This window comes from Streptococcus huangxiaojuni (assembly GCF_040930515.1).
Classification (GTDB): domain Bacteria; phylum Bacillota; class Bacilli; order Lactobacillales; family Streptococcaceae; genus Streptococcus; species Streptococcus huangxiaojuni.
Map to the genome: position 1 here is coordinate 1 of NZ_JBFQEG010000017.1, position 49,896 is coordinate 49,896.

Consider the following 49,896-nt stretch of genomic DNA (forward strand, 5'->3'; position numbering starts at 1 on the left):
CATGACACAGACATCAAGTTTGGTAGAGCTAACGTCTAAACCGACAAAACATTTCATTTGGAAGGTCTCCTTTCAATTGGATTTGGAAGTTTTCTTGACTACTGTAAGGTTCCCCAGAAACACCTTGCACCAACAGCCTCGCATAAGAGAATTCTAGTCACTGGCTCAGCTGCCGCCTGTACCCTACTAGGTACAGAAGTGAGCTTAGTGGAAACAGCTAGTGTGTTGGAAGTAGGGACAAGGCTTGGGTAACAGACTTTAAAATGAAGTCTAAGCAACAAGGAGAGAAAGAAACAACCATGAGTCCATTCCATGACTCTATTGTTCTGGAAAACCTTGCAATAGTCAAGCTATAAAATTGTTAACACTTGGGATTGAAAATCCCCATAAACTTATTTTACGAGGAGAGAACTTATGTCTGCTAAATTCCCTATTCATACAATTGAAAGCGCCCCAGAAAATCTCAAAGAAAATCTGACGGCTGTCAAAAAAAAATAATGGTGGTTATATTCCAAATCTTATCGGTCTTTTAGCTAATTCACCGACTGCCTTGGAAACCTACCAGACAGTTGGGGCCATTAACCGCCGAACCAGCCTGACTGCAACTGAACGTGAAGCTGTTCAGATTACAGCAGCCGTAGCCAATGGCTGTGCCTTTTGTGTTGCCGGACATACTGCAGTTTCCATTAAGCAGGTCAAAATTCCCCAAGATGTTCTGGAGGCACTCCGTAAAGGAACACCAATTGACAGCGATCCTAAGCTCAATACGCTGGTTAAATTTACCTTGGCTATTATCCATAACAAAGGTAAGGTCGGCGACCAAGCCTTAGATGATTTCTTTGCAGCAGGCTACAGTCGAGAAAACGCTCTGGATGTCGTACTCGGCGTCAGCCTCGCAACTTTGTGCAATTATGCCAACAATCTGATCAATACCCCAATCAATCCTGAATTACAGCCTTATGCTTTATAAAGAAATAGGCAAAAAGAGAGAACGAGTATGACAGAATTTTCAAAAGAATTTACGACTTGGCTGGAAAATCATGCAGAAGAACTGGACCAAAACTCCGGAACATTGGCAGACAGCCTGCTGGAGCGCATTGCTAAAGAAGAGGTTTTTAAAATCGGTGTCCCAAAAGAACTGGGAGGTAGCGGAGGAAACCAATCAGCTGTCATTGAAGCCTTGACAGAATTAGGCAAACAGTCACTGACTGCCGCCTTTATTTCTTGGGGACACAGAACCTTTATCGAAAATATTTTAGCAAGCAGCAATCCCTATCCACGTACTGTCTGGCTATCTGAACTCATAACAGGACAACGCGCCGCCGGAACAGGACTGTCCAATGCGGTTAAATTTTTATCCGCCATCGAAGAACTCAATGTTACTGTTATCGAAAAAGGAGATAACTACTATTTGCAAGGTCGGCTGCCCTGGGTGACGAATCTGCGTTCTGATCGTTTTGTGGCTGTCTTTGCGGCTGGTTTTGAAAATAGCAGCCAAAAGCCAATCATTGTGGCAGTTCCTTCAGAGACTGATGGTTTAAAACGTTCAGAAGATTTGGAATTTGTAGCGCTTCAAGGATCTAATACAGCTGCATTGACTTTTGACAGGGTGCCGCTGGATAAACGCTGGATCCTATCTTATGACGCTCAAGACTTTTTGGCTCAGACACGGCCAGCTTTTCTGGGTTTTCAATTCGGTATGGGGTTGGGCTTAACAGAACGGGCATTGGCTGAAGTGGAACAAAGTCTAGATAAAGGCCGTTCAGTTTTAACTAAGGACTATACTGATGCGCTGGATCGGCTGAGGCGGCTGAAAAGCACCCTCTATTCCGGCTTAGACAAAGAACATTATTTTGTTGAGCACCCTAAAGAGCTTTTTCAGCTGCGGATTGATATCGTAGATTTAGCGTCTACAAGTCTTCTGTTAGAATTGCAGTCTGGCGGCGGCCAAAGCTACTTCCGCCATTCTTCTTCCAGCTTTATCCGGCGCTGGAATGAAGGAGCTTTCCTGCCTATTGTCTCCCCGAGCGCTGTGCAGCTGCGGCACATTTTAGCTCATTAATTTTTATAAGCCGGCAGGGACAGTGTTGCTTAAATGCTGCCCCTGTTTTTTATCTGAGTTAAAGGAGACTCTATGGTTCATTTCATCAAAAAAATCCCCTTAGCATTAGCAGGACTGATTTTAGGCATAATAGCTCTGGGCAACCTGTTTGCTGGGATTTGTCCGCCTGTCAGATTCTGGATTTTTGGATTTACCTTACCGCTGTTAGTCCTTCTCTTCTTACGCCTAGTGGTGACCAGAGAGAATCTGAGAAAAGAATTTTCCTCTCCGGTTACTGCTTCCGGCTTTGCAGCCCTCTTGATGGCTTTATCATTTCTGGTGAACGCCAGTCCCTTTAACATCGCAATCCGCTGGATTTTATGGCTGTTGGTTCTAATGCTTTATTTACTTTATATTGCTGCTTTTAGCTTTAAATTTGTTCTTTCCCGAAACTTAGCTTTGGTTTATCCCAGTTGGGTGATTGTTTATGTGGGGATTGCAGCAGCTAGTACCGTTCCGCCCCTTTTTCCGGCAATAACAGCAGGCTGGTGGATTTGGGTTGGAGCTGTCATCGGATATCTCCTGCTGATGCCGGTGATTTTTTACCGTCTCTTACGGTTTGGTATCGAAAAAGCGTATTATCCGACTTTGATTATTTTAGCAGCCCCCACTTCTCTCTTGCTGACATCTTACTTAAATCTAAGTCCACATCCTAATCGCTTCTTCGTTATCGGTCTCACCCTCTTAGCACAGTTTCTCTATGCTTTGGTTTTAGTTAGGCTCCCTAAAATTCTAGCTCAAAACTTTACCCCGCTGTATGCTTCAGTGACATTTCCCCTAGTCAACTCGGCTCTTGCTCTGCGGCTGAGTCTGGCCGAACTCGCTGTCAATCACCTTTTTTTCAGTATTTTAGCTGATGGCCAGGCAATTATCGCAGTTCTAAGTGTTGTATATGTAAGCTATGGCTACTTTAGATTTTTTCTGAAAATAACTGAGGCTAAAGACAGAAACTCGTGCTCACTATAGAATTCTCTCTTTCTAAAAACGATTTCTGTCTTGGTGGGGATTTCCACATTTCCAGTTCGAAACAGAGCCGCAAAATGCAGAAAGCCTGACTTCTATTAAAGAAGCAGGCTTTTTTATCTTAAGTTTTTTGAACTAATATTTCCAAACAGAAAAGTACCGGTTTTAATGGTGTGCTCCCTGTCCGGAAAAGACAAATCTTACATTTATTTGGCTTTCAAAGCTGACAGAACTTGAGTGCGAATATCCTCTACTCCGTCAGGTTTGCTAGGTAAAAAGAGTGTTTGATTACCGGCTGCCGCAAACTGATTTAGAGTATCAAGATATTGGTTAGTCAACAGAATAGACATAATCTGCTCTTCTGTCATCCCGACATTAGCCAGCTTTAGTTCCTGAATTGATTCTGCCAAACCATCGACAATTGCCTTACGCTGCTGAGCAATACCAACACCATGCAGGCGATCTTTTTCTGCCTCAGCTTCTGCAGCTGTAACAATCTTAATTTTATCGGCATTGGCCAGTTCCTGAGCAGCAACACGTTTCCGCTGAGCAGCATTAATCTCATTCATGGACTGTTTAACTTCTGCGTCAGGTTCAACCTTGGTAATCAGCGTCTTGACAATAAGATAGCCGTATGTTGACATTTCCTCTGCGACCTGATGCTGAACCTCTAAGGCTATTTCATCCTTTTTCTCAAACAGTTCATCCAATGTCAGCTTTGGCACTGAAGAACGCAGAGCATCTTCAATGTAGGACTTAATCTGAGCTTCCGGCCTCATCAGTTTGTAATAAGCATCTGTCACATTCTGCTCATTAACCCGATACTGTGTGGCAATGTTCAAAGTAACAAAAACATTATCCTTCGTTTTGGTCTCAACTACAATTTCAGACTGCAGCAAGCGCAGCTGAATTCGTGCGGCAATCTTATCAATACCAAAAGGCAGACGGACATGGATCCCGCTGCTAGCTACCCCCTGATACCTCCCAAAACGCTCAATAATAGCAACAGACTGCTGCCGAACAACATAAAGCGTACTGCCAATCACTATGAGAAAAATAAAAAACAAAAATAAAATAAAAAATAAAGCAAACACCCTAAAACCTCCTCCAACAAGATACAAAGCCCGTTTAAAAATCCGTATGAAAATAGGGGGTGGCAAGTGATGCTGGCATCACGCTGACAGCCATCTTTTTCACTAGGATTTTAGGGCGTGTTCAGTTCCAACAAGATACAAAGCCCGTTTAAAACGCAAAAGGAAAATGACGGTAAGTCCGAAATCTTTGATTTCGCAGACGCCCCTCTGCCAAGACGGCTAGAAGGGTGCGGTCGGCTGACAGGACGATAAAGCCTTCAGACGGCTACGGCTGGATAGTAATGAAATCAGCACTCAGCTTGACTAGTCTTTTCCTGCAGCGTTTAGGGCGTGTTCAGTTCATCAAGATACAAAGCCCGTTAAAAGAGCAAAGCAAAAATAGGAAAATTGACGAAGAGTCGCTAAGACTCTAGGAAATTTTATCTTTTTTGCACAGCGTTTAGGGCGTGTTCAGTTCATCAAGATACAAAGTCCGTGAAAAGAGCAAAGCAAACATGGCGGTAAGTCCGAAATCTTTGATTTCGCAGACGCACCCCTGCCAGGACAGCCAGGGAGTGGGACAGAACCCAGACTATAGAGTTTGATTTCCATCCCCTCAGAGCCCGGCAGACATTTTAAAACTTTGAAAAAGTGAATAAAATGGCGCTAGACTGCTGCTCGTCTATTGCTCAGGCCGTAACTTAAAGACCAGCTTTTTTTATCCCAGTATCAGACGGCTACCTATGTATTTGTTGTCCCATTCAGATAATACAATTATAGTTTTTTTCCTGTTTTTGTCAAGGAAAAACATGAAAATATAAGGAAAAGCTTTCGAAAATGTCTGCTTCCTGAAAGGAAAGCACAATGAATACCGAATTGGCTGCTGCTGCGAAAATGAATCTACACAAGCATATTATAGAGGCTTTCGTTGCCATGTAAATTAATATAAGATGGGTCAAAGGCTGACAGCCGTTCGATAAGTGCAGCGTAATCAGCCTTATCCCCCAAAGTAATTCCAATCAGCACCGGTCCCGTTCCTTTGTTTGCCCGTTTGATATATTCAAAACGTGTGATATCATCGTTTGGCCCCAGAATATTATTGACAAATTCCCGAAGAGCACCCGGCCTTTGCGGAAAATTGACCACAAAATAGTGCTTAACGCCGTCATAAATCAGGGCACGCTCTTCCATCTCCTGCATGCGGTTAATATCATTATTTCCTCCCGAAATAATGCAGGCAACGGTCTTCCCTTTGATATCATCTTTCATGACTTCAAGTGCTGCTATAGCAGCAGCTCCTGCTGGTTCCGCAATAATCCCCTGTTTAGAATACATGTCTATCAAGGTTTCTGAAATCAAGCCCTCATCCACCCCAATCAGTTGATCAACATATCGTCTGGCTGCTTCATAGGTAGTGCTGCCGACCTTTTGCACAGCAATACCATCCGCAAATTTATCAATGTGTTCCAATTTTACCGGGTGTCCTTTATCAAAAGCTGCCCTCATACTTCTGGCACCGCTTGCTTCCACACCGATAACGGTCATATCAGGAGCCACATCTTTAAAATAAGCCGCTACCCCTGAAATCAAACCGCCGCCTCCAACAGGAACAAAGACACTGTCAAAGCTGACACCATCGGCTTGAGCCTGCTCATAAATTTCATAAGCTACCGTCCCTTGCCCAGCCTGAACATTGGGGTCATCAAAAGGATCAATAAAAGTCATACCTTCAGCTTTAGTATAATCCAATGCAGCCTGAGCAGAAGCATCAAAAGTATCTCCCACTAGCTTTGTCGTCACATAAGGACCGCCAAAAAACTGAACCTGTCCAATTTTTTGCTGCGGTGTTGTGACCGGCATAAAAATCGTAGCCGGAATTTTCATTTCATGACAGGTAAAGGCAACACCCTGAGCATGGTTACCGGCACTGGCGCAGACTACTCCTCTGCTTTTTTCTTCTTCTGAAAGCTGAGAGATAGCATAGTAGGCCCCGCGAATTTTAAAAGATCGGACTTTCTGCATGTTTTCTCGTTTTAGGTAGACTGTTGCCCCATACTTTTCTGATAAATAACGGTCAAAATCTAATGGTGTTTTTTCGACAACATTTTTCAAAATATTATGGGCTTTTCGAACATCTCGGGCAGTTATCATCTTCTATCCCCTTTTTTCACAATTTTCAGTTAATTTATTATAGCAAAAAAGCACTAAAATGCATAGTGCTTTTAAAAAGGACAAATAGATTCTTACGGGTAAGGCCGCTTGGCCTTTTGTTATTTCTTTGCCGAAAAGAAGGCGGTCAGAGAATCTTTTTCTTTTTAGCCATTTTGCTGATTTTAATTTCCAAAATACCTTTATAAGACCGCAAATTATCCATAAGAATTTTATCGGTCGTCTGGGGTTTAAAATGAAGCAAATATTCTAATTCGACAGTATTTTTTTGAGGAAGGGATTTTAGGGAAAGACACTCTGTCTCGCGGCAAAATTTGTTTAAAAAACGTTCTAACTTTGTCTCATAATCCTCTTCATCTGCTACCAGCAGAGAAAGCTGGCGTCTTGTATGACTGACAGAGCCAAAGCCAAACGTTTCAAAAAGGAATAAAACAGCTGACAGAAAGCCTGTAAAAGCAACTGCTAAAAAGAGATAGCCCATACCAACAGCAATTCCGCTGGCTGTTGCCATAAAAATAGCCAGCAGTTCTTTAGCTCCTCCGGCAGCAGAGCGAAAACGAATCAGACTGAATGTTCCCGCTACTGCCACACTGGTCCCGAGATTGCCGTTGACCATCAATATAATCATAGCAATAAGACTTGGGAGAAGAGTCAAAGTAACAACAAATTCTTTGGTATAAAGAGTCTTATGTCTGTAAGCGGTAGCCAAGAGCAAACCTAAAAGCAAACTGGTTAATAAGGCCAGCAGTAAAACTGAAGGCGAAAAATGAGCCTGTGTCTGCGAAAAAACATTGTTAAATAAATCATTGAACAAGAGCACTCACCTCTTTTTGATCATCAATTTGTCTGCGGTAAGCGGTAGCATATTTTGAAAACGACTGCTCCTCAATTTGGTATTTTTCTAAAATAGCAGCCAGCCATTGCGGCATAGCATCTGATACTTTGATTTCCATAATCAGCTGACCTTCTTCAAGCAGAGGCTGACCGTAGTTTCCCGCTGTTAAGGACACATTTTCTGTACGATAGAGCAAATCTTGGTCAATAGTCAGACGTATTTTTCTGCTTTTAATTCCTCTAAGGGAATGGCGTTTGTAGGAAATATACATCATCGGTTGCAGCTGACCATAACGAAGTCGTAAAAGATGCAGTTTTTTGGTCATTTCAATGTCCGCTGTTGTGTTGTCAACCAGACCGTTTGTAACATAATTCATAATGGACAAAGGGTTTGAAATCAAACGAAATTTGTAACCGACATCCAGCTTCTTTTCCTTAATTTCTAAAAAGGCTTGGCTCTCTTCATTAGGCCGTTCTTCATAGGTACGCATCCTTACTTTTTCCCGATTATGTAAGTGCGAGATAGAATCTTGGATCATCTGAAAGTCCTTATTGTCAAAATAAACATTGCTGATGGTTGAAGCCGGATAATCATCGGCAATTAAATAGTCCTGCCATTCTTCCTGCAAAAGGGCTAAAACTTCTTTTGTCAGAATATACTTTGTTTCGATACGTTTAAACTGAGTCTGAGTTTTCTTAGTTTTCATATTGAACCTCCTTATTCTACTTTTGTAGAATGTTAACCAAAAATAAAAGATGCCATCATTAATTCTACATCTGTCGTTTATAACTATATTCTACAATTGTCTTACTTAAAAGTCAAGTAAAAAATACAAGTTCCTCTTCAGCCGATAAAATAAGGAAAGCCAGCCATTTGAGATTTCGCTCCCTATCAAAATATCAGGCAGGAAGAGACAAAAAGCAGATGGCAAGCTAGAAATCAAATATTTCAGGCTTGCCGTCTGCTTAGATTATATATCAGCAATCCAGCTTCTGACTAAAGAAAATTATCAGTCATCGTCATAATCATCATCGTAATCTTCCAAATCATCATCATCGTCATCGCTGTCTCTGTCACTTGCTTCTGCCTGGACAGTCTCAGCAGACGGCTGAAGAGATGCTTCTTGATCTGGTGACTCCGGAAGGGCAGATGCTGTGTCCTGACTGCTTCCCGAAGAGGAAACAAAAGGATCCGTTTCTGCCTCAGAATTGCTGTCTGACTGCTTTTCTTCTGTTTTTGAAGATGCTGCTGTATCATCAGAAAAGACCGTTTTTAATGTTTGGCTGCCTGTACCTGATAGTTGCTGGCTGGTCAGCGCAAAAACTGAGCCGGAGCCAAGCAGTGCCAGAAACAGAAAAAATGTCAGGACGGGCGATAACATTTTCAAGGAACGGCCGCTTTCCATAATCGTCAAAATACGCCGGCGTAAGTTAAATTTATTAGAGTAAAAGCAGGTCGTCAAAGGACCTAATTCCCTTTTGCTGCGATCAACCATCGTCAAAATTGTCTCACTGTAAAAGAAGCGAAAATCATTCTGATGACGGTGCAGAACGGCATCGTCACAATAAGCTTCTGCAGCTTCCTGCATTTCTTTACATGCAAAACGCACAATAGGATTGAACCAGTGAAGCGTCAAAATCACTGCTGTTAAAAGATTAGTATATAAATCATGATGCTTAAAGTGGGTAAGTTCGTGCTCAAAGATTAAATCCAATTCTTCATCTGTATAGGCTGTTTCAGGCAAGATGATAGTCGGCCGACGAAAACCAGTTAACATAGGGCTCTTAAGAGTCGGGCAGACAAGCAGCTCAATGGAAGCCCTAATGCCTAATGATCTCCGGCTGCTTTCCAGACGTTTTTTTATAAGGTCGTCGGTAACTGGCTGCCCCCAATGTTTCAGCATTTGTCTAAAACGATAATAAGCCAGAATCTGCCGGCTGACTGTCCAAAGGCAGCCAATAAGCCAAATAAACAATAAGAGAAAAAGCCAGAAAGAAGGCGACAGACGGCCCCAAAAATCCGACCTAGAGACTGAATCCGAAGCAGTTGTGTAGGCCACTGAACGGCTCCCCGGCAGAGACTGGAAAGGAACTTCCAGAAGCCCTTGCCCAAAATGAGGGCGAAAAGGGAAAATCAGACCCAGCAGAATAAACAGCCAGAGAAAATATTTTGTCACTGCTGACACCCTTGTTTTTAAAGCGAACAATGCCACGCTTAAAAGCACAATAAGAAAAGACGTCAGAAGATTTACCATTATTAGTGAGAATATTCGTTCATGCATCCTAATCACCTGCTTTTCTTTCCTGTATCAAATGATTGATATCATCCAGGTCCGCATCAGATAACTGATGGGTTGAAAAGAAAGACTTCATTAAATTCCCGAACGACTGTCCTTCATAGCGCTCGAAGAAATGGCTGGCCTCTACCTCCATATACTCATTTTCTGAAACAAGGGCAGTATAGAGACGTTCCCGGCCCTGCCGTTCACTGCTTAGAAACCCTTTCTCTATCAGCCGAGCTAAAATAGTCAGAAGTGTCTGACGCTTCCAGTGATTATCATCTCCCAAAGCAGTAATAATCTGTGAAGAGGTCACCGGATTGGGTAAATGCCAGATAGCTTTCAAAACCGTAAATTCCGCATCCGGCAAACGCTTCATTGATTTCATAAATACCCTCCCACACCAAGATACAAAGCCCGTTTAAAAATCCGTATGAAAATAGGGGGTGGCAAGTGATGCTTGCATCACGCTGGCAGCCATCTTTTTCACTAGGATTTTAGGGCGTGTTCAATTCACCAAGATACAAAGCCCGTTTAAAGCTCACAGCAAAAATAGGAAAACTGACGAAGAAACTTCGGTTTCTAGGAAGTTTTATCTTTTTTGCAAAGAGCTTAGGGCGTGTTCAATTACCAAGATACAAAGCCCGTTTAAAAATCCGTATGAAAATGACGGTAAGTCCGAAATCTGTGATTTCCAGCCCCCTCACTCTCCCTTTTCTAGGTTCGGGCTGAAATCATCCACTGGATGATTTCACTGCACAGCTCTTAGGCCGTGTTCAAATTCACCAAGATACAAAGGCCGTGTTTTACTTTCATCTTTATTCTACAATTGTCATACAAAAAAGTCAAACTATAAAAGCAGATAGCAGATAAAGTCTTTTTTATAAAAACAGCCGCAAAATCTGCATGATTTGCGGCTGTTTTTGGCAAAAGATTGGTTAATAGCTGTTTAAACCCTGTTCTTTTTAGACCGTTTATTCAGAAAAATCAGTTATAGATGGCAAATGCATCGTCATCGTCCTGCCCGACAAAAGGCATGGCTTGACGCAGTTCTGCACCGACTTTTTCAATCTCTAAATCAGCTGCTGCTTTGCGGTAGGCTTCCAGACGAGGACGGCCGGCCTTATAGTCCTCAACAAATTCTTGAGCAAATTTGCCGGACTGAATATCAGCAAGAACAGCCTTCATGTTTTCCTTAACTTGCTCGGTAATGACACGCGGTCCTGACACATAATCACCGAACTCAGCTGTATTGGAAATAGACTGACGCATTTTTTTAAATCCGCCTTCATAAATTAAATCAACAATCAGCTTCATTTCATGCAGAACTTCAAAATAAGCCAATTCCGGAGCATAGCCTGCTTCTGTAAGAACTTCAAAGCCTGTTTCAATAAGAGCAGTTAAACCGCCGCAGAGAACAGCCTGTTCGCCAAACAAGTCTTCTTCAGTCTCTTCTTTGAAGGTCGTCTCAAGCAGGCCGACACGCGCCGCTCCGACACCTTTAGCCCAATCCATTGCGATATCTTTAGCATTGCCGGTAGCATCCTGATATACCGCATAGAGGGCAGGAACCCCGAATCCTTCTGTATAAGTCCGGCGAACCAAATGTCCGGGACCCTTAGGTGCACACATGAACACATCTACATCGGCAGGAGCTTTGATATATTCAAACAAAATATTAAATCCATGGGCAAAGCCAAGTGCATTGCCAGCCTGCAGGTTTGGAGCAATTTCGGAAGCATAAAGGTCAGCTTGAATTTCATCCGGTGCCAAAATCATAATCACATCAGCCAACTCGGTTGCCTGGGCCACCTCATAAACAGCAAAACCATCTTCTTTGGCTTTATCAAATGACTTACCGGACCGAACACCGATAATAACATCATGACCGGAATCGCGTAAATTCTGCGCATGAGCATGACCTTGCGAACCATAACCGATGACTGCAATTTTCTTTCCTGTAAGAGCTGCTGTTTTAACATCTTTTTCATATTCCATTGTTACTGCCATAATATATCTTATCTTCTCTTTCTAAAATTATTTTTTATCTAAAAACTGACTCAAGAAAAATCTCTTGAAAAGCCGGTCGCTCCTGTGCGGGCAAGATTCCGAATACCATAAGGCTTGACAACACGGAGAAGGGCTTCAATCTTTTCAGCATCTCCAGTCATCTGAATCGTAATCGACTTGGGGGCAACATCAACAACACTGGCGCGGAAGGGCTGAATAATAGCTAAAATTTCTGCCCGCTTGGCGGCTGGAGCGGAAATTTTAATCAGGATCACTTCTCTCTCCAGATGCGGAATATCTGTAATATCACGAACACGTACAACATCAATCAAGCGATTCAGCTGCTTAATAATCTGCTCGACTTCTTCCAAAGTCTCCACATCAATAATAATGGTAATCCTGGAAATATCAGGCTCATCTGTATGGCCTACCGAAATAGACTCAATATTGACCTGACGGCGTGAAAGAACACCTGTAAAGCGATTCAGGACACCTGTTGAATTTTTCAACCTGGCTGTTAACATTCTACGCATTGAACCTCACCCCCAGCATTTCATTATTGGCCTTACCGCTCGGAACCATCGGATAAACATGCTCGCGGTTCGAAATAGTGACCTCAATCAGCATCGGCTTGTTTTCCAGAATGACCTGCAAATCCTCTTCCAAGTTTTGAGGGTCAGAAAACTTATAGTGAGCAAGCCCATAAGCCTCTGCCAGAAGCTGAAAATTCGGTTCATCATCGAAAGTAGACTCACTGCGGTGCTCATTATAAAAAGATTCCTGCCATTGCCGAACCATACCAAGAGAATGGTTATTAACCAGAACCACTTTAATAGGAACACCGTAACCGTTGAGAATCGCTAATTCCTGATTGGTCATCTGAAAACCGCCGTCTCCGACAAAAAGAATAACCTCCTTATCCGGATTGGCTAATTTTGCACCGATGGCTGCCGGAATCCCAAATCCCATTGTTCCCAGACCGCCGGAAGTGATAATCTGGCGCTCCTTCTTAAAAGGATAATACTGAGCAACCCACATTTGATGCTGACCAACATCAGTTACGACAATAGCATCCCCCTTTGTCAGCCTGCCGATTGTCTCAATAGCATGCTGCGGCTTAATCACTTTGTCATCAAAATCATAGCCGAAAGGTGCTTTCTTCTTATTGGCCAAAACCTGCTCGGTCCAGTCCTCATGTCTGGTACTGACTGTCTCGAAACTCAAAAGCAGCTCTAATGCTTTTTTGGCATCTCCAACAACCGGGATTTGCGTTTTAACAACTTTGCCAATCTCAGCCGGATCGATGTCAATATGGGCAACAACTGCATTTTTAGCAAAAGTAGCTGGATTCCCTGTCAAACGGTCAGCAAAACGTGAACCGAAATTAATCATGAAATCGCACTGTGTCAAGGCCATATTTGACGCATATGAACCGTGCATCCCGCCCATACCGAGCGACAGAGGGTGATTGGCAGGCATAACTCCTAAACTCAGAAGTGTTGAAACAACCGGAATATTATAGCGTTCAGCAAAAGCCTGCAGCTCTTTGGCAGCCCCGGCATAATTGGCACCGCCGCCGGCAATAATTAAGGGCTTTTTCGCTTTTCTCAGCTGCTGCAGAATTTTTTTCACCTGCAGGCCATTAGGTTCAACAGTCGGCTGGTAGCTGGGCAGATTGAGGCTGGGATCGTAGTAAAAATCTGTTTGCTTTGCTGCAATATCTCTGGGCAAATCAATCACAACCGGTCCCGGACGTCCGGTCGTTGCGATATGAACAGCTTCGGTCACAATACGCGGAATATCTGCTACATCGCGTATTTGGTAGTTATACTTAGTGATAGGCATGGTCACACCGATAATGTCAGCTTCTTGGAAAGCGTCCTTACCTATACCGGGAGTTGCGACCTGACCAGTAAAAACAAGCATAGGGACACTGTCTCCCATACCGTCAGCAATCCCTGTAATAGCATTTGTTGCTCCCGGACCGCTCGTCACCAAGGCTACACCTAACTTCCCTGTCGATTTGGCAAAGCCTTCAGCTTCATGGAGCGCACCCTGTTCATGACGGGCTAAAATATGGCGAATGCCTTTAAAACTGTAAATGGCATCATAAAGCGGCAAAACAGCTCCACCGGGATAACCGAAAATTGTTTCGATTCCTAAACTGGCTAGGGTTTCCAAAACTAATTCAGAGCCATTTTTTTTCTTTTCTAATTTAATTTCTTTCACACGCTCCTCCTTTGCAGGTACTCCCTGAAATTATCGAAAAATTCAAACACCTTGTGTCTATCATACCACTTTTAGAAAATAAAACAAGCTGGGACTGAAAAATAGCCAGTCTTTACTGTGTTTTGCCCATCTCCTCTTATTTCTACGGTGTTGCTGCCTGAACAAGCAGACTGTCTTTTCAACAAAATCTTATACCCATGTTACCATATTGAAAAATATTGTCAATAGAATTTTCTGAAAATTTTGATTTTGTACTTTCGCTGCACCATGCTGCGCTTACAGGCAGTTAAAAAGCCTTGATTAGGCAGCAGGCTGCTTTTTTACAGCAAAAAAGAGCATCGCAAACAATGCCCACTTAATCTTTTCTTAAAAACTTATACTGCTGACAGTAAAAGCTGTCAGAATTTCTTCCGACAGCTTATTCTATGATAAAGTCAACATTATTCTGCACTCATCAGATATGGGTAAACAGGCTGGCCTCCTTGATGAATTTCAACTTCAAGATCTGTATAACGGTCTTCAAGATAGGCCGCTATTTCTTCCGCTGTCGCCTCTTTGCCATCTTCACCGACATAAATAGAAACGATTTCGCTGTCCTCATCAATCATATGGGCAAAAGTTTTTTGCAGAAGGGCAGTCATATCTGCCTCAGCCGCCACAATACGGCCATCCACCATTCCTAAATTGTCGTTTTTATGGATCTCAATACCGTCAATGCTGGTATCCCGGACTGCAACAGTCACGCTGCCGCTGACAACATCGTTTAAGGCAGCCGACATAGCCTGTGTATTCTCATCAAGCGTTTTTTCCGGATTAAAGGCTAAAAGACTGGTGAACCCTTGAGGGATAGTCTTGCTGGCGATAACAGAAGCAGGAATGCCAACAAGCTCAGCCGCCGACTGAGCAGCCAAAACAATATTTTTATTGTTTGGCAAAATCAATACCTGCTTAGCGTTCACCGCTTCAATCGCCTTGACAATATCTTCTGTTGACGGGTTCATTGTCTGACCACCGGAGATAATGTAATCAACCCCTTGAGACTTAAAGATTTCTGCAATTCCTTCACCGGCAGCAACAGCTAACAGGCCGTATTCCTTAGGCCCTTCTGATACTGAATCAGATGACCGCATTTCTTCTTTCTCGACCTGAGCCTCGTGCTGACTGCGCATATTATCGACTTTTACTTTGACTAAGGCGCCGTATTTCAGTCCCTCCTGCATAACAAGACCGGGATCTTCGGTATGGACATGCACCTTAACGATATCATCATCATTAACAACCAGCAGAGAATCGCCTAAACCGCTCAGATAACCTTGGAACTCATCGTAATTAAACTCTTTAACATAAGTCGGACCCTGTTTTAGAGCCACCATAATTTCTGTACAGTAGCCAAAAGTAATATCATCTGTGGCCACATGGCCGGCAACAGATTGGTGATGAGCAGCATTAATCATCTCTGACATATTGGCAGGGGTAGCCTGAAAGTCCTCTGAAGCAATATACTCACCAGTAAGCGCAGCCAGAAAGCCTTCATATATAAAGACTAAGCCTTGACCTCCCGAATCAACAACACCGACCTCTTTTAAGACCGGCAGCATTTCCGGCGTTTTTGCCAGAGCCCGCTTAGCACCGTCAAGAGTCGCCTGCATCACTGCGATAGCATCATCAGTCTCCTCGGCTTTTTTCAACGCTCCGGCTGCTGCCCCTCGGGAAACCGTCAAAATAGTCCCTTCGACAGGCTTCATTACAGCTTTATAAGCCACTTCTACTCCTGCCTGAAAGGCCAAGGCCAAATCTTTTCCTGTCAGTTCTTCCTTATCACGAATGGACTGACTGAATCCGCGAAAGAGCTGTGATGTAATAACTCCGGAATTGCCGCGCGCTCCCATCAAAAGGCCTTTGGCCAAAATCTGACCCACTTCACCAACTGTTCCGGCAGGCTTATCAGCAACCTCTTTTGCACCGTTATCCATAGTCATCCCCATATTCGTCCCGGTGTCACCGTCCGGAACAGGGAAAACATTGAGAGAATTAACGTACTCCGCTTGTTTTCCCAGACGAGTGCTTGCAGCCTGAATCATCTCTTGAAATAAACTTGTTGTAATATTTGACACTAATCTTCTCCTACAACTTTGATATTTTGGATATAAACATTTACTGTATCAGCCGAGAGCCCTAGCTGCTTCTCAAGGTTAAATTTCACACGTTCCTGAATATTTTTGGAAACTTCACTGATTTTTACACCATAGCTCATCACAGTATAAACATCAACTGTGATACCTGTTTCCGTAGATTTAACAACGACACCTTTTGCATAATTTTCTTTACGCAGGAGTGCCTGAAAGTTATCCTTTATCGCACTCTTGCTAGCCATTCCGACAACACCGAAAATTTCTGTTGCTGAACCTCCGACAACAGTTGCAATAACGTCATCAGATAGTTCAATTTGACCATCTTTTGTATTAATTTTTACAGTCATCCGTGACTACCTCTCAAGTTTTTATCAGTTTATTTTATCATATTATAGTCCGCTTGTAAAAAAATATCCTGCCTCAGCCGGTAAAATACTCCTGTCCCAAAAAACAATCAAGCTGCTGCTGGGCTTCAGTGCTGCTTTTTTCAAAAAAATGAAGCCATAACAAAAAGCCGAGTCACCCCGGCTTTCAATGGTCCAATTTCTAAACCCGTTCTACTTTCCCAGACTTAAGAGCCCGTGCTGACGCCCAAACTTTTTTGGGTTTTCCGTCAATAAGAACAGTCACTTTTTGTAAATTTGGTTTAACCGTACGTTTAGTTTGATTCATAGCGTGTGAACGGTTGTTGCCTGATACCGTTTTGCGCCCTGTAAAATAACATACTTTTGCCATTTTTATCTCTTTCCTCCTCTTTAGATTCAGGTGTCTGACACCACATACTAAAACATTATATCAGAATCTGTTTTCTTTGGCAACTCCCTTTTATCATTCAGCTGTCTTATATTATTAGAAAGTGATGCCGTGAGAAAATCAGCATCAGATAACAGAGCTCTTTTGAGATACAGTTGAAATAGAAAAAAGCAGCCGCTTAGGTAATTGCAATGAGATAAAAGGTTTATTATAATAAATCTGACATATCTATATTTATGAGGAGAATCATAATGAAGACAGAACGATTGATTGGCATCCTTGCAGTCCTGCTTCAAAGAGATAGGGTCACCGCTCCGGAACTTGCGGAACTCTTTGAAGTCTCTCGAAGAACTATTAACCGGGATATTGAAGCTCTTTGCACCGCCGGAATTCCAATTATGACCACACGGGGAGTAAACGGCGGGATTCAAATTATGGATGGTTACAGAGTAGACCGTACAATCCTTTCAAATTCAGATATGCAGGCAATTCTAAGCGGATTGAGGAGCCTTGACAGTGTGAGCGGGACGAATCGCTACTTGCAGCTTATGGAAAAACTATCGGCTGGTGCAGCATCTTTTCTTTCAGGTGATAATCATATTTTGATAAACTTAGCTGCATGGGACAAAGCTGCAGTGTCTGAACGTATTGAACTGATTCATAGGGCGATTGAAAGCTGCAATTACCTGTGCTTTCATTATTCGTCACCTTCCGGCGAAAGCAAGCGGAAAATTGAGCCTTACTATCTGATTTTCCAGTGGTCAAACTGGTATGTATGGGGCTGGTGCCTGAAACGTCAGGATTTCAGATTATTCAAGCTGAACAGAATGACAGCTCTTTCTGCCGGCGAACTTTTTACAAAACGCGCCCTTCTGTATCCCGACTTATCAAATGACAGTCTATTTCCGCACAACCACATGGTAAAAGCGATTATCCAGCCTGAATACCGCTTTCGCATACTGGACGACTATGGAGCAGAATCTATTGTAGAACAAGCAGACGGTACCTTACTGTTTTCATTTGGCTTCACTGATTTTGAAAGTATAAAGTCTTGGATACTGTCTTTCGGTAAGGGAATTGAATTGCTTGAACCCCATGAACTAAGAGAACATTTAAAGCATTTTGGAGCAGATTTAGTAAAAAAATATTCTTAAACATGACATACAGCTGTCCTGTTCACTTTGTTATGATGAATTTATAAAGAATAGGGAGGATAATGAAATGCGGTTAGATGGATTTGGTATCTTTGTAAACGATATGGGAACTATGGTCCGTTTTTATCGAGACGTTCTGGGCTTTGAAATACAGGAAGAAGATGAGACCAGCAATGTTTATTTAGAAAAAGACGGAACATTGTTTCTCTTGTTTCGGCGCAATGATTTTGAAAAAATGACAAGACAGCGCTTTGCATATGCTGATGGTATCAATGGCCATTATGAGATTGCTTTGTCTGTCGACAATTTCGATTCGGTTGATAAAACCTACAATGCTGTGCTTGCTAAAGGAGCAGTGTCAGTTATGCCGCCGACAACTGAGGAGTGGGGGCAGCGAACATGTTACATCGCTGATCCGGAAGGAAACCTGATTGAGATTGGTTCTTTCGTAAAGGAGGCATGAGATGGTATTTGACTACAAAAAAGAATATAAAGAATTTTATATGCCAAAGAACAGGCCCGGTATTGTCAGTGTGCCGAACATGAATTATATAGCCGTTCGCGGACAAGGCGATCCAAATGCCAAGGACGGCCCCTACAAACAGGCCATCAACCTGCTCTACGGGGTCGCTTTTACTATCAAGATGAGCAAAAAGAGCAGTCATCACATTGAGGGATACTTCGATTATGTTGTTCCACCGCTTGAGGGCTTTTGGTGGCAGGAAGGCACAGACAACATTGATTACGCCCATAAGGATAATTTCAATTGGATATCTGTAATCCGCCTTCCAGATTTTGTGACACAGACTGATTTTAAATGGGCGGTTGAAGAGGCAGGAAAGAAAAAGAAAACGGACTTCTCTAAGGTTGAGTTTTTAACTTATGAAGAGGGACTGGCGGTCCAGTGTCTGCATATTGGCCCATATGATGAGGAACCCGCTACCATTTCACTGATGCATGAGTTTATGCAAAAGCAGGGATACACGCTTGATATCACAGACAAGCGGCTGCATCACGAGATTTATCTGAGCGATGCCAGAAAAGTGGCTCCTGAAAAACTGAAAACCGTTATCAGACATCCGATACGCAAATGCTAGACTGAAAGATTAAAACCTAAACACCTTACTGTTTCTGGCGCAGTAGCTTTTAGGAAGCTGACTGAACAAACCTAGGCTGTTTTGGAGATAGTAAGGATACTTAGTCAGACATGACCCAGGCATTCATCCGACAGCGACATTCTGGATTTTAGATGCAACAGCATAAAGAAGCAGCTGCCGGGCAAGGATAGGGAGACGACAATGGGCAAACGCAAAACCTCAGGTAAAATAAGAAATGAAAGTTTGGCAGGCGTCGTTTCTAACTGTTTCTCTTTGCCAAAGCAACTAAAAAGCAATCGTATCCAACCTGCTCATTAACGAGTAAGAACAAATCGGACCATAAACGATTCCTTTGGATATTTTCGCTTTTTAACACGGCTTCATCTTGGAATTGAACACGGACTTTGTGTCTTGGTGAAACTGAACACGCCCTAAACGCTGCGGGAAAAGACTAGTCAAGCTGAGTGCTGATTTCATTACTATCCAGCCGTAAACGTCTGAAGGCTTTGCAGTCTTTACAGCCTGCCGCACCCTTCTAGTCGTTCTGGCAGGGGTGCGTCTGCGAAATCAAAGATTTCGGACTTACCGCCTATTTTCCTTTTGCGTTTTTAACGGCTTTTGTATCTTGGTGAATTGAACACGGCCTAAACGCTGCGGGAAAAAGATGGCTGTCATCGTGATGCAAGCATCACTTGCCATCCCCTATTTTCCTTTTGCGTTTTTAACGGCCTTTGTATCTTAATAAAAAAACCGCCTCTAAAACAAAGTTTAGAAGCGGTAACTGATGCCGACTGCAGAAATCTTTTCCGTTTTTCTTTGCAAAGATAAACTAAAAACAGCTTATTATCAAGGTTTTAAAATTTTATCCAACTTAAAAAGCGTATCTCAATTTTATTTCCCAACAATTAGTTATGCTGGATATTATTCAAGAACATACATGCCCTTTACTGTTACCCTTTTTCAAACAATACTTTTACACGAGCTAATAAGTTGTTCAATAATTCGTCTGAAACGTTTTCTATATACCGATAGTCTCTGGCATTGAAATCTATCGTCACCAATTGGTCAAGCAAGACTTTACCTGTTGTCTCGGTATCTTTCAGAGGGACATAAAAGGGGTAATCTCTTTTGGTATTACTGATAGGTGCAAAAATAGCAATGTTAGAATACTTCATGACAACACTGTGGCTTAAACAAATATAAGGGCGGTAACCTTTTTGTTCATGACCTTGTTTTGGGTCAAGGTTAATTTTGATAATAGATCCTTGCTTAATACTTACCACTGTTCATTACCAGCACTTTCAAAAATAAACGGCCTTACTGATACTGGTTCTCCTTGATAATCTTTAAAAAGATCATCGACTGTCAATTCTGGAACTGTCCTTGCTTTTTTAAGAATAATCTTGTCCCCAGACACTTCATAATCAAGAATATCGTTGGTATGTAATTGCAGCTGCTGTACTAATTGTTTTGGGAGACGTATAGCTGAACTGTTCCCCCATTTATTCACTGTTACTTGCATAATACACCTCCTCTTTTTAAGTATTATAACATAAAAGTATCATTTTGTATATACTTCTGATGCTTATAAAAAAGTGCTCTTGCACCTAATCAAAAACTTACGACTAACATTGAATAGTTTCTCCATACGTATATGTAAGTGAAAAATATAAAACAAGCAGAGAAGAAAGAACGATTTACTGGCTTTCTTCTCTGTTTGTTTTCCTTATCTTCCTAATATTGCGACTGTCAATAAAGCTTTAAAACTTTATTTGAAAGAATGGAAACGGAACATCTGATAACGACTAAAAATACTTGGGGGGTATCTCTGGTATAATAAGACTGATTTAGGGGGCTAGCCAAAATTTTAGGACAGAAAGATATTTCCACCTCGGTAGCTGTTCACAGGCATATCTTGGAAGAAAAAATTGGACAAGAACTTAAAGCCATTAGAGCTTTACTGTAAGTTCTCAACAAAATGCTTTTGACCAGCAAAAAAGCCTTATTTCAAGGGCTTTTTATCTTGTATTTCAATGCCGACTGCAGGGGTCGAACCTGCGACCTACGCGTTACGAGTGCGTTGCTCTGCCAGCTGAGCTAAGTCGGCCCGAGCTGTTCAACAGATACTATTTTATCATTTTTTTGAAGATTGTCAAATTTTTTCAGCTGCTGACTTTATTTTTCTGAAAGTATCTTTTCAAAAATTGCAAATATCAAATGCAGATGCCAGCTTAGAAAGGCTTTATTTTGGCGGCCAGACAACTGAAGCCCAAACTAAACTCAGGCTGCAGGATACTGATTTTTTATTTTTAGAACTCATTTTTATGCTGGTTAATAAATTGACGAATGGCATCCAGGGCCAGCTGAATATTGTCAATCTGACAGTGAAGGCTGCCTCCGGTTTCTTCAGTAAAAAGATGCGCCTGAACATTTTTTGCCTGAACGAGTTTATTTTTTAGATCTTCTAAACGGTAAGAAGGCACATACATATCCTGACTTCCTGCTAATAAGAGACAGGTTTGTTCAATCTGCCCCAATTGATTTTCAATAGTGTGAGCACTGATATTGCGGATAAAGTCATAAGCTGTCTTTTCCCCCGTTATTCCTTGACCGTGCATCAGCATCCAAGACAGACTGGTGTTGGTTTTTGCTTTATGGCTAATGATGGCATTGATTAAAGATTTCTGCCTTAAAAATAAACCGGCTTTCAAGAGAGCATATTCGGCAGCTCTTGTCTGTAAGCGAAAAGCATCCATAGCTGAATAGAAAATATCAAAACAGATACACAGCTTTATACGTTTTTCAAAAGCTGCTGCTCTTAAGACAAAACTGCCGCCCCATGACAAGCCGACCGCTGCAACTGTTTCTAACTTAAAATAGTCTAAAACCGCAGCAACAACCCTCTCATAATCTGCTTGAAAATAAAGCTTTTGCGCCGGCACAGATCCTTGACCGGGACCATCAAAAATTAAAAGATTGCACTGCAGCTCCTCCTGCAGAGGTAAAAACCAAGAAACCAGCTCTTCCATATAGGAGTCAAAGCCTCCAATAACCAATAAAGTTTTGCTGAACTCGGCTTTTTTCAGCCAGACCGCCGGCAGCACCCCCTGCTCATAGGGGACACTGGCATACTGCAAATCAGCATTCTCGTAAAACCGTTCAAAACAACGCCTGAAGCACTGATAAGCATCAGCTTTTCTCTTATCTGAAAAGGAGAGGAAGAATAAAGAAGACCGATAATAGGTCATCGCAACTTCCAGCAGGCCTTGTTTTTCATAGCTTCTTGCCTTTTGATTCCACCATTGGTACCATGACTCAAAGTCATGGACAGTCTGCCCAATTTCTAATAAATCCGCTTCTACTTCCTGATACTTGTTTTTGAGCTGGCCTGTCAGCCTCAAAATTTGGAAATCAAACAGCAAAATTCCTGTATATTGTTTTAGCATATTGTCTTCTCCAGTTAAAAAGTGCTATAATGTGTATCACATTATTATCATAGCATGATGAAAAACAAATACAAGGTCTTCACAAGAAGTGCTACAAATTACCGAAATAATGGCAGGAGGACGCCCGGATGAACGGCAAAGAAAGGCAAAGCCTTTATTCGAAAACACAGATTATTGAAGCAACTTTCACACTGCTAAAAGATAATCATTTTGATGAGATAACTGTCAATGAAATTCTTGATCTCGCACAAATATCAAGACGCACCTTTTACCGCTATTTTGCTAACAAAGATGATATTCTACAGGTTTATTTGGATGGCTTGCTGCAGAGTTATTATCTTTTAAAAGATGATATTTTAGCTCAGTCTTCTTTCACAGATATGCTGATGGTGACCTTAAACTTCTTTTGGGACAATCGGGAAAAGCTGAGGCTGCTTATCAGCAGTCAAAAAATCCACCTGCTGATTGAAAAATACAATCAGCAAGCAGTTGTCCTTTACCGCTTTATTAACGCCCCCTGGCATATTCAGCCAGCAAATACCCAAGCAGATCTGCAGGATATTCTTCATTTTATCACAGGCGGTTATTTCAATATCATCAGCCATTGGCTTTTGGAAGAAAAGGCTAGGCCAGCTGCAGAAATTGCCCACAATCTTTCCCTTCTTTTCAGTAAAATTCAGCAGTCCTTTGACTTGCAGCCATAGCCTGCTGACTTTAGCCGTATCAGAATAAAGAATAATAAGTTCTTATCCAAAAAAATCCTGAAATCGTTGATTTCAGGATTTTTTGCATTTTACAGTACTTGCCAAAGCCGATTATGCTTTGTTTTCTGAGCCAAAGACATCAATACGTTCTTCAACAGCACCTTGAACAGCTTTGATACCTGGCGCCAAGAATTTACGCGGATCAAAGAGTTTCTTCTTGTCGTATTCAGCTTCATTTGCATCATAATTACGTGCAAATTCGCGTGTTGCGTTTGAGAAGGCAATTTGACTTTCAGTGTTAACGTTAACTTTAGCTACACCAAGTTTGATAGCAGCTTGAATTTGATCATCAGGGATTCCTGAACCGCCGTGCAGTACGATTGGGAAACCTGGAACTGCGGCTGCCAATTTTTCAAGGTGGTCCAGTGCAAGACCTTCCCAGTTATCAGGATATGGACCGTGGATATTTCCGATACCGGCTGCTAAGAAGTCGATACCTGTTTCAACCATCGCTTTAGCATCTTCAATTGGTGCTAATTCGCCTTTACCGATGATACCATCTTCTTCACCGCCGATTGTTCCGACTTCAGCTTCCACTGAAACGCCTTTCGCATGCGCCAGTTCAACTACCTCTTTTGTTTTTGCAAGGTTTTCCTCTACTGGCAGGTGCGAACCGTCAAACATGATTGACGTATAGCCAACTTCAATACATTCAAGCGCATCTTCATAATGACCGTGATCAAGATGAATAGCAACTGGCACAGTAATTCCCATAGATTCAACAAGGTTTTCAATAAGCTGTTTACAAAGTTTGTAACCGCCCATATATTTGGCTGCACCCATGGAAGTTTGGATAAGAACCGGTGCTTGTTTGCTTTCTGCTGCACGCAAGATAGCCTGTGTCCATTCCAAGTTGTTTGTGTTAAATCCACCAACTGCATAACCGTTGTCACGCGCTGCTTGGACAAATTTCTCTGCTGAAACGATTGCCATTGTAAGGCCTCCTATTTATTTTTTGGGTTAAACCCATTACGTGTTCATTTTATCACTTTTTTAGTAAAATAGCCAGCTAAATTTAAAAGACCCTATATTTTTCAATCGCAGGCAGCCAGTCCATACGGATTCTCATTCCCCAGCCTAGGTTACCACAGACAGTTAAACACAGCTTTCTCCGGCGGCAAAAGCCAGACGACCGAACTTTTCCAAGGTCTTTTGCCAAATGCCATACAGCTAATTTCGGTAAAGAAAGCGAACCAATTTTGCATTATCAGCTGTAGCGGGAAATTCAGTGCTTTAGATCCTCTGACTGTCTTTCTTGAAGTTTTCGGTTAATATGGCGGACCCTGTTATAAAAAACAAAATAAACCACAATCCAAATGATTAAGTAGATCGCAGCGTATTTTCCCAAAAAACTCAAATCAAAAACATCCGAGGTGAGATTATTCAGGTAATTAAGAAGACCTACCAGACCGCACACGCCTAAGAAGTGCAGAAACAGCTGCCAAGCAAAGTTAGGACGTTCCAGCTCAAAAATCATACTTATCAAGCCGATTAAACCGCTGATCCAGACGACATTGACAATCTGTGCAACCGTTTGATTCTCTGCGCCATTAAGTACTAAAGCAGCGGAATAGCTCAGACCGCCAAAACCAACTCCGATTAAAAAATACAGGACAGCCGTTTTCCAAGTGTTTTTCATATCTCTCCCTCACAATCCTAAAGCATTTTCCAAATGACGCAGATAGCGCCGGCTGACATCGGCCTTACGCTTACCTGTTAAAATCGCCAGCATATTGCCGGAAAAGTTGGCCTCCAAGGCCTGCAGGTGATTGATGTTTATCAGACCATGTTTAGACACTTGAATAAAATCAGGATTATTAAGCCGTTCCTTAAATTTATAAAGTCTTTCCGTAATAATATAACGGCCCTTTAAAGTCTCCAAAATCAAGCTGTCAGCATCGACATCAACAAACACCAGCTCATCAACTTTCAGCATTTCCAGACGGTCATTCGTTTTCAAGGGCAGAATAGCCGGCGGTTTTGAGTCGTATCGGCTCAAATAAGCTAATACCCCTTGGGCTTCTGCTGTCAGCTCTTGGCTGCGGACCAGAACCTCAACTGCACCCGGGCGCAAACTGTCATCTTTTTCAAAACGATAATCCACAAAGCTCTCCTTTTTAATATGACACCGCTACTAAGAAAATCAAAAACAGTCTGACCAGCCTTGCCCGCGATTCAGTCTTGTCCATTCATTTTCAGATTTCAGACAAGGAAAACTGTCCGGCCATCAGAACAGAACCCTTGCAAATCAGATAAGTTCCTGTACATATCAGGATTTCATTGAACTGTCCGCTTGAAAAACAAGAGGCTGCCCTCTCTCCTTAGGTCTTTAGAATCCGTTATTGCATTCCCTTTTCTAAGCTGAAAGGAAGGAAAAAGTCAGATTGTCATTTTTCTTTTCAGAGGGTTGATTTCTTTTTATCAGTTTATCGTAAAACCGGTTTTTTCACAAGCTGAAACAGGCTAAACAGAAGAAGGCTTAAAAAGGCGACACCGATAACAACTAAAGTGTTTTGAGGGAGGCTTGTCAGATCAGACCATTTCAGACCAATTCCCAAGTACTCCTTGACTGCAAGAGCTGACTGGCTTTTTCCGGCCAGTGTATCTGATGTTAAAATCTGGCGGTAAGCCGCTGCCGCATAAGTTCCCGGCGTTAGCTTTACCAGATACTGTGCAAAATTTGGCAGATTGCCGATTGGCAGATAAACCCCGACTAAGAAACCTGAGGCTGTCCCGATAATAACGGAAAAGCGCTCTGCTGCTTCAACGGTTTTAAAGAACTGGCCTATAAGAATCCCTGTTCCCGCTCCTAAAAAGGAACTGGCCAGCATAATCCCTAGCAGCTGCAGAACCTGCGTCAAGCTGAGGGTCAGACCATCCTGCCAGTAAAAGAAACCGGTCATAATCAGCAGCATAATGATCTGCATGACTGTTCCGATTGCACTGGCACTGATGAAATAACCGAGATGCAGTTTGAAGCTGGAGGTATCAGTCAGCAGAAAATCAGCGAATTTTTGGCTTTCTTTGTCCTGAATCATACGGACAATCCCTGTCCAAGTCGTCGTGATGCTGGTGACAGCTAATATCCCTCCTATAACCCACTTATCTAGAAGAATAGCCCCATTAGTCAGATTCCCCCAATTGTCCAGCATATTTTTTTGCAGAAAAACAATATACAAAGCAAAGGCAATCCAGGCCCCCATCAGTGAAAAAAATACACTGGCCTTATTGCTGAAGTAAAGTGCTAAACTGCGTTTTACTGTTGCTCCCATCAGTCAATCTCCTTTCCTGTGATAGCGATAAAAGCATCATTAATGGTGCCCGGCTTAAATTCAAACGTAGCTAAAGTGTCTCGGTAACGACTGAGAACAGCAATCGCTTCCTGAGCGGTCAAACCTTCCACTAAAAAACCAAGTTCTGTCTCGATTAAGGGATAAGAAAAATTCTCTAACAGCTGATTTGCTCTAGGTACTAAATACAGCTTATTCTTGGCATATTTCTTTTTCAAATCCATGGCTGTACCCTGAGCAAGAACCTGCCCTTGCTCAATGATGTAGGTTAATTCTGCATTTTCAGCTTCTTCCAAATAATGGGTGGTTAAGAAAATCGTCAGCCCCTGTTCTTTTTTCAAACGATAAAGCAAGTCCCAAATCATCTGCCGCGTCTGAATATCCAGCCCTGTTGTCGGCTCGTCAAGAAAGAGTAGATCCGGTTTATTGAGCAGTGCACGGGCAATGTCAGCCCGTCTGCGCTGCCCTCCGGAAAGCGTCCCATACTTTTGGCCGAGAAAACCATTCAGTCCTGTCAAGTCCAGCAAATCGGTCAGCCATCTCTTATCCATTTGTTTATAAAGCCCTGCCCGATTATAAAGATTGGCTTTGACAGTCAGCTCGTCATCCAGAACACTGTCTTGAAAAACCATCCCCATTTTGATTCCGGGTGCTAGCCGCACTCTTCCATAGCTTGGTTTTAATAGACCTGTCAGCATCTTAATCGTAGTGGATTTTCCGGCACCGTTAGTTCCCAGATAGGCAACCAAACTTCCTTTAGGAACAGTTAAATTTAATTGCTTAACAACCGTTTTGTCCCCGTATGTTTTCGTTAAATTTTTCGTCTCAATAAGCATATCTTTGTCCTCCACAGCTTTATCCTAACAAAAAAACAGCCCTGATGGCTGCTTTTTTCGCTAAGCGGTTAAAAAACACCGGTAAGCGGCAGAAAGATAAAGACTCTGCACCTTAGCAGCACAGCTTAAATGTTTTCATAAATTCTGTTTAACTGCGGAAATACAAAAAAGCCAGACTATAGCCTGGCTGCTTTTGCGGAAAGAGGGACTTGAACCCTCACGACCTAAAGCGGTCACAGGATCCTTAGTCCTGCGCGTCTGCCAATTCCGCCATTCCCGCGTGACAACAAAGATAATTATATCAATTACTATCAGGGTTGTCAACATCTTTTTTCAAAATATCATTCTATCGTGTGAAAGTGATAGTCTCAGTGAGATTGACGGGGAAAGCACAGCTCCTCAGCCAGCCGTTCTTATCACTCTCTACCGGGCTTGTTTATTCTCTACAGCCGCAGTCACAAAGGCGGTGTAAAGTTCCTCAGCGCGGTTAGGCCGGCTTTGCAGCTCAGGATGGTACTGAGCTGCCACAAAGAATTTCTTCTCCGGCAGTTCAACAACTTCCATTAAACGGTTGTCCGGCGATACCCCTGAAAAGACAAAGCCTGCTGCTTCAAACTGTTCACGGAATTTAGTGTTAAATTCATAACGGTGGCGGTGACGCCGCTGTACAACTTCTTGACTATGATATGCAGCTGCTGCTTTGCTGCCGGGCTTGAGCTTACATGGATAAAGACCCAGACGCAGCGTTCCCCCCATATCTTCAATATCAATCTGGTCACGCATGATATCAATAACAGGGTATTTAGTAGCAGGGTCAAGCTCAGTTGAATTGGCTCCTTCAAGATTAAGAACATGCCGGGCATATTCGACACAAGTCAGCTGCATTCCCAAACAAATCCCCAGCATAGGGAGGTCGTTTTCACGGGCATACTGGATGGCAGCAATCTTTCCTTCTGTTCCGCGATGGCCAAAGCCGCCGGGAACAATGACACCGTCAGCATCGCCAAGGGCAGCAGCCACATTTTCGGACGTCAGATCATTGGCATTAATCCATTTCAAATCAATTGCCGAATCGTTAACATAGCCCGAATGTTTCAAGGCTTCAACAACGGAAAGGTAAGCATCCGGAAGCTCAACATATTTACCGACCAGAGCGATCTTAGTTGTCTCTTTAAGTGTCAAAACCTTATCAACCATTGCCGACCAGGCAGTCATATCTGCAGGCGGAACATTCAGTTTTAAATGGTCACAGACAATCTGATCCATATTCTGCGCCTGCATATTGAGCGGTATCTGATAGATATGTTCTACGTCAAGTGATTCGATAACAGCTTCAGGCGCTACATCGCAAAACTGTGCCAGCTTATTTTTAATGGACTGTTCAGCCGGTTTTTCTGTCCGAATCACCAGCATGTTCGGCTGGATGCCTAAACCGCGCAGCTCTTTGACTGAGTGCTGAGTCGGTTTGGTTTTCATTTCCCCGGCCGCTTTCAAATAGGGCAGCAAGGTGGTGTGAATATACATGACATTATCTGAGCCGACATCAGCTTTCATTTGGCGCAGGGCTTCCAGAAAAGGCAGGCTTTCAATGTCCCCTACCGTGCCGCCAACCTCAGTAATAATCACATCGGAGTCAGTAGTCGCAGCAGCACGTTTTATCTTCTCTTTTAAGGCATTGGTAATATGGGGAATGACCTGAACAGTCGCTCCAAGATATTCTCCGCGCCGTTCTTTTCGTAAAACCTCATCGTAAATTTTCCCTGTTGTGACATTGGAGTACTTATTTAAATTAATATCGATAAAACGCTCATAATGCCCTAAGTCAAGATCAGTTTCAGCACCGTCATCTGTCACATAAACTTCCCCGTGCTGGTAAGGGCTCATTGTCCCAGGATCTATATTAATATAAGGGTCAAATTTTTGAATTGTGACTTTCAGACCGCGATTCTTCAGTAAGCGTCCCAGACTGGCCGCAACAATGCCTTTACCGATTGAAGAAACCACACCGCCGGTTACAAAAATATACTTTGTCATCCAAAACTCCTTTAAAAGTGTACAGTAAAATTCAAATAGCAACAAATCATAATATTAGGGAATAGACAGATGCCTGTTAAGCTTAAAAAACAAAATAGCTCCCTATTGCTAGGGAGCATTTTCCGACCTCATCAAGAGGTGCCCAATAATAAATATAAACTATCTTACAGCATTTGTCAAATCCCTTTTATATCATTTGATTAAACAAGCACTGAGCCGGGAAAAGAGAACAATTAGTACAGTAAAATAAAGCACCTAAAACTCCAAATAAAAAAAGGAGAAGACTTGCGGCTCTTCTCCAGATTTTAAACTTAATTAAATCACTATAATAAACAAGCTTTTATTAACTGTTCTCAGTTTCCTCCCGCTCAAACTCCTCATCTTCTTCGTCATCGTCCTCTTCATTGAGCTCAACGTCCTCATCTAAATCATCATCAGGAATAATTTCATTGATTTCCGAATCATAAGAGTCCACTTCATCCTTCTCATCATCCGGATTTTCTTCTTCATATTCCACTTCCTGATCAGCCGGCGTAAAATCTTCATCTTCCGGGTCATCATCCCTGTAGTCAATAGCATCTTCATCACCATCCATGAAGGCATTGACCCGTTTTTTCTTACGCTTAGTCGCACCTTCTTCGTGATCCTCAAGTGTAATGATTTCTTCATCAATCTCGTCAACAGCATACCATGAGCGCAGACCCCACTTATTTTCACCAAGCGGGATGAAACTGCCGTCAGTATTCAAATCAGCATAGAAAAAAGGGAGTGATTCACGAATATCCTGATCTGTTTTTCCCAGATAACCTTGGATGTCATTAACAAGGTCGCTAAAATGCATTTCATTATCACGGCCGCGCTCCTCCAAAATGGCCCGAGCAACCTCAATCATTGAAAGCTCATCTTTTTCCTGTCCAGCTAATACTTCTAATTCCAAAATCCTTCTCCTTTTAACAAGATACAAAGGCCGTATAAAGCTCACAGCAAAAATAGGAAAACTGACGAAGAAACTTCAGTTTCTAGGAAGTTTTATCTTTTTTGCAAAGAGCTTAGGCCGTGTTCAATTACACAAGATACAAAGGCCGATAAAAGAGCAAAGCAAAAATAGGAAAATTGATGAAGAGTCGCTAAGACTCTAGGAAATTTTATCTTTTTTGCACAGCTCTTAGGCCGTGTTCAATTACACAAGATACAAAGGCCGTTAAAAACGCAAAAGGAAAATAGGGGACTGACTGACGAATCGCCAGATTCTAAGTCAGGACATCTTTTTCCCGCAGCGTTTAGGCCGCGTTCAATTCCAACAAGATACAAAGCCCGTATAAAGCTCACAGCAAAAATAGGAAAACTGACGAAGAAACTTCAGTTTCTAGGAAGTTTTATCTTTTTGCAAAGAGTTTAGGCCGCGTTCAATTACACAAGATACAAAGGCCGTTAAGAAACCCGTATGAAAATGACGGTAAGTCCGAAATCTCTGATTTCGCAGACGCACCTCTGCCAGGACGACTAGAAGGGTGCGGGCGGCTGCTAAGACGACAAAGCCTTCAGACGGCTACGGCTGACGGTAAGTCCGAAATCTCTGATTTCGCAGACGCACCTCTGCCAGGACGACTAAACAGGTTCGGAAAAATTTAGCCCTCCAAATCATTTCCAACGCCTCCCGCAGACATACAGCCAGGCACTTTTTAATCTATACAGCCTTAGCTCTGTACTCAGTGTTACAGTGCCTCTGTTTTCATATATTTTGCATTCTCTATTTTACGCTAAAAATCACTTTTCGTCAAAACATTTACCATTTTTACTCCTAAGAATTCCTCTGCTTAATCAGCTCTAGAACTTCTTTCATATCTCTGGCCTTTGTATCGGCCTGAGACTGATCAACAGCCATTCTTTTTTCTTCATAAGCAATCGTATAAATCCCAGCGCTTTTAGCCGCCTTAATTCCGGAAGGCGAATCCTCCACTGCCAGCGCTTGGGAAGGAGATAAATCAAAATAGTTTAAGACAAATTGATAAATAGCTGGATCGGGCTTGCTTTTGGGAAAATCTTCACCGCTGACAACTAAATCAAAGTCCTCTTTAATCCCGCAGTTTTTCAAAATATCGAAAAGATATGTTTTCTGCGTTGATGAAGCAACCGCAAGCGATATATGCTGTTCTTTGGCGTACTGTAAAATAGCTGTGATGCCTGTTCTAAACAAAGGCAGGTAGGCAGCGGGCTGATATTTTTTCTGCTCAATCCTTCTGAGGCCCTCTTCAATATCATCAAAAGTCAGATGCGTCTTGGTAAGTACCTTGATTCGAGCCAGCAAATCCTGCCCAGAACGTCCGACTAAATGTGAAAAATCGTCATGAGTCAATTGCTCAGGAAATGAGGCAAGAGATTTAATATAGGCGCTTTGAAGCTGAAAATCCAAATATTCCGTATCAACAATAACCCCATCCATATCAAAAATAATAGCTTTTATCATAGCAACTCCTGGTTTTAGCAATAAATTCATCCGTCCTGGCTGCAGCAGCTGCAGAGCCAATCAGGCAGAAGCACTTTTATACCTCCAGTATAGCAAAATAATCGGAGAAGAACCATTTATAATTAAGACTTTAACAGTCACTCTAAAAAGACAGACATAAAAAAACCAGATGCAGCCATCTGGTTTTTTAGCTTTATTTTACTTTTGCTGTGCTTGTCACTGCTTCGACTGCTTTTTTCATTGTAATATCATGTTTAAGCATATCTGCTGAAAGAAGATTGCGAACTTGTTCGTTAGGCATATTGTATTCAGCTGCAAGTTCTGTAACTTCTTTTTCAATTTCTTCTTCTGTTGCTTCAAAATCTTCAGCCTCAGCAATCGCTTCAATGACGAGATTAGTCTTGGTCCGTTTTTCAGCATCGACTTCATATTGTTTATGAAGGTCTTCCTCAGTCGTTCCTGTCAGCTGATAATACATTTCCGGTGAAATACCTTGGCGCTGCATATTATTCATAAATTCATTCATTGCACGATGAACTTCTGCGTCAACCATTTCTTCAGGGAGTTCAACGATTTCAGCATTTTCAACAGCCAATTCAAGCGCAGCACCTTCAACAGCATCATCATAAGCTTTTTTCTTATCAGCTGCTAATTCGTCCCGATATTTAGCTTTCAGCTCTTCAAGGGTTTCAACCTCTTCATCGATATCTTTTGCCAGTTCATCGTCAAGCTCCGGTACTTCTTTTGCCTTTACTTCATGAACAGTTGTGACAAATTTTGCCGCCTTGCCGGCCAAATTTTCAGACTGGTAATCTTCTGGGAATGTCACATTGACATCGAGGGTTTCCCCTGCCTTGCTGCCGACCAGCTGTTCTTCAAAACCAGGTATGAACTGTCCTGAGCCAAGTTCAAGAGAGAAATTATCCCCTTTGCCGCCGTCAAATTCAACACCATCAACCGAACCGACAAAGTCAATAACAACAGTATCCCCTTCTTCGGCAGCATCATCTTTAAGAACGAGTTCAGCTAAATTATTGCGCTCAGCTTCAACCTTTTGATCAATTTCAGCATCAGTCACTTCCTGATCGACATCAACTGATACCTCAAGATTTTTATAATCACCAAGCTTAACTTCCGGCTTAGTCACCACTTCGGCTGTCAGAGTCCAGTCTGCCCCTTTTTCCATTGACTTAACATCAATCTTCGGCTGTGCCACAACATCAAGTCCTAATTCAGCAACTGCTGCATCATAGGCTGCAGGCAAAATAGCATTGAGAGTATCCTCATACAGGGCTTCTTCCCCAAACCTCTGATTAAAAATTGCACGCGGTATACGCCCTTTACGGAATCCTGGAACGTTCAAGTCTTTTTTTACTTTATTGAATGTCTTATCCAGCGCTGGCTGAATCTTATCCTGACCGATTGTGAATGTAATGAGACCACGATTTGTAGCTGTATTTTCAAATGATGTTGACATTGCAGTCGTTTCTCCTTAAAATTATTTAGATACAGTTTAGTTTACCATATTTCATGAGCTTTTAAAAGTTTTTTTATACAATTTTCTTTCATCTGAAAAAAATTTGAGAGCAGATTAGTCAAAATGCCAATGACTTTCTGCTGCTTTTTTGACAGACCGTTATAGCCTGAACGCCGCTCAAAAAACTGTCTTTTCTTTTCGTTTTGCTGTTTTTTTGATAAACTAAGCTTATGACTATTATAACAAGATATATCGAGCAGCTTCATCTGGACGATTTGGCTGTTGATGCCCTTTCCAAGCTGGTCTCCTTGCTGCTCTTGCTGCTTTTATTTTTAATTAGCAAACGAATCCTGTCCCATATCCTAAACCAGACGATTGGCAAATCGCTGTCTTTTATACGTCAGAACAAAGCCCGACAGCAGACCATTGTTAAGCTGTCAAACAATATCATGAATTATGGGCTTTATTTTCTTCTCCTTTACTGGATATTAACAATTTTAGGAGTCCCGGTTTCCAGCCTCTTGGCCGGAGCAGGGCTCGCCGGCCTGGCAATCGGTCTTGGAGCTCAGGGCTTTCTCTCAGATGTGGTCAACGGTTTTTTTATTCTTCTGGAAAACCAGTATGATGTCGGCGATTCTGTCGAAATTGGCTCAATTACAGGCAATGTTGCTGATCTTGGTATCCGTACAACTCAGGTTCGCGGGTTTGACGGGACGCTCCACTTTATACCTAATCGAGAAATTTTGCTTGTCAGCAACAAATCGCGCGGCAATATGCGGGCACAGATTGATATTCCGATTTATGCTCATACTAATCTGGAAAAAATCACTGATATCATAGAAACGGTCAACAAAAAACAGCTGCAAAACTACCCGGAAATCGTCGACAGTCCAGTAATTCTGGGGCTGCAAACCAATCAAGCCGAACAATTGGTTTTTCGCATTCACATCTTTGTTCAAAATGGCCAACAAAATCGAATCTACTCCGTTTTTTACGGTTTTTATCAAGAAGCTTTGATTGCAGACGGCATTCAGCTGCCAACAATTAACACTTTTAAAGACCAGCCTCTTCCAACCTCTAAAGGCTGACAGGCTTATCAAAAATAGGACAGGCCCTATGATTATAAGGTCTGTCCTTTTTATCTCAAAATTTCCGAATCGGATCTTGACTGTACTGAGCCCGCGCTCCGCCTATCAATTTAGGACGGCTGGCAAGCGCTGTCACATGGGCTCCCCCCAACTCACGTTCCAGAGGGATAAGTGGGACTTGTACACGCTTAACATGCATCCCGATTGATGTATCACCGATATCAAGCCCAGCATAAGCAGTCACTTCCTCCACTTCAACAGGATCAGTCATAAATTTAAAAGCTGCAAGCTGTCCGCTTCCGCCAGCATGAACTGTCGGCAGAACATTGACAATCTCCAGGCCCTTGCTTTCTGCTGCTGCACGCTCAACAACCAGAGCGCGGTTAATATGCTCACACCCCTGCACCGCCAAATACACACCGGATTTGGCAACCTCTTCCAGAATGGTTTTAACGATGATTTCACCAATCTCAAGATTGGAATTCTTTCCAATCAAACCGCCGGCAACCTCACTAGAAGACAAGCCTAAAACAAAAATCTGGTCTTTTTTAATCGCACTGCGCTCAATAATGTCAGCTGCAATGCGTCTGGTTTCCTTTTCCAGTATATTCAAATCCATAGATAAAACTTCCTCTCTTAATAACTGGCAGCAGCCATACCTATCGCTTCCCAGAGCGTCTATAGGCCAGATAGGTAAAGCCGCCGGCCGACAGCCCCAGAATATTCTGAGCAATATTGCCCCAGATTCCTGCCCAGGCAGCACCCCAGCCATAGCCAAGCAGCAAAGCTGCTGCAAAATAAGAGCCTACCATAGCAACACCGGCCAACAAGATTCCCAGCAACCGTTTCTTCCCTTTCCAGCCAGCAAAGAAGCCCTGAAGGCCGTGGGCTATTAAACTATAGATCATATAGTGAGGATAACCAAGCAAAAGGTCAATTAAAAAACCTGACAGCCCGCCCACAACTGCTCCTGACTGCGATCCAAGATAGAAGGCTGTGAAGTATATCCCCGTATCCAATAAAGTCAAATAGCCTGTCGGTGTCGGCAGGTGAATATAGGCTAAAACGACACTTAAAGCTGTTAACACAGCCAAAACCGCTAATTCTTTTGTCTTATTTTTCCCCATAATACGGCACCACCCCATATTCATTTGCGTGTGTAATAGCATGATAAACAAAAGCTTTGGCCTTTTTTACAGCCTCAGGAAGATTGCTTCCAAAAGCCAGCTGAGCCGCAATACTGGCCGCGAAAGTACAGCCGGCACCGTTATTATTATGATTAAGCAAAGGTGTGCTGAACTCCTGCATATTTTCACCATCATAAACTATATCTGTAGCTAAGGGAGAGGCTAGCCTTGTTCCTCCCTTTATTACCACATTTTCAATCCCCAGCTGGTACAAGAAGTAAGCGGCATTCTGCATATCAGCTAAATTCCTGATAGACTGACCAGATAAGATTTCAGCTTCATGAAGATTAGGAGTTACTGCAGTAACATAAGGAAAAAAATCACGCAAGATATCCCGCATATCAGCCACTTCTTTATCACTGTTTTCTTTAAACACAAGGACTGGATCCAAAACTATTTTGGCAGGAGCTTGCTGTTTAATAAAATCCAAAACAGCAGCCGCAATCTCTTCAGTTGGGAGCAGGCCGATCTTAATAACCGAAAAAGGGATATCTGCAAGGCTTTTCAGCTGCTTCTTAAAAACTGTCAAATCTGTCGGAATAACCTCTAGCTGCCCCTCCTCCACACTAGTCATACAGGTCTGAGCGACAAAGGCAAAAAGGCAATATTGCGAAAAAGTGGCTAAATCAGCCTGCAGGCCTCCGCCACTGAGGATATCACTGCCTGCTATTGTTAAAATATAATTATTCTTCATAAATAATCTCCTTCAGATAAAGACCATTCCCCGCCGCAGTCGGTCCGGCCAAGGTGCGATCCTTTGTTTCCAAAACAGTCTTAATCTGACTGACAGGCATCCTGCCCGTTCCGATTTTAAGTAAGGTCCCCACCATATTGCGTACTTGTTTATAAAGAAAACCGTCACCGGAAAAGGTAAAAACCAAAAGATTTTTATCTTTGTCAAAGCGAAGCTCAGCCACTTTTATAGTACGAACCTTATTGACCACACTGCTGCCAGCAGCGGTAAAGCCAGTAAAGTCATGCGTTCCAAGCAAATCTGGGATGGCCTCTTCCATAAGCGCAAGAGTCAGCGGATAGGGAAAGTGGGTAGCATAGTGACGCAGCAAAGGGTTTTTAGGCCGGCCTATATCTACAAGAAATTCATAAGTTTTATAATGCTTATTATAGCGAGCATGAAAAGCCTCTGAAACCTCTTGAACACTAATCACATCAATATCATCCGGTGTTTGTGTATCCAGTCCGAAACGCAGTTTTTCAAGATCACGCGCCTGCGGTAAATCAAAATGAACGACCTGACCGTAAGCATGAACACCAGCATCCGTACGCCCAGCGCCATGAACAACAACAGCCTGTCCGCTGTTTAAGCGCTGCAGTGTCTTCTCAAGTTCCTCCTGGACTGTCCGCTGCTGCGGCTGGCGCTGAAAACCAGAAAAATCTGTCCCGTCATATGAAATAATCGCCTTATATCGTATCATGCCATTATTTTATCATTTCTCGGCACAGGACTCTAGGATAGATTACAGAAACTGTCCCCAGACAGATCGATCAGCAGCCAGTAAAACCGGAAGTTCTCCCAGCAATTTCACTAAAATAAAGATGCCCCGGATGATTAGCCTACAGCCTAAGACCTAATCGTAAAACCTAAGATAAAATATCGCTCTTATACAGCCTTGTTTAAAATAGCACTATCTGATCACCAATCAAAAAAGAAGAGGTGACCTCGGCTTTAATCCGAGAGTGTTCAGTCCTCTTCTTTTTAAATTGTTATCATTCAAATCTCTTCAAAAGCATCTTTCATTTTATCAAAGAAGCCTTTTTTCTTGGGGTGGACCTTATCCCCCCCAGCTGCTGCAAAAGCTCTCAAAGCTTCTTTTTGAGCATCATTTAGTTTATTTGGGGTTACAATATTGACCGTCACATGCTGGTCACCTTGTCCGTTCCCTCTGAGTTTAGGAGCACCTTTGCCTTTCAGACGGAAGGTTTTTCCGGTCTGTGTACCTGCCGGAATAGTCATCTCAACATTCCCATGAACGGTAGGCACTTCAACTGTATCGCCAAGAGCTGCCTGAACAAAACTAATGTCCATCTGATAATAAATCGTTGAACCATTTCGCTCGAATTGACTGCTTGGCAGGACATTAATAATGACAAACAAATCTCCGTAAGGACCGCCGTTAAATCCAGCTTCTCCTTGACCCTGCAGACGAATTTGCTGTCCGGTTTCGACACCGGCAGGAATTTTCACAGACACTTTATGCGTCTGTGTCTGATGGCCTGTTCCATGACATGTTGCACAAGGCTCTTTAATTTCTTTACCGGTTCCATGGCAGACATCACAAGTCACCTGCCGGCGCATCATTCCAAGAGGAGTTTGCGTATCAACATTGATAACACCTGAACCGTGACACTTCGAACAAGTCACCGGACTTGTTCCCGGCTTAGCACCTGTCCCTGCACATGTTGCACAGGAAGACTCTCTATTGTAGCTGACTTCCTTCTCAATTCCAAAGACAGCTTCCTCAAACTGAAGATTAAGACGGTACTGCAAATCATCTCCCTGACGGGGAGCAGAAGGATTGCGGCTGGTTCCGCCGCCAAAGAAACTTGAAAAGATATCTTCAAAACCGCCAAAGCCGCTGCTGTCAAAGCCACCAAAGCCGCCGGCATCTCCGCCAAAACCGCCTTGGGCACCAGCAGAGCCGTATTGGTCGTAATTAGCACGTTTTTGCGGATCTCCCAGAGTTTCATATGCCTCTTGAATATCTTTGTATTTTTGCTCAGCACCAGCTTCTTTATTTATATCCGGATGATATTTCTTGGACATCTTGCGATAAGCTTTTTTTATCTCATCCTGAGAAGCATCCTTTGATACCCCTAAGCGTTCATAAAATTCAGTATTATTCATATTTATATCCTTTATTCAAAAACAGAGGTTGCTGCTTTTTCTCAACCTCTGATTTATATGATTGATTTTATGGCGTAAAAAGCAATTCACTGATTCTGTAGTTTAACATTTTTCAGACTTCTCTCAGTCAAAGCAGGCTGTCTTTTCGACAGCAATGCCAATCCAAGGACAGCCCGCATTTTATTAAATCCTCAAACAGGCCGTGAGATCTTTTCACAGCCTGACAAGGAAAACCACTGAGTAAAAACGTTAAACTAGCTGAGTAAAACCTTATTTTTCAGTGAACTCGCCATCAACAACATCATCGTCGCCGCTCTTATTATCTGAAGCTCCTTCTGTTTGGTTGCCGTCTGCTTCTGCTTGAGCTTGCTGAGCCGCTGCTGCTTGTTCATAAAGTTTCACTGCTAAAGCTTGTGATTTTTCATTAAGCGCTTCTAGCTTAGTTTTCATGTCATCCAGATTTCCGGATTCTTGAGCCGCTTTTAATTCATCAAGGGCAGACTGAGCAGCGTCGCGTTCAGTGTCAAAACCTTTGCCTTCAGTTTCCTTAATCGTTTTTTCAGTCGCAAAGATAGCCTGATCCACTTCATTTTTAAGATCGACTTCTTCTTTGCGCTTAGCATCTGCTTCAGCGTTCGCTTCAGCATCCTTCATCATGCGGTCAATCTCTTCTTCACTTAAGCCATCATTAGACTTAATGACAATGTGTTGTTCTTTTTGTGTTCCAAGATCTTTAGCTTTTACCGAAACAATCCCGTTTTTATCAATATCAAAAGTCACTTCAATTTGTGGTACACCGCGAGGAGCAGCCGGAATATCAGTCAGCTGGAAGCGGCCAAGTGTTTTATTATCTGCGGCCATAGGGCGTTCCCCTTGAAGCACGTGAATATCCACTGCAGGCTGATTGTCTGCTGCTGTAGAGAAGACTTGTGATTTAGACGTTGGAATAGTTGTGTTGCGGTCAATCAGTTTTGTGAACACACCGCCCATTGTTTCAATACCCAGTGACAGCGGAGTAACATCAAGCAGGACGACATCTTTTACATCACCTGTAATCACACCGCCTTGAATAGCAGCCCCCATAGCAACAACTTCATCAGGGTTAACAGACTTATTAGGCTCTTTGCCTGTTTCTGCTTTAACAGCTTCAACAACTGCAGGGATACGTGTTGATCCGCCGACAAGGATAACTTCGTCAATTTCAGACAATGACAGCCCAGCATCGGAAAGTGCTTGACGAACCGGTGTTTTAGTCCGTTCAACCAAGTCACTTGTTAAATCGTCAAATTTAGCACGCGAAAGATTTGTTTCCAAATGCAGAGGGCCAGCTTCACCAGCGGTGATAAACGGCAGGCTGATTTGCGTTTGTGTTACTCCTGATAAATCCTTTTTAGCTTTTTCAGCAGCATCTTTCAGACGTTGAAGAGCCATCTTGTCTGCTGCTAAATCAATACCGTTTTCTTTCTTGAATTCTTCAACCAAGAAATCAATAATTTTTTGGTCGAAGTCATCTCCGCCCAGTTTATTATCTCCGGCAGTGGCCAACACATCAAAAACACCGTCTCCTAACTCAAGAATTGAGACGTCGAAGGTTCCTCCGCCTAGGTCAAAGACTAAAACTTTTTCATCTTTATCTGTCTTATCAAGGCCGTAGGCAAGGGCAGCTGCAGTAGGTTCATTGATAATACGTTCTACCTCAAGTCCTGCAATTTTACCGGCATCTTTTGTGGCTTGACGCTGTGCATCGTTAAAGTAAGCAGGAACCGTAATAACAGCTTTGTCTACCTTTTCTCCAAGATAATCTTCGGCATAACCTTTAAGATACTGTAAAATCATAGCTGAAATTTCTTGCGGTGTGTATTCTTTCCCATTAGCCGCAACTTTTTCCGAGGTTCCCATTTTAGATTTAATGGAAAGAACAGTTTCCGGATTTGTAACCGCCTGCCGTTTAGCAGCATCTCCTACAATGATTTCACCGTTTTTAAAAGATACTACTGAAGGGGTCGTACGATTGCCTTCCGGATTTGCAATAATTTTACTTTCAGTTCCTTCAAGAACTGCTACCGCTGAGTTAGTTGTTCCTAAGTCAATACCAATAATTTTAGACATAAATACATTACCAAGAACCAGCCAAATACAGATTTTCGCAATCCGGCTTATCAAGAAAACGGCAAAGACCGACTCTCTAGGTTCTCTTTCCTTTCAATTTTTCTATTTCTTTTTACTTATAGTTTTATGACATTGCGGTCGAATAGCCAAAGCCTCAAATCAAAAACAATAGCTCAGCACAGCAAACTGCTGCCCCTTGCTTTTTTTTATAGAAGACTTCTTAGTTATAAACAATGACCATAGCTGGCCTGAGCAAACGTTCATGCAGTTTGTAACCCTTTTGCAGAACCTCTGCAACAGTATCGGCCGGATGCTCATCATCTGCCGGCAAAGTTTGAACGGCCATATGGAAATTGTGGTCAAATTGGCCAACCTCAACTTCTTCCACGCCTTCTTCTTTCAAAGCCTGCAGCAGGCTTTCCTGAACCATTTCAAGTCCCTTTTTAACATCATCTGTCAGCCCTTCTACGGCCAAAGCACGCTCAAGATTATCCAAGCTTGGTAAGATAGCCTTTGCTAAATCTTGAGAGCGGTAGCGCTGCAAATTTTGCCGTTCCTCATTTGCCCGACGCTGAACATTTTGCATTTCTGCGTGAGCACGCAGGTATTTATTCTCAAAATCCTCTGCCCGCTCATTGGCCAGTTGCAGTTCCGACTTTTCAGGAGTTTCCTCCGCAGTTTCCTGTACTGAATCATCGGTCACTGTATCTGCTGCTTCAGCCTCTTTTTCAACTTCTTCATTTTTTACATCTTCTGCCAAGATTTCAACCTCTCTCTTTCTACTTAATTAACCTCGTAATGATTGCTGTTGAGGTAGCGGTAATAATCGCCCAGTTTCATAACTAAGACACGGCCAATCACATTAACCAAACTGACACTTCTTCGATAATCCATGTCAATCGGGCCGATTAAAGCCAACAGACCGAAACCTCTATAAGGAATCAGATATTTGTGTGTTAAAACCGTAACATCAGCCAAAGCAGCTTCTTTACTGTCACCAACCTGAACACTGCCCATCTCATCTTCCTGTATACTGCTGCGCAAAGCAAGTGCAACACGCTGCGGATCATCCAGAAACTGATACGTTTTTAGCTCTGCATATTCCAGTGAGTTAACTTTACCGCTCACAAAAACAGACTCTTTGAATAACTCAGCAAAAATATAATCAAACAGATCTAAAACATTATCAGTCACAGTAAAGTACTTTTGCACAATCTGCGGAATCTCTGTTCTTAATTTGTAGTGGATATCCATAACTGACCGGTCAAGCAGGCGCTCGTCCACAATTTCCTTTAAGATTAGCAAATCGCGTTTCAGAAAATTTTTGGGAATAGCAAACTGTACTGTGGCAGGCTTTGATTCATCGAGCGTTAAAATTGCCAGAGCATCATGGTTGCTTAGCTGGACAATCTCAAAGCCCGTCAGCTTCTGTCTGGCCGGTTCCACATCAAGCACGACAGCAGTATACCCTGTCATTTCTGACAAAACATGACTGGCCCGCTGTAAGAGATCTTCCAGTTTGAAAGCCTCAAAATCAAATGCTTTAACAACCCGGTAAACATCTTGCTCATTAACACTGTCAAAACTGAGTGAGTGTTCGACAAAATACTTAAAACCAGCTGGGCTGGGCATACGACCGCTTGAAGTATGAGCTTTTTCAAGCAAACCTAATTTTTCAAGCTTGGCCATATCATTTCTAATTGTCGCGCTGCTTGAATCAATAAGTGTCTGCAGTTTTTTGGAGCCAATAGGTTCATGAGTTTGAGTAAACATTTCAATAATAAGATTTAAAATATCATTTTGCCGCGGAGTAATCACAAACCAATCCCCCTTCCAAATCATTTGGAAATTAGCACTCTTCAAGTAAGACTGCTAACTTATGTCTTTATTATACTCTTTTTAGCAGACCTGTCAAGAAAAAAATGCAAAAATTTAGCACTCTTTTAAAAAGAGTGCTAAATTTTTCAATCGTATTGTGTTAAATCATTTTTTTCAATAACCTGAGTGAGTTTTGAAGCATAATCAGGATCTGTACTAAAGCCGGACCCTTGCAAAGACTGAGCCGGGCCCTTATACCCCTTTAAGGTAGCCATTTGCGTGTAGAGCTTATCTCCCCAAAGATCACCGGATTTCAGTAAATCCAAGTAATCATAAATAGCTTCATCCCAGGAATGATAAATTTTAAACCGCACATTTTGTTCTTGCCAAACATTATCTATATATAATTCATCTTTTAACAGCACTGAATTATCACCGGCCTGCGCTCTGATACCAAATAAATTATGATATTTGACTGCCAGCAAATCCCTACCATAATCCGAAGCTAAAACAGCCTGACCAAGAACAAGCGAAGGACGTAAACCATAAGATGCAGCCGCCGTCTGAACAGTAGGAGCTATTTCTTTAATAAATTCTTCTTTTGTATAAGCAACAGCCTGTTTTTGTCTGCTGTCAGGAATATTGTCCCGCAGTGACAAAGGCAGTGGAACAGTCAAGATAAAAAGTAAAACAAAAGCAAGAAAGTATCTGAGAGAAAGCCGTCTTCTCAATTAATCACGCTCCTTTAACAAAGCAATATATTCTTCTAAACAAAGATTATTTTTTGTCATATACCGAGCGGATTCGGTCCCGACATACCGAAAGTGCCAGTCCTCATAGCCCACTCCTGTAAAGCTTGTTTTTTCTTCAGGAAAACGCAAAACAAAACCGTAATCAGGCGCAAGCTCAGCTATTTGGGCTACTACATCAGGGTCACTGGCATTTAAATAATCTACCGTACTCATATCAATGGCCAGACCTGTTTGATGCTCACTGGCCCCAGCAGGCTGAGAGTAGGTTTTGACTAGTTCTTCAGCCTGACTTTGGGTTAAACTGGGGTCGTCAGCCCGCTCTTGGCTGACATAGTTATCAAACAGTTCTTCCTGATAGGCTACACTGCGATAACCCGATATAAGATGTTCACTGCTGTCAACCGCCTGAGCGGCCGCCAAAAATTCCCGAACATTGTCTGCAATACGGGAGTCAACCGCTACACCATCAACTTCAGTCAAACTCGGATTCATTTCAGCAGTAATGTTGTCACGATTAACAAGAACCAATTCCCAGTCATCTGCCGACACATCAGGTAAAGCAGCAACTGTCTGTTCTTTGCTGGCAGCAACTGATGATGAAGAACTTGAAGTCAGTGGGCCGTCTTTACTCTCCTCCTGATAATTGAAGAGATAAACAGTCATAGCCGCAACCGCTAACACTATCAGAAATAATGTAAAAGTCAGTAAATTTCTTTGTTTCATGCGTTTTCTACGTCTTCTAAGATCTTTCTTCCTATTTGCCGGTAAGACATATCACCAACGGTCTCAAGTATAAACCGGCCGTCCTCATAATTAGCAACAGTAACCGAACCATTATCCAGAGAAAGCCGTGGCTGATTAGGTTCCACCAGCCAGGCAAAGGTATTGATGGTCATACCATGACTGACAACAATAGCATTGCCGCCGCCTTGCTCCTCCATTTTTACAGCAATCGCTTCAAATCCATCATAAATCCTTTTTCGCAGAACAGGCCAAGGCTCTGCCCAGTTAGCAGTATCTACTTCAACAAGACTTTCAGCCAGCTCAGGATAAGGAACATCCTTCATATCACGGCCATTTTCAAAGGCCTTAGTCCTAGGCAGTACGCCATAGAAAAGCTCTCCGTCATAACCGCCGTCTAAACTGCCGAAACACCACTCCCGAATGCGCTTATCACGGGTGTAGGGAATCTTCTCCTGCTGGCATTCTTTTAAAATAATTTCCATGGTTTGCATGGTCCGCCCCGAATCACTTGAAAAGGCCGCATCAAATACTATTCCAGCTTCCTTCAAACCGATACCAAGCTCCCGAATACCGTGCTCCCCTTGTGCAGTCAGGGGTGTATCACTCCAACCTTGGGCTCGCCCGATAGTGTTAAACATCGTTTTCCCATGACGGGCAATATAGAGTTTTACTTTTTTCATATCCCTTCCTCCGATAACTCTGCTTTTCATTATAACATGAAATGAAAACACTTGCAAAATCTGCAAGTGTATCTTTTAATTTTTAAAACTATGAATCGGAGCCGGAATCTGACCGCCGCGGGCAATAAAGTCAGAAGCAGAAGCCTTATTGACTCCCATAACCGGAGCTGCCCCCAAGAGACCGCCGAATTCCAGTATGTCTCCCTCTTTTCCTTTAGGAATAACGCGTACAGCTGTCGTTTTTTGGTTAACGACTCCGATTGCAGCTTCATCTGCAATCATTGCAGCGATAGTCTCATGAGGTGTATCTGCCGGAACCGCAATCATATCTAAACCGACCGAACAAATAGCTGTCATTGCCTCCAGCTTCTCCAAGTTTAGAGAACCGTTTTCTACTGCTGCAATCATCCCTTCATCTTCAGAAACCGGGATAAATGCTCCTGACAGACCGCCAACCTGATTGCAGGCCATAACGCCGCCCTTTTTCACCTGATCATTAAGCAATGCAAGCGCCGCTGTTGTGCCATGAGCACCAACAGTTTCAAGCCCCATCTCCTCCAGTACACGTGCAACCGAATCGCCAATCGCAGGAGTAGGAGCCAGCGATAAATCAACAATACCAAACTTCACACCTAAGCGCTCTGAAGCCATTTGACCGACAAGCTGTCCAATACGTGTAATTTTAAAAGCTGTTTTTTTCACTGTCTCAGCTAATAGGTCAAAACTTTCTCCCCGCACTTTTTCTAAGGCACGCTTGACCACACCAGGGCCTGATACTCCGACATTAATAACAACATCCGCTTCACCGACACCATGAAAAGCACCAGCCATAAAGGGATTATCTTCAACGGCATTAGCAAAAACAACCAATCTGGCAGCCCCTGAATCAGATAAGCGAGCTGTTTCTTTAATTACACGGCCCATATCGCCGACAGCCGTCATATTGATGCCGGATTTACTCGAAGCAATATTGACAGAAGCACAGACTTTGCTGGTCTCAGCCAAAGCAGGAGCAATGGACTGAATTAAAATCTCATCGCCTTTTTGGTAACCTTTCTGTACCAGAGCAGAAAATCCGCCGATAAAATCAACACCAATCTCATGAGCTGCTTTGTCAAGTGCTTTGGCAATAGGGACATAATCTTTGGCAGATGTTGCTGCCCCAATCAAAGCAATAGGGGTCACAGATACACGCTTGTTAACGATAGGAATGCCTAGTTCAGCAGCAATTTCATCACCGACCGTTACAAGTCTCGCTGCCTTTGTAACAATCTTTTGATAAATCTTTTCAGCCGCACGCTCTATATCTGAATCAATGCAGTCCAGCAGGGAAATCCCCATGGTGATGGTTCGAATATCAAAATTCTGTTCTTCAATCATTTCAATAGTTTCAGTAACCTGCTTAATATTCATTCTTACTTACCTACTCCTAACTCACAAATTATGCATAGCGTCAAAAATCGCTGAACTCTGAATATTGATTTTGACATTTAAATCATCGCCGAGTGCTTCCAGTTCCGAACGCAGCACAGTAAAATCTTTTTTCTCTTCTGATGAGACGAGCATCATCATTGTAAAAAATTCATCCAAGACTGTTTGTGTAATATCATCAATATTCAAGTCTAATTCTGCAATTTTGGTTGAAACTCCGGCGACAATTCCAGTTTTATCTTTCCCAACGACCGTAATGATTGCTTTCATGTCTGAACCTCCGTTTATAATGTTTTCATTTTAACATATTTTCATGACTTATTCTATGTTTTCTGTCTTTTCAGAAAAAGGGCTTGGTTTTAGTTTAGCCTTACTGCTATCTTGATATAAAAGACCTCCTTCTTAAGGCTGACAGTTTTATCATCATTAAGCAAAAACCCATCTGCCAGACAGCTATTCGCTTCAGCAGATGGGGATAAGACAAAAACATATTATTTATCGCCAGTAAACAGAGAGACAACGGCGATAACAATAACAGCTCCTAAAATAGAAGGAATAAGGTGCATACCTGCCAGAGCCGGACCCCAAGCACCAAATAAACTTCGTCCAACAAACGAACCTAACAGTCCAGCAGCTATATTAGCCAAGCAACCCATTGAACTGCCTTTATTTGTAATCCCTCCGGCAACCATTCCGATAAAAGCTCCGATAAGTAAAGACCAAATCATACCATCCTCCTTTTCTATTTATTATAGCATAAGACCATGTTATAATAAAAAAATTTAAGAATTCTTTGTATTTTTTCAAAAAAAATGGTAAACTAATATTAGTCTATAAACTAACGAAGGAGGGCTTGCTATGTTCTCAGCCAAAAAATTAAAAGAAAGACGGCAGCAGTTCCAGCTGACTCAAGCCTACTTGGCAAAAGAGCTAAGCATCTCCAGACCGTCTTATTGCAATTGGGAGAAGGGTAAAACTAAGCCTAATCAAAAAAATCTTAAAAAATTATCGGAGCTTCTAGACGTTGCACCCAGCTATTTTTTATCTGAACATGATATTGTAGCAGTTTATACACAGCTAAATCAAAACAATAAGGATAAAGTAATGGATTATTCACAAAATTTGCTTGCAAAACAAAATAAAGTAACAGACTTGGCGCAGCCTAAACGCTACCCTTACAAAGTATTTGAAAAACTATCAGCCGGTTCAGGCTTTGCTTACTTTGGAGATGGCAATTTTGATACTGTTTTTTATGATGAAGAAATTGATCATGATTTTGCTTCTTGGGTTTTTGGAGATTCCATGGAACCTACCTTTTTAAATGGTGAGGTTGCTCTTATAAAGCAAACCGGCTTTGATTATGACGGTGCTATTTATGCGGTAGAATGGGATGGACAGACTTACATCAAAAAAGTCTACCGCGAAGAAGACGGGCTGCGTTTGGTGTCTATTAATAAACGCTATGCAGACAAATTCGCCCCTTACGATGAAAATCCGCGGATTATCGGACTAATAGTGGGAAACTTTATGCCCTTGGAGAATTAACAATCTGCCATCTTGCTTGATTAATCTTCAGAGACTGTAAAACGTATTGGGATCGAACCAACGCTCGCTGATATCCCCTTGAAAAAGATACATAGCTTGTACTCACCATCTATTCAAGCGCCTATGACAAGCAGACAGGCTTTTCAATAGTCATGCGGCCCGCAGCGGGCCGCATGACTATTTTTATTTTGGACTGTTTACGGGGTGAAATAACCGCCTGAATATCAGAGTTTTCACTGCCACCAAAAGTAATAGTATCACTTAAAATCTTTAAACAGAGGCTGAAGTTTTTTTATCATTTTTTGCCGCCCAGCAAAACGTTCTCCACGTAAGAGTTTTTGAAACATTTCACGCTCTTCTTTCCCATCTAAGCTATTCTCTACCTCCTGAATGACTTCTTTATAGGCAACGTAATCGTCTAATGCTAAACTTTTATCGCTCACACAATGCCCTATGTCGCTAATTTCCTCATAAACCATTTTGTTAAATTTCCGTTTATAACTTTCCTGCTGACGAATAACATCTTTCAAATAGTTAGAAAATTTGGTTTTAAAATAGACGTACAATTTCAGTTCATCATAGTATAGATCCGGGTGTTCATACAAAAGGCTGAACAGGACGATATCTCCTTCCTGCAGCCAGTCATTATAGTCCCACAAATGGATGTGATAACTGCGTTTTAACTTTAAAATAATCGGCCTAACTTTTTTACATAAACTGTCAAATTCATCTTCCCGCATACAGAACCACTCCTTTAACTAAGATAAGCATAGTATAAATAATTGCATACAAAAAGAACATGACATTTTTGTCATATTCCCAGAATATAGCCGAAGCAGCAATAAAGTATATTTTTGATACAGCAGTATTCCTGCCAGTCCTTACTTGTTCCTTAGTAAAAACTGGTTAAGAGGAATAAACATCCAGACTTTCTTGGCTCACTAAAAAACAGAGAGACAAAACCAGTAACTCTCATAGGTTTTTAAGAATCTGGTCAGCTGTAATGATTTCAGTTCAGACTTGAAAAGCAGAGAGTGGAGAGAAAGCAATTTTTCGTAAAATCGCAATCTTTGTCCCCTTCTCTCTTTTTATTATTTCCATAAATCAACCTATTAGAAATTTTTGTTCGGGCGTTTTTGAAAGGTATTTTCTTTTTTGTGGTGCTGACCATATTGCATCGAAATCAATGTCATCAGCAAATCGTGAGTTGAAATCAACAAATAATTTTTCTTTTTTTGTATCCCAACCACGTGCAATATCGTGAAAATAAGTATTGTGTTTAAAAGCTGGAATTTCATACAGGTCACGAGCATAGCCCCAGATATTGGTGTATTCGGAAATTCGCTTCTTAATTGGACCTAAATTTCGATAGTAGTGTGTATCAAAGCGTGCTAAAGTGACAAAAAAGCGCACATCACTGTCTGTAACATAATCACCAAATAAAAATCTATTATTCTCCAATCGTTTTTCAAGCACATCTAAAGTTGTGAAAAAATCATCGAATGCTTCCTCGTAAGCAACTAAGGATTGTGCAAACATCATTCGATAAACGCCATTGTTAACAAATGGAAAAAGAACATTATCATTCAAATTATCAATATCAGCACGCAATTCTTCTGGGTAGAGATTAGGGGCATTTACTTTTTGGAATGGTTTAAAGTTAACTTCTAAATAATTAGTCAATCGATGATAATCATTATTAACAACTGTATAAGTTTCTAAATCTACAAGAGCTGGTACAGTTGTACGACCAGTATAGTCTGGATCGGCACGATAATAAAATTCAGACAAGAATTCGGCTCCTGTTGTTGGATCAACTTGGTTTTCATAAGCAGCAAAATCCCATCCATATCGGCGTTTTTCCGGGTCTTTGTAATCGTGTCCGACAATTGTAACAGAAATGGCATCTTCCAAACCTAATAATTCTCGAACAATAGATGCACGATTCGACCAGTGACATCCTTTTGCCCAATATAAATGATAGCGTCCTTTTTCTGCCTTCAATTGGCCCTCACCGTCTCCAAATGGTCTTGTAAAATGGTTTGGTTGACGTTGAAAAGCACCGCGTTCATCAATTTCCGTTTTCGTTTCAACGGGGCGGGTTTTTATTTCTACTGGTTTGATATTAGGATTTGTATAGTTTGGCATAATATTTCTCCTCGTAAAATAAGTTTATGGGGATTTTTCTATCCCAAGTTTTTAATCATTGTTATAACGTTAACTTGACTATTGCAAGGTTTTCCAGAACAATAGAGTCATGGAATGGACTCATGGTTGTTTCTTTCTCTCCTTGTTGCTTAGACTTCATTTTAAAGTCTGTTACCCAAGCCTTGTCCCTACTTCCAACACACTAGCTGTTTCCACTAAGCTCACTTCTGTACCTAGTAGGGTACAGGCGGCAGCTGAGCCAGTGACTAGAATTCTCTTATGCGAGGCTGTTGGTGCAAGGTGTTTCTGGGGAACCTTACAGTAGTCAAGAAAACTTCCAAATCCAATTGAAAGGAGACCTTCCAAATGAAATGTTTTGTCGGTTTAGACGTTAGCTCTACCAAACTTGATGTCTGTGTCATG

47 protein-coding genes, 2 tRNA genes and 2 pseudogenes are annotated in these 49,896 nt (G+C 42.2%); 9 read left to right on the top strand and 42 right to left on the bottom strand.

The window, feature by feature from the left end:
- Positions 1-414: 414 nt before the first annotated feature.
- The 3 genes and pseudogenes from AB3329_RS08765 (at position 415) to AB3329_RS08775 (ending at position 3,067) form a co-directional block, all read left to right on the top strand.
- Positions 415-970, top strand: a pseudogene (locus AB3329_RS08765) (carboxymuconolactone decarboxylase family protein).
- 27 nt (positions 971-997) lie between these two features.
- Positions 998-2,062 carry an acyl-CoA dehydrogenase family protein gene (locus tag AB3329_RS08770; protein ID WP_368395584.1) on the top strand — a complete coding sequence of 355 codons (1,065 nt, stop codon included), beginning with the start codon at positions 998-1,000 and terminating at the stop codon, positions 2,060-2,062.
- 72 nt (positions 2,063-2,134) lie between these two features.
- Entirely contained in the window at positions 2,135-3,067 is a 933-nt protein-coding gene (locus tag AB3329_RS08775) for an SLAC1 family transporter (RefSeq protein ID WP_368395586.1), read from the top strand.
- A gap of 203 nt (positions 3,068-3,270) precedes the next feature.
- Here AB3329_RS08775 and AB3329_RS08780 read toward each other — a convergent pair whose 3' ends face one another.
- The 12 genes from AB3329_RS08780 to rpmB all read right to left on the bottom strand — a co-directional run bounded on the left by AB3329_RS08780 (position 3,271) and on the right by rpmB (position 16,525).
- Complete coding sequence (locus tag AB3329_RS08780; RefSeq protein WP_368395588.1) at positions 3,271-4,158, bottom strand: SPFH domain-containing protein; 888 nt, start codon at positions 4,156-4,158, stop codon at positions 3,271-3,273.
- Positions 4,159-5,037: 879 nt separating this feature from the next.
- Positions 5,038-6,288, bottom strand: coding sequence for a threonine ammonia-lyase IlvA (ilvA, locus tag AB3329_RS08785; protein ID WP_368395590.1), 1,251 nt, complete (start codon positions 6,286-6,288; stop codon positions 5,038-5,040).
- Positions 6,289-6,433: 145 nt separating this feature from the next.
- Complete coding sequence (locus AB3329_RS08790; protein WP_368395592.1) at positions 6,434-7,120, bottom strand: DUF4956 domain-containing protein; 687 nt, start codon at positions 7,118-7,120, stop codon at positions 6,434-6,436.
- Positions 7,110-7,847: a polyphosphate polymerase domain-containing protein gene (locus AB3329_RS08795; RefSeq protein ID WP_368395594.1), complete on the bottom strand. Its 738-nt coding sequence runs from the start codon at positions 7,845-7,847 to the stop codon at positions 7,110-7,112. Before AB3329_RS08795 ends, AB3329_RS08790 begins: the two co-directional genes overlap by 11 nt.
- A gap of 303 nt (positions 7,848-8,150) precedes the next feature.
- Positions 8,151-9,422, bottom strand: a complete 1,272-nt coding sequence (locus AB3329_RS08800) for a M56 family metallopeptidase (protein ID WP_368395596.1) — start codon at positions 9,420-9,422, stop codon at positions 8,151-8,153.
- A 1-nt stretch (position 9,423) separates the two neighbouring features.
- Entirely contained in the window at positions 9,424-9,807 is a 384-nt protein-coding gene (locus tag AB3329_RS08805) for a BlaI/MecI/CopY family transcriptional regulator (RefSeq protein ID WP_368395598.1), read from the bottom strand.
- Positions 9,808-10,406: 599 nt separating this feature from the next.
- Entirely contained in the window at positions 10,407-11,429 is a 1,023-nt protein-coding gene (ilvC, locus tag AB3329_RS08810) for a ketol-acid reductoisomerase (RefSeq protein WP_368395600.1), read from the bottom strand.
- A 50-nt stretch (positions 11,430-11,479) separates the two neighbouring features.
- Positions 11,480-11,962, bottom strand: a complete 483-nt coding sequence (gene ilvN, locus AB3329_RS08815; RefSeq protein WP_368395602.1) for an acetolactate synthase small subunit — start codon at positions 11,960-11,962, stop codon at positions 11,480-11,482.
- The gene (locus AB3329_RS08820; protein WP_368395604.1) at positions 11,955-13,658 is read right to left on the bottom strand and encodes an acetolactate synthase large subunit; all 1,704 of its coding nucleotides are present in this window, start codon (positions 13,656-13,658) and stop codon (positions 11,955-11,957) included. Before AB3329_RS08820 ends, ilvN begins: the two co-directional genes overlap by 8 nt.
- A gap of 440 nt (positions 13,659-14,098) precedes the next feature.
- On the bottom strand, positions 14,099-15,772 hold the full coding sequence (locus AB3329_RS08825) for a DAK2 domain-containing protein (RefSeq protein ID WP_368395606.1): 1,674 nt from the start codon (positions 15,770-15,772) through the stop codon (positions 14,099-14,101).
- Positions 15,772-16,137, bottom strand: coding sequence for an Asp23/Gls24 family envelope stress response protein (locus AB3329_RS08830; protein ID WP_368395608.1), 366 nt, complete (start codon positions 16,135-16,137; stop codon positions 15,772-15,774). The genes AB3329_RS08825 and AB3329_RS08830 overlap by 1 nt, the downstream gene beginning before the upstream one ends.
- 199 nt (positions 16,138-16,336) lie before the next feature.
- Positions 16,337-16,525 (bottom strand): 50S ribosomal protein L28, encoded by a 189-nt coding sequence (gene rpmB / locus AB3329_RS08835; RefSeq protein ID WP_018164578.1) that lies wholly within the window; start codon positions 16,523-16,525, stop codon positions 16,337-16,339.
- 269 nt (positions 16,526-16,794) lie between these two features.
- Between rpmB and AB3329_RS08840 the strand changes: the two genes are divergently transcribed.
- From AB3329_RS08840 to AB3329_RS08850, 3 genes are all read left to right on the top strand, one after another.
- On the top strand, positions 16,795-17,697 hold the full coding sequence (locus AB3329_RS08840; protein ID WP_368395611.1) for a helix-turn-helix transcriptional regulator: 903 nt from the start codon (positions 16,795-16,797) through the stop codon (positions 17,695-17,697).
- Between the two features lie 67 nt (positions 17,698-17,764).
- Positions 17,765-18,160: a VOC family protein gene (locus AB3329_RS08845; protein WP_368395613.1), complete on the top strand. Its 396-nt coding sequence runs from the start codon at positions 17,765-17,767 to the stop codon at positions 18,158-18,160.
- 1 nt (position 18,161) lies between these two features.
- Positions 18,162-18,794 (top strand): GyrI-like domain-containing protein, encoded by a 633-nt coding sequence (locus tag AB3329_RS08850; protein ID WP_368395615.1) that lies wholly within the window; start codon positions 18,162-18,164, stop codon positions 18,792-18,794.
- A gap of 950 nt (positions 18,795-19,744) precedes the next feature.
- Here the strand turns inward: AB3329_RS08850 and AB3329_RS08855 are convergent.
- The 4 genes from AB3329_RS08855 to AB3329_RS08870 all read right to left on the bottom strand — a co-directional run bounded on the left by AB3329_RS08855 (position 19,745) and on the right by AB3329_RS08870 (position 22,240).
- Complete coding sequence (locus AB3329_RS08855) at positions 19,745-20,077, bottom strand: type II toxin-antitoxin system PemK/MazF family toxin (RefSeq protein ID WP_368395617.1); 333 nt, start codon at positions 20,075-20,077, stop codon at positions 19,745-19,747.
- Positions 20,071-20,316: an AbrB/MazE/SpoVT family DNA-binding domain-containing protein gene (locus tag AB3329_RS08860; protein WP_368395619.1), complete on the bottom strand. Its 246-nt coding sequence runs from the start codon at positions 20,314-20,316 to the stop codon at positions 20,071-20,073. The genes AB3329_RS08855 and AB3329_RS08860 overlap by 7 nt, the downstream gene beginning before the upstream one ends.
- Before the next feature lie 512 nt (positions 20,317-20,828).
- Positions 20,829-20,901, bottom strand: a tRNA-Thr gene (locus AB3329_RS08865).
- Positions 20,902-21,103: 202 nt separating this feature from the next.
- Entirely contained in the window at positions 21,104-22,240 is a 1,137-nt protein-coding gene (locus AB3329_RS08870; protein ID WP_368395621.1) for an alpha/beta fold hydrolase, read from the bottom strand.
- Positions 22,241-22,368: 128 nt separating this feature from the next.
- Between AB3329_RS08870 and AB3329_RS08875 the strand changes: the two genes are divergently transcribed.
- Positions 22,369-22,944, top strand: a complete 576-nt coding sequence (locus AB3329_RS08875; RefSeq protein WP_368395623.1) for a TetR/AcrR family transcriptional regulator — start codon at positions 22,369-22,371, stop codon at positions 22,942-22,944.
- A gap of 111 nt (positions 22,945-23,055) precedes the next feature.
- Here AB3329_RS08875 and AB3329_RS08880 read toward each other — a convergent pair whose 3' ends face one another.
- From AB3329_RS08880 to tig, 10 genes are all read right to left on the bottom strand, one after another.
- Positions 23,056-23,937, bottom strand: coding sequence for a class II fructose-bisphosphate aldolase (locus AB3329_RS08880; RefSeq protein ID WP_067063934.1), 882 nt, complete (start codon positions 23,935-23,937; stop codon positions 23,056-23,058).
- A 292-nt stretch (positions 23,938-24,229) separates the two neighbouring features.
- Positions 24,230-24,643 carry a DUF3021 domain-containing protein gene (locus tag AB3329_RS08885; RefSeq protein ID WP_368395625.1) on the bottom strand — a complete coding sequence of 138 codons (414 nt, stop codon included), beginning with the start codon at positions 24,641-24,643 and terminating at the stop codon, positions 24,230-24,232.
- A 9-nt stretch (positions 24,644-24,652) separates the two neighbouring features.
- Positions 24,653-25,108 carry a LytTR family DNA-binding domain-containing protein gene (locus tag AB3329_RS08890; RefSeq protein WP_368395627.1) on the bottom strand — a complete coding sequence of 152 codons (456 nt, stop codon included), beginning with the start codon at positions 25,106-25,108 and terminating at the stop codon, positions 24,653-24,655.
- 322 nt (positions 25,109-25,430) lie between these two features.
- Entirely contained in the window at positions 25,431-26,276 is an 846-nt protein-coding gene (locus AB3329_RS08895) for an ABC transporter permease (protein WP_368395629.1), read from the bottom strand.
- The gene (locus tag AB3329_RS08900; RefSeq protein WP_368395631.1) at positions 26,276-27,130 is read right to left on the bottom strand and encodes an ABC transporter ATP-binding protein; all 855 of its coding nucleotides are present in this window, start codon (positions 27,128-27,130) and stop codon (positions 26,276-26,278) included. The genes AB3329_RS08895 and AB3329_RS08900 overlap by 1 nt, the downstream gene beginning before the upstream one ends.
- A 194-nt stretch (positions 27,131-27,324) precedes the next feature.
- Positions 27,325-27,410, bottom strand: a tRNA-Leu gene (locus tag AB3329_RS08905).
- Between the two features lie 143 nt (positions 27,411-27,553).
- Positions 27,554-29,164 carry a CTP synthase gene (gene pyrG, locus AB3329_RS08910; RefSeq protein WP_368395633.1) on the bottom strand — a complete coding sequence of 537 codons (1,611 nt, stop codon included), beginning with the start codon at positions 29,162-29,164 and terminating at the stop codon, positions 27,554-27,556.
- A 343-nt stretch (positions 29,165-29,507) separates the two neighbouring features.
- Positions 29,508-30,101, bottom strand: a complete 594-nt coding sequence (gene rpoE, locus AB3329_RS08915; RefSeq protein WP_368395635.1) for a DNA-directed RNA polymerase subunit delta — start codon at positions 30,099-30,101, stop codon at positions 29,508-29,510.
- Between the two features lie 864 nt (positions 30,102-30,965).
- Positions 30,966-31,631, bottom strand: coding sequence for an HAD family hydrolase (locus AB3329_RS08920; protein WP_368395637.1), 666 nt, complete (start codon positions 31,629-31,631; stop codon positions 30,966-30,968).
- Between the two features lie 193 nt (positions 31,632-31,824).
- Positions 31,825-33,108 carry a trigger factor gene (gene tig, locus AB3329_RS08925; RefSeq protein WP_368395639.1) on the bottom strand — a complete coding sequence of 428 codons (1,284 nt, stop codon included), beginning with the start codon at positions 33,106-33,108 and terminating at the stop codon, positions 31,825-31,827.
- Positions 33,109-33,338: 230 nt separating this feature from the next.
- Here tig and AB3329_RS08930 point away from each other — a divergent pair, with 230 nt between their 5' ends.
- Positions 33,339-34,196, top strand: a complete 858-nt coding sequence (locus AB3329_RS08930) for a mechanosensitive ion channel family protein (protein ID WP_368395641.1) — start codon at positions 33,339-33,341, stop codon at positions 34,194-34,196.
- A gap of 55 nt (positions 34,197-34,251) precedes the next feature.
- Here the strand turns inward: AB3329_RS08930 and AB3329_RS08935 are convergent, their stop codons facing one another.
- The 14 genes and pseudogenes from AB3329_RS08935 to AB3329_RS09000 form a co-directional block, all read right to left on the bottom strand.
- Complete coding sequence (locus AB3329_RS08935) at positions 34,252-34,815, bottom strand: TIGR01440 family protein (protein WP_368395643.1); 564 nt, start codon at positions 34,813-34,815, stop codon at positions 34,252-34,254.
- Between the two features lie 40 nt (positions 34,816-34,855).
- Positions 34,856-35,323: an ECF transporter S component gene (locus AB3329_RS08940; protein ID WP_368395645.1), complete on the bottom strand. Its 468-nt coding sequence runs from the start codon at positions 35,321-35,323 to the stop codon at positions 34,856-34,858.
- Positions 35,310-36,077, bottom strand: a complete 768-nt coding sequence (locus tag AB3329_RS08945) for a bifunctional hydroxymethylpyrimidine kinase/phosphomethylpyrimidine kinase (protein WP_368395647.1) — start codon at positions 36,075-36,077, stop codon at positions 35,310-35,312. The genes AB3329_RS08940 and AB3329_RS08945 overlap by 14 nt, the downstream gene beginning before the upstream one ends.
- A complete protein-coding gene (gene truA, locus AB3329_RS08950; RefSeq protein WP_368395649.1) occupies positions 36,067-36,816 on the bottom strand; it encodes a tRNA pseudouridine(38-40) synthase TruA in 750 nt (249 codons plus the stop codon). The genes AB3329_RS08945 and truA overlap by 11 nt, the downstream gene beginning before the upstream one ends.
- Positions 36,817-37,112: 296 nt before the next feature.
- A complete protein-coding gene (gene dnaJ, locus AB3329_RS08955) occupies positions 37,113-38,246 on the bottom strand; it encodes a molecular chaperone DnaJ (protein ID WP_368395651.1) in 1,134 nt (377 codons plus the stop codon).
- Between the two features lie 270 nt (positions 38,247-38,516).
- Entirely contained in the window at positions 38,517-40,355 is a 1,839-nt protein-coding gene (gene dnaK, locus AB3329_RS08960; protein WP_368395653.1) for a molecular chaperone DnaK, read from the bottom strand.
- A gap of 220 nt (positions 40,356-40,575) precedes the next feature.
- Positions 40,576-41,115, bottom strand: a complete 540-nt coding sequence (gene grpE, locus AB3329_RS08965; RefSeq protein ID WP_368395655.1) for a nucleotide exchange factor GrpE — start codon at positions 41,113-41,115, stop codon at positions 40,576-40,578.
- Between the two features lie 23 nt (positions 41,116-41,138).
- Complete coding sequence (gene hrcA / locus AB3329_RS08970) at positions 41,139-42,173, bottom strand: heat-inducible transcriptional repressor HrcA (RefSeq protein WP_368395670.1); 1,035 nt, start codon at positions 42,171-42,173, stop codon at positions 41,139-41,141.
- A 146-nt stretch (positions 42,174-42,319) separates the two neighbouring features.
- Positions 42,320-42,904 carry a glycoside hydrolase family 73 protein gene (locus AB3329_RS08975; RefSeq protein WP_368395656.1) on the bottom strand — a complete coding sequence of 195 codons (585 nt, stop codon included), beginning with the start codon at positions 42,902-42,904 and terminating at the stop codon, positions 42,320-42,322.
- Positions 42,905-43,489: pseudogene (locus tag AB3329_RS08980) on the bottom strand (M15 family metallopeptidase); the annotation flags it as partial.
- A 155-nt stretch (positions 43,490-43,644) separates the two neighbouring features.
- Complete coding sequence (locus AB3329_RS08985; protein WP_368395660.1) at positions 43,645-44,349, bottom strand: histidine phosphatase family protein; 705 nt, start codon at positions 44,347-44,349, stop codon at positions 43,645-43,647.
- A gap of 75 nt (positions 44,350-44,424) precedes the next feature.
- Positions 44,425-45,762 (bottom strand): PFL family protein, encoded by a 1,338-nt coding sequence (locus AB3329_RS08990; RefSeq protein WP_368395662.1) that lies wholly within the window; start codon positions 45,760-45,762, stop codon positions 44,425-44,427.
- Between the two features lie 21 nt (positions 45,763-45,783).
- Positions 45,784-46,050 carry an ACT domain-containing protein gene (locus AB3329_RS08995; RefSeq protein ID WP_368395663.1) on the bottom strand — a complete coding sequence of 89 codons (267 nt, stop codon included), beginning with the start codon at positions 46,048-46,050 and terminating at the stop codon, positions 45,784-45,786.
- 221 nt (positions 46,051-46,271) lie between these two features.
- Entirely contained in the window at positions 46,272-46,508 is a 237-nt protein-coding gene (locus tag AB3329_RS09000; protein WP_368395664.1) for a GlsB/YeaQ/YmgE family stress response membrane protein, read from the bottom strand.
- A gap of 130 nt (positions 46,509-46,638) precedes the next feature.
- Here AB3329_RS09000 and AB3329_RS09005 point away from each other — a divergent pair, with 130 nt between their 5' ends.
- On the top strand, positions 46,639-47,325 hold the full coding sequence (locus AB3329_RS09005; protein ID WP_368395666.1) for an XRE family transcriptional regulator: 687 nt from the start codon (positions 46,639-46,641) through the stop codon (positions 47,323-47,325).
- Between the two features lie 257 nt (positions 47,326-47,582).
- On the opposite strand, the gene AB3329_RS09010 is transcribed toward AB3329_RS09005, so the two are convergent.
- Positions 47,583-48,065: a sigma-70 RNA polymerase sigma factor region 4 domain-containing protein gene (locus AB3329_RS09010; RefSeq protein ID WP_368395667.1), complete on the bottom strand. Its 483-nt coding sequence runs from the start codon at positions 48,063-48,065 to the stop codon at positions 47,583-47,585.
- Positions 48,066-48,429: 364 nt separating this feature from the next.
- Positions 48,430-49,473, bottom strand: a complete 1,044-nt coding sequence (locus tag AB3329_RS09015) for a glutathione S-transferase C-terminal domain-containing protein (protein WP_368395668.1) — start codon at positions 49,471-49,473, stop codon at positions 48,430-48,432.
- Positions 49,474-49,896 lie beyond the last annotated feature (423 nt).

What these genes read in the sequence shown, in the direction of transcription:
- AB3329_RS08770 (WP_368395584.1), top strand. Translation starts at nt 998, where the DNA reads ATGACAGAATTTTCAAAAGAATTTACGACTTGGCTGGAAAATCATGCA.
- AB3329_RS08775 (WP_368395586.1), top strand. Translation starts at nt 2,135, where the DNA reads ATGGTTCATTTCATCAAAAAAATCCCCTTAGCATTAGCAGGACTGATT.
- ilvA (WP_368395590.1), bottom strand. Translation starts at nt 6,288, where the DNA reads ATGATAACTGCCCGAGATGTTCGAAAAGCCCATAATATTTTGAAAAAT.
- AB3329_RS08795 (WP_368395594.1), bottom strand. Translation starts at nt 7,847, where the DNA reads ATGAAAACTAAGAAAACTCAGACTCAGTTTAAACGTATCGAAACAAAG.
- AB3329_RS08800 (WP_368395596.1), bottom strand. Translation starts at nt 9,422, where the DNA reads ATGCATGAACGAATATTCTCACTAATAATGGTAAATCTTCTGACGTCT.
- AB3329_RS08805 (WP_368395598.1), bottom strand. Translation starts at nt 9,807, where the DNA reads ATGAAATCAATGAAGCGTTTGCCGGATGCGGAATTTACGGTTTTGAAA.
- ilvC (WP_368395600.1), bottom strand. Translation starts at nt 11,429, where the DNA reads ATGGCAGTAACAATGGAATATGAAAAAGATGTTAAAACAGCAGCTCTT.
- ilvN (WP_368395602.1), bottom strand. Translation starts at nt 11,962, where the DNA reads ATGCGTAGAATGTTAACAGCCAGGTTGAAAAATTCAACAGGTGTCCTG.
- AB3329_RS08830 (WP_368395608.1), bottom strand. Translation starts at nt 16,137, where the DNA reads ATGACTGTAAAAATTAATACAAAAGATGGTCAAATTGAACTATCTGAT.
- rpmB (WP_018164578.1), bottom strand. Translation starts at nt 16,525, where the DNA reads ATGGCAAAAGTATGTTATTTTACAGGGCGCAAAACGGTATCAGGCAAC.
- AB3329_RS08840 (WP_368395611.1), top strand. Translation starts at nt 16,795, where the DNA reads ATGAAGACAGAACGATTGATTGGCATCCTTGCAGTCCTGCTTCAAAGA.
- AB3329_RS08845 (WP_368395613.1), top strand. Translation starts at nt 17,765, where the DNA reads ATGCGGTTAGATGGATTTGGTATCTTTGTAAACGATATGGGAACTATG.
- AB3329_RS08850 (WP_368395615.1), top strand. Translation starts at nt 18,162, where the DNA reads ATGGTATTTGACTACAAAAAAGAATATAAAGAATTTTATATGCCAAAG.
- AB3329_RS08860 (WP_368395619.1), bottom strand. Translation starts at nt 20,316, where the DNA reads ATGCAAGTAACAGTGAATAAATGGGGGAACAGTTCAGCTATACGTCTC.
- AB3329_RS08870 (WP_368395621.1), bottom strand. Translation starts at nt 22,240, where the DNA reads ATGCTAAAACAATATACAGGAATTTTGCTGTTTGATTTCCAAATTTTG.
- AB3329_RS08875 (WP_368395623.1), top strand. Translation starts at nt 22,369, where the DNA reads ATGAACGGCAAAGAAAGGCAAAGCCTTTATTCGAAAACACAGATTATT.
- AB3329_RS08880 (WP_067063934.1), bottom strand. Translation starts at nt 23,937, where the DNA reads ATGGCAATCGTTTCAGCAGAGAAATTTGTCCAAGCAGCGCGTGACAAC.
- AB3329_RS08885 (WP_368395625.1), bottom strand. Translation starts at nt 24,643, where the DNA reads ATGAAAAACACTTGGAAAACGGCTGTCCTGTATTTTTTAATCGGAGTT.
- AB3329_RS08895 (WP_368395629.1), bottom strand. Translation starts at nt 26,276, where the DNA reads ATGGGAGCAACAGTAAAACGCAGTTTAGCACTTTACTTCAGCAATAAG.
- AB3329_RS08900 (WP_368395631.1), bottom strand. Translation starts at nt 27,130, where the DNA reads ATGCTTATTGAGACGAAAAATTTAACGAAAACATACGGGGACAAAACG.
- pyrG (WP_368395633.1), bottom strand. Translation starts at nt 29,164, where the DNA reads ATGACAAAGTATATTTTTGTAACCGGCGGTGTGGTTTCTTCAATCGGT.
- AB3329_RS08920 (WP_368395637.1), bottom strand. Translation starts at nt 31,631, where the DNA reads ATGATAAAAGCTATTATTTTTGATATGGATGGGGTTATTGTTGATACG.
- tig (WP_368395639.1), bottom strand. Translation starts at nt 33,108, where the DNA reads ATGTCAACATCATTTGAAAATACAGCTACAAATCGTGGTCTCATTACA.
- AB3329_RS08930 (WP_368395641.1), top strand. Translation starts at nt 33,339, where the DNA reads ATGACTATTATAACAAGATATATCGAGCAGCTTCATCTGGACGATTTG.
- AB3329_RS08935 (WP_368395643.1), bottom strand. Translation starts at nt 34,815, where the DNA reads ATGGATTTGAATATACTGGAAAAGGAAACCAGACGCATTGCAGCTGAC.
- AB3329_RS08940 (WP_368395645.1), bottom strand. Translation starts at nt 35,323, where the DNA reads ATGGGGAAAAATAAGACAAAAGAATTAGCGGTTTTGGCTGTGTTAACA.
- AB3329_RS08945 (WP_368395647.1), bottom strand. Translation starts at nt 36,077, where the DNA reads ATGAAGAATAATTATATTTTAACAATAGCAGGCAGTGATATCCTCAGT.
- truA (WP_368395649.1), bottom strand. Translation starts at nt 36,816, where the DNA reads ATGATACGATATAAGGCGATTATTTCATATGACGGGACAGATTTTTCT.
- dnaJ (WP_368395651.1), bottom strand. Translation starts at nt 38,246, where the DNA reads ATGAATAATACTGAATTTTATGAACGCTTAGGGGTATCAAAGGATGCT.
- dnaK (WP_368395653.1), bottom strand. Translation starts at nt 40,355, where the DNA reads ATGTCTAAAATTATTGGTATTGACTTAGGAACAACTAACTCAGCGGTA.
- AB3329_RS08985 (WP_368395660.1), bottom strand. Translation starts at nt 44,349, where the DNA reads ATGAAAAAAGTAAAACTCTATATTGCCCGTCATGGGAAAACGATGTTT.
- AB3329_RS08990 (WP_368395662.1), bottom strand. Translation starts at nt 45,762, where the DNA reads ATGAATATTAAGCAGGTTACTGAAACTATTGAAATGATTGAAGAACAG.
- AB3329_RS08995 (WP_368395663.1), bottom strand. Translation starts at nt 46,050, where the DNA reads ATGAAAGCAATCATTACGGTCGTTGGGAAAGATAAAACTGGAATTGTC.
- AB3329_RS09000 (WP_368395664.1), bottom strand. Translation starts at nt 46,508, where the DNA reads ATGATTTGGTCTTTACTTATCGGAGCTTTTATCGGAATGGTTGCCGGA.
- AB3329_RS09005 (WP_368395666.1), top strand. Translation starts at nt 46,639, where the DNA reads ATGTTCTCAGCCAAAAAATTAAAAGAAAGACGGCAGCAGTTCCAGCTG.
- AB3329_RS09010 (WP_368395667.1), bottom strand. Translation starts at nt 48,065, where the DNA reads ATGCGGGAAGATGAATTTGACAGTTTATGTAAAAAAGTTAGGCCGATT.
- AB3329_RS09015 (WP_368395668.1), bottom strand. Translation starts at nt 49,473, where the DNA reads ATGCCAAACTATACAAATCCTAATATCAAACCAGTAGAAATAAAAACC.